This window comes from Pseudoalteromonas sp. ATL1 (assembly GCF_058933015.1).
The window spans coordinates 1,145,001-1,202,671 of sequence record NZ_JBZYXL010000001.1 but is presented as its reverse complement, the minus strand read 5'-3'; the positions used below and the strand labels follow the sequence as shown (position 1 = coordinate 1,202,671).

General features: G+C 44.3%; 55 protein-coding genes and 2 rRNA genes (2 of these 57 cut by a window edge). 24 read left to right on the top strand and 33 right to left on the bottom strand.

Features of this window, described 5'->3' with window-relative positions; genetic code table 11:
• Positions 1-66 carry the 5' end (the start) of a cation diffusion facilitator family transporter gene (locus tag AC5FX4_RS05330; RefSeq protein WP_493607776.1) on the bottom strand. Its footprint begins 798 nt before the window's first position, so the window shows 66 of its 864 coding nt (coding positions 1-66); it begins with the start codon at positions 64-66; its stop codon lies beyond the left edge, outside the window.
• Positions 67-274: 208 nt separating this feature from the next.
• On the opposite strand from AC5FX4_RS05330, the gene trmL reads away from it, so the two are divergent.
• Positions 275-739, top strand: a complete 465-nt coding sequence (trmL, locus tag AC5FX4_RS05325) for a tRNA (uridine(34)/cytosine(34)/5-carboxymethylaminomethyluridine(34)-2'-O)-methyltransferase TrmL (protein WP_493605437.1) — start codon at positions 275-277, stop codon at positions 737-739.
• A 14-nt stretch (positions 740-753) separates the two neighbouring features.
• Here the strand turns inward: trmL and gpsA are convergent, their stop codons facing one another.
• Genes gpsA through AC5FX4_RS05305 form a run of 4 tightly spaced genes read right to left on the bottom strand, consistent with a single transcriptional unit; the run spans position 754 to position 2,999 of the window.
• Positions 754-1,761, bottom strand: a complete 1,008-nt coding sequence (gpsA, locus tag AC5FX4_RS05320; RefSeq protein ID WP_493605436.1) for an NAD(P)H-dependent glycerol-3-phosphate dehydrogenase — start codon at positions 1,759-1,761, stop codon at positions 754-756.
• A gap of 3 nt (positions 1,762-1,764) precedes the next feature.
• Positions 1,765-2,259 (bottom strand): protein-export chaperone SecB, encoded by a 495-nt coding sequence (secB, locus tag AC5FX4_RS05315; RefSeq protein ID WP_493605435.1) that lies wholly within the window; start codon positions 2,257-2,259, stop codon positions 1,765-1,767.
• 37 nt (positions 2,260-2,296) lie between these two features.
• A complete protein-coding gene (gene grxC, locus AC5FX4_RS05310; RefSeq protein ID WP_493605434.1) occupies positions 2,297-2,554 on the bottom strand; it encodes a glutaredoxin 3 in 258 nt (85 codons plus the stop codon).
• Positions 2,555-2,567: 13 nt separating this feature from the next.
• Positions 2,568-2,999, bottom strand: coding sequence for a rhodanese-like domain-containing protein (locus AC5FX4_RS05305; protein ID WP_493605433.1), 432 nt, complete (start codon positions 2,997-2,999; stop codon positions 2,568-2,570).
• Positions 3,000-3,291: 292 nt separating this feature from the next.
• Here AC5FX4_RS05305 and gpmM point away from each other — a divergent pair, with 292 nt between their 5' ends.
• The 5 genes from gpmM (at position 3,292) to AC5FX4_RS05280 (ending at position 8,573) form a co-directional block, all read left to right on the top strand.
• Positions 3,292-4,836, top strand: coding sequence for a 2,3-bisphosphoglycerate-independent phosphoglycerate mutase (gene gpmM / locus AC5FX4_RS05300; RefSeq protein ID WP_493605432.1), 1,545 nt, complete (start codon positions 3,292-3,294; stop codon positions 4,834-4,836).
• Positions 4,837-4,838: 2 nt separating this feature from the next.
• Entirely contained in the window at positions 4,839-5,972 is a 1,134-nt protein-coding gene (locus tag AC5FX4_RS05295; protein ID WP_493605431.1) for a murein hydrolase activator EnvC family protein, read from the top strand.
• A 38-nt stretch (positions 5,973-6,010) separates the two neighbouring features.
• The gene (locus tag AC5FX4_RS05290) at positions 6,011-7,237 is read left to right on the top strand and encodes a S41 family peptidase (RefSeq protein ID WP_493605430.1); all 1,227 of its coding nucleotides are present in this window, start codon (positions 6,011-6,013) and stop codon (positions 7,235-7,237) included.
• A 36-nt stretch (positions 7,238-7,273) separates the two neighbouring features.
• Complete coding sequence (locus AC5FX4_RS05285) at positions 7,274-8,050, top strand: divergent polysaccharide deacetylase family protein (RefSeq protein WP_493605429.1); 777 nt, start codon at positions 7,274-7,276, stop codon at positions 8,048-8,050.
• Between the two features lie 103 nt (positions 8,051-8,153).
• Positions 8,154-8,573, top strand: coding sequence for a CBS domain-containing protein (locus tag AC5FX4_RS05280; RefSeq protein WP_493605428.1), 420 nt, complete (start codon positions 8,154-8,156; stop codon positions 8,571-8,573).
• Positions 8,574-8,631: 58 nt separating this feature from the next.
• Here the strand turns inward: AC5FX4_RS05280 and pepB are convergent, their stop codons facing one another.
• Entirely contained in the window at positions 8,632-9,927 is a 1,296-nt protein-coding gene (gene pepB, locus AC5FX4_RS05275; protein ID WP_493605427.1) for an aminopeptidase PepB, read from the bottom strand.
• Positions 9,928-10,008: 81 nt separating this feature from the next.
• Here pepB and sfsA point away from each other — a divergent pair, with 81 nt between their 5' ends.
• The 8 genes from sfsA to AC5FX4_RS05235 all read left to right on the top strand — a co-directional run bounded on the left by sfsA (position 10,009) and on the right by AC5FX4_RS05235 (position 16,166).
• Positions 10,009-10,716 carry a DNA/RNA nuclease SfsA gene (gene sfsA / locus AC5FX4_RS05270; protein WP_493605426.1) on the top strand — a complete coding sequence of 236 codons (708 nt, stop codon included), beginning with the start codon at positions 10,009-10,011 and terminating at the stop codon, positions 10,714-10,716.
• Between the two features lie 175 nt (positions 10,717-10,891).
• A complete protein-coding gene (gene dksA, locus AC5FX4_RS05265; RefSeq protein WP_493605425.1) occupies positions 10,892-11,335 on the top strand; it encodes an RNA polymerase-binding protein DksA in 444 nt (147 codons plus the stop codon).
• Between the two features lie 12 nt (positions 11,336-11,347).
• Positions 11,348-12,253, top strand: coding sequence for a tRNA glutamyl-Q(34) synthetase GluQRS (gene gluQRS, locus AC5FX4_RS05260; RefSeq protein WP_493605424.1), 906 nt, complete (start codon positions 11,348-11,350; stop codon positions 12,251-12,253).
• A 185-nt stretch (positions 12,254-12,438) separates the two neighbouring features.
• A complete protein-coding gene (pcnB, locus tag AC5FX4_RS05255; protein ID WP_493605423.1) occupies positions 12,439-13,770 on the top strand; it encodes a polynucleotide adenylyltransferase PcnB in 1,332 nt (443 codons plus the stop codon).
• Positions 13,763-14,245, top strand: coding sequence for a 2-amino-4-hydroxy-6-hydroxymethyldihydropteridine diphosphokinase (gene folK, locus AC5FX4_RS05250; protein WP_493605422.1), 483 nt, complete (start codon positions 13,763-13,765; stop codon positions 14,243-14,245). The genes pcnB and folK overlap by 8 nt, the downstream gene beginning before the upstream one ends.
• Positions 14,246-14,274: 29 nt before the next feature.
• Positions 14,275-15,069, top strand: a complete 795-nt coding sequence (panB, locus tag AC5FX4_RS05245) for a 3-methyl-2-oxobutanoate hydroxymethyltransferase (protein ID WP_493605421.1) — start codon at positions 14,275-14,277, stop codon at positions 15,067-15,069.
• Complete coding sequence (panC, locus tag AC5FX4_RS05240; protein WP_493605420.1) at positions 15,069-15,917, top strand: pantoate--beta-alanine ligase; 849 nt, start codon at positions 15,069-15,071, stop codon at positions 15,915-15,917. Before panB ends, panC begins: the two co-directional genes overlap by 1 nt.
• A gap of 12 nt (positions 15,918-15,929) precedes the next feature.
• Complete coding sequence (locus tag AC5FX4_RS05235; protein WP_493605419.1) at positions 15,930-16,166, top strand: hypothetical protein; 237 nt, start codon at positions 15,930-15,932, stop codon at positions 16,164-16,166.
• 369 nt (positions 16,167-16,535) lie between these two features.
• Here AC5FX4_RS05235 and AC5FX4_RS05230 read toward each other — a convergent pair whose 3' ends face one another.
• The 11 genes from AC5FX4_RS05230 to AC5FX4_RS05180 form a co-directional block, all read right to left on the bottom strand.
• The gene (locus AC5FX4_RS05230) at positions 16,536-17,504 is read right to left on the bottom strand and encodes a PstS family phosphate ABC transporter substrate-binding protein (protein ID WP_493605418.1); all 969 of its coding nucleotides are present in this window, start codon (positions 17,502-17,504) and stop codon (positions 16,536-16,538) included.
• A gap of 77 nt (positions 17,505-17,581) precedes the next feature.
• Positions 17,582-18,913, bottom strand: a complete 1,332-nt coding sequence (gene phoR / locus AC5FX4_RS05225) for a phosphate regulon sensor histidine kinase PhoR (RefSeq protein WP_493605417.1) — start codon at positions 18,911-18,913, stop codon at positions 17,582-17,584.
• Positions 18,914-18,949: 36 nt separating this feature from the next.
• Entirely contained in the window at positions 18,950-19,639 is a 690-nt protein-coding gene (gene phoB / locus AC5FX4_RS05220; protein ID WP_070985814.1) for a phosphate regulon transcriptional regulator PhoB, read from the bottom strand.
• A gap of 181 nt (positions 19,640-19,820) precedes the next feature.
• Entirely contained in the window at positions 19,821-20,771 is a 951-nt protein-coding gene (locus AC5FX4_RS05215) for a porin (RefSeq protein ID WP_493605416.1), read from the bottom strand.
• A gap of 430 nt (positions 20,772-21,201) precedes the next feature.
• Positions 21,202-22,266, bottom strand: a complete 1,065-nt coding sequence (gene fba, locus AC5FX4_RS05210; protein ID WP_493605415.1) for a class II fructose-bisphosphate aldolase — start codon at positions 22,264-22,266, stop codon at positions 21,202-21,204.
• A gap of 143 nt (positions 22,267-22,409) precedes the next feature.
• A complete protein-coding gene (locus AC5FX4_RS05205) occupies positions 22,410-23,588 on the bottom strand; it encodes a phosphoglycerate kinase (protein WP_493605414.1) in 1,179 nt (392 codons plus the stop codon).
• A 41-nt stretch (positions 23,589-23,629) separates the two neighbouring features.
• The gene (epd, locus tag AC5FX4_RS05200; RefSeq protein WP_493605413.1) at positions 23,630-24,643 is read right to left on the bottom strand and encodes an erythrose-4-phosphate dehydrogenase; all 1,014 of its coding nucleotides are present in this window, start codon (positions 24,641-24,643) and stop codon (positions 23,630-23,632) included.
• A gap of 109 nt (positions 24,644-24,752) precedes the next feature.
• Positions 24,753-25,376: a 3'-5' exonuclease gene (locus AC5FX4_RS05195; RefSeq protein ID WP_493605412.1), complete on the bottom strand. Its 624-nt coding sequence runs from the start codon at positions 25,374-25,376 to the stop codon at positions 24,753-24,755.
• Between the two features lie 2 nt (positions 25,377-25,378).
• The gene (locus AC5FX4_RS05190) at positions 25,379-27,217 is read right to left on the bottom strand and encodes a DUF294 nucleotidyltransferase-like domain-containing protein (protein WP_493605411.1); all 1,839 of its coding nucleotides are present in this window, start codon (positions 27,215-27,217) and stop codon (positions 25,379-25,381) included.
• A 73-nt stretch (positions 27,218-27,290) separates the two neighbouring features.
• Positions 27,291-29,015 (bottom strand): sodium:solute symporter family protein, encoded by a 1,725-nt coding sequence (locus AC5FX4_RS05185; RefSeq protein ID WP_493605410.1) that lies wholly within the window; start codon positions 29,013-29,015, stop codon positions 27,291-27,293.
• An 11-nt stretch (positions 29,016-29,026) separates the two neighbouring features.
• On the bottom strand, positions 29,027-29,290 hold the full coding sequence (locus AC5FX4_RS05180; protein ID WP_493605409.1) for a DUF4212 domain-containing protein: 264 nt from the start codon (positions 29,288-29,290) through the stop codon (positions 29,027-29,029).
• Between the two features lie 375 nt (positions 29,291-29,665).
• On the opposite strand from AC5FX4_RS05180, the gene AC5FX4_RS05175 reads away from it, so the two are divergent.
• The 4 genes from AC5FX4_RS05175 to purU all read left to right on the top strand — a co-directional run bounded on the left by AC5FX4_RS05175 (position 29,666) and on the right by purU (position 35,209).
• The gene (locus tag AC5FX4_RS05175) at positions 29,666-33,106 is read left to right on the top strand and encodes a PAS domain-containing hybrid sensor histidine kinase/response regulator (protein WP_493605408.1); all 3,441 of its coding nucleotides are present in this window, start codon (positions 29,666-29,668) and stop codon (positions 33,104-33,106) included.
• Between the two features lie 159 nt (positions 33,107-33,265).
• On the top strand, positions 33,266-33,571 hold the full coding sequence (locus AC5FX4_RS05170) for a helix-turn-helix transcriptional regulator (protein WP_493605407.1): 306 nt from the start codon (positions 33,266-33,268) through the stop codon (positions 33,569-33,571).
• A complete protein-coding gene (locus AC5FX4_RS05165; RefSeq protein WP_493605406.1) occupies positions 33,571-34,101 on the top strand; it encodes a hypothetical protein in 531 nt (176 codons plus the stop codon). The genes AC5FX4_RS05170 and AC5FX4_RS05165 overlap by 1 nt, the downstream gene beginning before the upstream one ends.
• A 277-nt stretch (positions 34,102-34,378) precedes the next feature.
• Positions 34,379-35,209, top strand: a complete 831-nt coding sequence (gene purU, locus AC5FX4_RS05160) for a formyltetrahydrofolate deformylase (RefSeq protein ID WP_493605405.1) — start codon at positions 34,379-34,381, stop codon at positions 35,207-35,209.
• A 46-nt stretch (positions 35,210-35,255) separates the two neighbouring features.
• On the opposite strand, the gene AC5FX4_RS05155 is transcribed toward purU, so the two are convergent.
• Positions 35,256-35,903, bottom strand: coding sequence for a response regulator transcription factor (locus AC5FX4_RS05155; RefSeq protein ID WP_493605404.1), 648 nt, complete (start codon positions 35,901-35,903; stop codon positions 35,256-35,258).
• A 92-nt stretch (positions 35,904-35,995) separates the two neighbouring features.
• Positions 35,996-37,933, bottom strand: a complete 1,938-nt coding sequence (acs, locus tag AC5FX4_RS05150) for an acetate--CoA ligase (RefSeq protein ID WP_493605403.1) — start codon at positions 37,931-37,933, stop codon at positions 35,996-35,998.
• A gap of 380 nt (positions 37,934-38,313) precedes the next feature.
• Here acs and AC5FX4_RS05145 point away from each other — a divergent pair, with 380 nt between their 5' ends.
• A complete protein-coding gene (locus AC5FX4_RS05145) occupies positions 38,314-39,477 on the top strand; it encodes a DcaP family trimeric outer membrane transporter (protein ID WP_493605402.1) in 1,164 nt (387 codons plus the stop codon).
• A gap of 62 nt (positions 39,478-39,539) precedes the next feature.
• Here AC5FX4_RS05145 and recA read toward each other — a convergent pair whose 3' ends face one another.
• Both recA and AC5FX4_RS05135 read right to left on the bottom strand, forming a co-directional pair.
• Complete coding sequence (gene recA / locus AC5FX4_RS05140) at positions 39,540-40,589, bottom strand: recombinase RecA (RefSeq protein ID WP_493605401.1); 1,050 nt, start codon at positions 40,587-40,589, stop codon at positions 39,540-39,542.
• Between the two features lie 64 nt (positions 40,590-40,653).
• On the bottom strand, positions 40,654-41,145 hold the full coding sequence (locus AC5FX4_RS05135; RefSeq protein ID WP_493605400.1) for a CinA family protein: 492 nt from the start codon (positions 41,143-41,145) through the stop codon (positions 40,654-40,656).
• Positions 41,146-41,167: 22 nt separating this feature from the next.
• Between AC5FX4_RS05135 and mutS the strand changes: the two genes are divergently transcribed.
• Entirely contained in the window at positions 41,168-43,741 is a 2,574-nt protein-coding gene (mutS, locus tag AC5FX4_RS05130; protein ID WP_493605399.1) for a DNA mismatch repair protein MutS, read from the top strand.
• Positions 43,742-43,804: 63 nt separating this feature from the next.
• Here the strand turns inward: mutS and rpoS are convergent, their stop codons facing one another.
• The 10 genes from rpoS to AC5FX4_RS05080 are packed head-to-tail and all read right to left on the bottom strand — an operon-like array spanning position 43,805 to position 50,788.
• Positions 43,805-44,788 (bottom strand): RNA polymerase sigma factor RpoS, encoded by a 984-nt coding sequence (gene rpoS, locus AC5FX4_RS05125; protein WP_493605398.1) that lies wholly within the window; start codon positions 44,786-44,788, stop codon positions 43,805-43,807.
• Positions 44,789-44,840: 52 nt separating this feature from the next.
• Positions 44,841-45,668 carry a peptidoglycan DD-metalloendopeptidase family protein gene (locus AC5FX4_RS05120; protein ID WP_493605397.1) on the bottom strand — a complete coding sequence of 276 codons (828 nt, stop codon included), beginning with the start codon at positions 45,666-45,668 and terminating at the stop codon, positions 44,841-44,843.
• A gap of 54 nt (positions 45,669-45,722) precedes the next feature.
• Complete coding sequence (locus AC5FX4_RS05115; RefSeq protein WP_493605396.1) at positions 45,723-46,361, bottom strand: protein-L-isoaspartate(D-aspartate) O-methyltransferase; 639 nt, start codon at positions 46,359-46,361, stop codon at positions 45,723-45,725.
• A gap of 2 nt (positions 46,362-46,363) precedes the next feature.
• Positions 46,364-47,113 (bottom strand): 5'/3'-nucleotidase SurE, encoded by a 750-nt coding sequence (surE, locus tag AC5FX4_RS05110; protein ID WP_493605395.1) that lies wholly within the window; start codon positions 47,111-47,113, stop codon positions 46,364-46,366.
• The gene (gene truD, locus AC5FX4_RS05105; RefSeq protein WP_493605394.1) at positions 47,094-48,140 is read right to left on the bottom strand and encodes a tRNA pseudouridine(13) synthase TruD; all 1,047 of its coding nucleotides are present in this window, start codon (positions 48,138-48,140) and stop codon (positions 47,094-47,096) included. The genes surE and truD overlap by 20 nt, the downstream gene beginning before the upstream one ends.
• The gene (ispF, locus tag AC5FX4_RS05100) at positions 48,137-48,613 is read right to left on the bottom strand and encodes a 2-C-methyl-D-erythritol 2,4-cyclodiphosphate synthase (protein ID WP_493605393.1); all 477 of its coding nucleotides are present in this window, start codon (positions 48,611-48,613) and stop codon (positions 48,137-48,139) included. The genes truD and ispF overlap by 4 nt, the downstream gene beginning before the upstream one ends.
• The gene (gene ispD / locus AC5FX4_RS05095; protein WP_493605392.1) at positions 48,610-49,308 is read right to left on the bottom strand and encodes a 2-C-methyl-D-erythritol 4-phosphate cytidylyltransferase; all 699 of its coding nucleotides are present in this window, start codon (positions 49,306-49,308) and stop codon (positions 48,610-48,612) included. Before ispD ends, ispF begins: the two co-directional genes overlap by 4 nt.
• Complete coding sequence (ftsB, locus tag AC5FX4_RS05090) at positions 49,292-49,585, bottom strand: cell division protein FtsB (protein ID WP_493605391.1); 294 nt, start codon at positions 49,583-49,585, stop codon at positions 49,292-49,294. Before ftsB ends, ispD begins: the two co-directional genes overlap by 17 nt.
• A gap of 42 nt (positions 49,586-49,627) precedes the next feature.
• Positions 49,628-50,260 (bottom strand): hypothetical protein, encoded by a 633-nt coding sequence (locus tag AC5FX4_RS05085; protein WP_493605390.1) that lies wholly within the window; start codon positions 50,258-50,260, stop codon positions 49,628-49,630.
• Positions 50,261-50,308: 48 nt separating this feature from the next.
• Positions 50,309-50,788: a DUF2947 domain-containing protein gene (locus AC5FX4_RS05080; protein WP_493605389.1), complete on the bottom strand. Its 480-nt coding sequence runs from the start codon at positions 50,786-50,788 to the stop codon at positions 50,309-50,311.
• Positions 50,789-50,851: 63 nt separating this feature from the next.
• On the opposite strand from AC5FX4_RS05080, the gene AC5FX4_RS05075 reads away from it, so the two are divergent.
• The 4 genes from AC5FX4_RS05075 to AC5FX4_RS05060 all read left to right on the top strand — a co-directional run bounded on the left by AC5FX4_RS05075 (position 50,852) and on the right by AC5FX4_RS05060 (position 55,097).
• The gene (locus AC5FX4_RS05075) at positions 50,852-51,085 is read left to right on the top strand and encodes a DUF1653 domain-containing protein (protein ID WP_493605388.1); all 234 of its coding nucleotides are present in this window, start codon (positions 50,852-50,854) and stop codon (positions 51,083-51,085) included.
• 71 nt (positions 51,086-51,156) lie between these two features.
• Positions 51,157-51,993 (top strand): AAA family ATPase, encoded by an 837-nt coding sequence (locus AC5FX4_RS05070; protein ID WP_493605387.1) that lies wholly within the window; start codon positions 51,157-51,159, stop codon positions 51,991-51,993.
• Positions 51,994-51,997: 4 nt separating this feature from the next.
• Positions 51,998-53,185: a vWA domain-containing protein gene (locus AC5FX4_RS05065; RefSeq protein WP_493605386.1), complete on the top strand. Its 1,188-nt coding sequence runs from the start codon at positions 51,998-52,000 to the stop codon at positions 53,183-53,185.
• A gap of 112 nt (positions 53,186-53,297) precedes the next feature.
• Entirely contained in the window at positions 53,298-55,097 is a 1,800-nt protein-coding gene (locus tag AC5FX4_RS05060) for a sulfatase family protein (RefSeq protein WP_493605385.1), read from the top strand.
• Positions 55,098-55,492: 395 nt separating this feature from the next.
• Here AC5FX4_RS05060 and rrf read toward each other — a convergent pair.
• Positions 55,493-55,607, bottom strand: a 5S ribosomal RNA gene (gene rrf / locus AC5FX4_RS05055).
• A 95-nt stretch (positions 55,608-55,702) separates the two neighbouring features.
• Positions 55,703-57,671: ribosomal RNA gene (locus AC5FX4_RS05050) — 23S ribosomal RNA — on the bottom strand; it runs 914 nt beyond the window's last position.

Sequence of the window (57,671 nt, the reverse complement as noted above, 5' to 3'; positions counted from 1 at the left end):
GCCCGATGACAACCAAGCCCAGCATTTTGTGGCTATCATGAGACTCACCATCAACATGGTAAACATACTGGCAAAACGCACTAATACATCATAACTTGCCTTCACGGGTTTCCCTTTTATTCTGCTTCGGACTCAGTAAGTCCGCGATATTTATATTTAATAAGTGTACAACTTAGCGAAATGAAGTGAAATATTGATGACATAAAAGCGCAAAACACTTAGTCAGCTTTTGCCACTGCGTTATACTAGGCGCTGCTATTTTGTCGAGGTGACTATGTTAGATATTGTATTGTACCAACCTGAGATCCCACCCAACACAGGGAATATCATTCGTTTATGTGCCAACACAGGCTATGCCCTGCATTTAATTGAACCTCTTGGCTTTGATTGGGATGATAAACGTGTAAAGCGTGCAGGCTTAGATTATCACGAATTTAGCAACGTACAGCGTCATGCATCATTTGAGGATTACCTTAAAAGCGCACAACCTAAACGCGTGTTCGCGTGCACAACTAAAGGAAAAACATATCACCATCAACCACAATATCAGGCTGGTGACTGTTTGCTATTTGGTCCTGAAACACGTGGTTTGCCTGAAGAGATTATTTTTTCACTTCCTGAAGAGCAACGTGTGCGAATTCCGATGCGTCCCGATAGCCGCAGCATGAACTTATCTAATGCCGTTGCCGTATTTGTGTATGAGTCTTGGCGTCAACTTGGCTTTGCTAACGCCCAATAAAGAAAAAGCGGAGTTTATTCCGCTTTTTGCTCTCTACTCAACAATGCCATCGCGGCTTCTTTAACATCTTTTTGCTGATAGAGCACTTGATAAATCTGCTCAACGATGGGCATTTCAATACCTGAGCGCTGTGCTAGCAGATAGACTTCTTTGGTGTTTCGGTAGCCTTCAACCACCTGACCAATGCTATCCATTGCCTCATCAACACCAAGGCCTTTACCGAGTGCCAACCCAAAGCGACGATTACGTGATTGGTTGTCCGTACAGGTTAAGATCAAATCACCGAGCCCAGCCATGCCCATAAAAGTTTCTGAGCGAGCACCGAGCGCTTTACCAAGTCGACATAACTCAGCCAAACCTCGGGTGATCAGTGCCGTTCGTGCGTTCGCGCCAAAACCAAAACCATCCGACATACCTGCGCCAATCGCAATCACGTTTTTCACCGCACCACCAAGCTGGATGCCGATGAAGTCATCGTTATTGTATACACGGAAAGAACGACCACAGTGCAATAACTTAGCAAGCTGCGTCGCAAATTCGGTTTGCGTTGCCGCGACAGAAATGGCGGTTGGTAACCCTGCCGCCATCTCTTTAGCAAACGTAGGGCCTGATAACACGGCCAATGGCACGCTGTCTCCGAGCTGCTGCTGCGCAACTTCTTGCAATAAACGTCCTGTATCAGGTTCCAGCCCTTTGGTTGCCCACGCAACTTTTACACCCGGTTGCAAATCCTCACGGATCATCGCAAGGGTGTCTGCAAACGCATGGCTTGGCACCACCACCAGCACGATTTCACTCGCTTTAACCGCCGCGTGTAAATCCGCTTCCAGTAACAAAGAGTCTGGAAAAGGAATATCAGGCAGATAACGTTGGTTTTTTCGCTCAGCTGCAAGCGTCGCAACATCATCTTTGTTTCGCCCCCACAATGTAACGCGATGGCCATTGCGGGCAAAACAAATAGCAAGGGCGGTGCCATACGACCCCGCCCCTAAAACAGTTACAGCTGACTGTACTGAACTCATAAATTATGCGTCAGCAGTTTGCTCAGCTTGTGCTGATTGCGCTGCGCGTTGCTGCATGTATTGTGCGAACAAAGCGTCAAAGTTAACAGGTGCTAGATTTAACTGTGGGAAAGTACCACGGTTAACAAGGCTTGCTACGGTTTCACGTGCGTAAGGGAATAGAATGTTCGGGCAGAAAGCACCTAGCATGTGTGCCATTTGCACTTCTTCTAAATCAGCGATTGAGAAAATACCCGCTTGTTGGATCTCACACAAAAACGCCGTTTCTTCACCTAATGTTGCAGTAACTGTAAGTGACAACACAACTTCAAACACATTGTTGTCTAACTTCTCTGAACGCGTGTCCATGTCTAGTTTAACTTCAGGTGTCCACTCTTTTTGGAAGATTGCTGGAGAATTTGGTGTTTCAAATGAAACATCTTTTGTGTAAATACGTTGAATGTTGAATTGTGCGCCTTCTTGTTGTTCTGCTGCGGCGTTTTGGTTCTGATCTGTCATGAGTGTTCCTAAATTCTTTAATTTTTAAAATATTAGTTTATAGATTTAGCAAAGCGTTTAGCTCGCCTCTTGCTTCAATAGCCATCATATCGTCACATCCACCGATGTGTTTTTCACCGATAAAGATCTGCGGTACGGTATAACCGCCGTTGGCCTTTTCAATCATTTGGTCACGTAACTCTGGCTGCTTGCCGATATCGTACTCTGTGTATGTTACACCTTTAGCATCAAGCAATGCTTTAGCACGGTGACAAAATGGACAATAATCTTTGGTATAAATTACAACGTCGGTCATAGCCTGCTCTCTGTTACTTTCCAGTTGTGGTTGGTAACCCTGCACTTTGCCAAGATCCCATGCCACCATTTAATACATATACGTGTTCAAAGCCCGCTTTGTGCATGGTATTCGCTATACCCGACGCGGTCATGCCTGTCGTACACACGATAATAATGGGTTTGTTCTTTTGTTTTTCAAGCCCTACAAAGTCATTTTGTTTGGCTTTTTCCGCGCTTAAGTGTATTGCACCCGCAATTCGACCCGCATTAAACTCTTTCAAAGGACGAATATCTACCACTTGCCCTTCTTCACGGTTAACCAGTAACGTCAGCTGCTGAGGGTTAATTTGTCTGATGGCTGAAAACTTACTTTTAAACCAGCTCGCGACAATCATCACAACCAACGCCAACCAGATAACACTTAAAATCGCATTATTGCCAATAAATTCGATGTATTGTTCCATGCACCTTCCAACTTTACCTTTATTGAGCACGCCGTTGATAGTCAGGTAGCGTACCCACATATTATGAATAGCCTCGAAGTATACCGTTTGCGCTCGTTTGGGTATAGCCCTTTGTCACTTGCCAATGGCGCGAATTTCACCGCTTTGGTGCAACAAAGATGAGTATTAATCATCGTTGCAGGGCTGAATATTTACACAAAACAAGGTATGCTAGGGCCAGAAATCAAGTCGCGCTTATTGTCTTAAGCCCACTTCGGCATGAATGAAGATATTAGTTCTTAAAGGAGCCCAAATGAGTACACCCAAGAAACCACTTGTTCTGATGATTTTAGACGGTTGGGGTTATCGAGAAGAAACCGAAAGTAATGCCATTTTGGCGGCAAATACACCGGTTTTAGATCATTTATGGCAGACTCGACCTCACACATTAATTTCGGGTTCTGGATTGGATGTGGGTTTGCCTGATGGGCAAATGGGTAACTCAGAAGTGGGGCATGTAAACTTAGGCGCGGGCCGTATCGTGTACCAAGACTTCACTCGAATCACCAAAGCCATTGATGACGGTGAATTTGAACACAATCCTGTTCTTGTTCAGAGCATAGACAAGGCTGTAGCCGCAGGCAAAGCCGTTCATCTTATGGGCTTACTCAGCCCCGGTGGTGTCCATAGCCATGAAGATCACATCGTTGCAGGCATAAAACTGGCAGCACAACGCGGTGCAAAAGCAGTTTACTTCCATGCCTTTTTAGATGGTCGTGACACGCCACCGAGAAGCGCTCAAGCCTCTATCGAGCGCATCGAAGCGTTGTTTGCGCAACTGAACTGTGGACGATTAGCGTCAATTATTGGCCGTTACTACGCGATGGACAGAGACAACCGTTGGGAGCGCGTTGAATCAGCCTATAACCTCATGGTTTGTGCACAAGGCGACTATCAATACAATAATGGTGTTGAAGCACTACAAGCGGCTTATGCGCGTGATGAAAACGACGAATTTGTAAAAGCCTCTGTTATTCAACCTCAAGACGCGCCTTCGGCATTAATTGAAGATGGCGATACGATGATTTTCATGAACTTCCGTGCTGATCGCGCCCGCCAAATGACCCGTGCCTTTGTTGACCCTGAATTCAGTGGATTTACGAAACAAGTCACACCAAAACTCAGCGCATTTGTGATGATGACAGAATATGCTGCCGACATTGATGCGCCAGTGGCATTTGCGCCAGAAGCGTTAAACAATGTACTAGGCGAGTGGCTTGCCAAACATGGCAAAACGCAATTACGTATTTCTGAAACCGAAAAATATGCCCATGTCACTTTCTTCTTCAGTGGCGGCAGAGAAGATGAGTTCGAGGGTGAAAAGCGCGAGTTAATCCCTTCACCGCAAGTGGCTACTTACGATTTACAACCTGAAATGAACTCTGAACTACTCACCGATAAGCTCGTCGAAGCTATCCATAGTGGTGATTATGACGTGATCATTTGTAATTATCCGAATGGCGATATGGTTGGTCACTCAGGTGTTTTTGAAGCAGCGGTAAAAGCCTGTGAAGCCGTCGATAAATGTATTGGTCGCGTTGTAGAGGCACTGGAGCAAGTGGGCGGCGAAGCGTTGATCACCGCTGATCATGGTAATGCAGAGCAAATGACTGATGTCAAAAGTGGCCAAGCACACACAGCACATACCAGTGAACCAGTGCCCTTTATTTACGTTGGCAGAGCAGCGCAAGCACATGCAAGTAAAACATTGAGTGATGTAGCACCAACCATGTTACACCTACTCGGAATGGAACAACCAAGTGAAATGACTGGCACGCCAATCATGACATTAAACTAAGTATGCATAACACACTTAGCAAGTTACTCTTGTTAGGTTTTTTATTGGCGGCAGGTAACCTTGCCGCTAATGAATCTCGCACCAAACAAGATTTAACTGAAGTACAACAAGAGCTTAAAAAGAGCCAACAAAGCTACCAGCAACAGCGACAAAAGATCGCTGCGATGCGCGCCACGCTTAAATCTCACGAACTCGGCATCGCCAAAAGTGCCAAAGCGTTATCTTTAACGCAACAAGGTATCAGCGAAAATAAACAGCAGCAGTACACCCTAAAAAATGAAGCTAAAAGCCTCATTAGCAAAAAGCAAAAGTTGCAAAAGCTACTGGCTGCACAGCTAAAAAGTGCCTACATGAATGGCACCCATGATTACTCTAAAATGCTATTAAACCAAGAGCACAGTGCCACTTTAGAGCGTACGATCAGCTACTATGACTACTTTAATAAAGCGCGTATTCAGCAGCTAGATGAACTCAAGCAAGTATTCGTAGAGCTGGCCGAAAACCAACAAAAGTTGGAAAAAAAGCAAACACAACTCGTGGCCTTATTAGCGCAACAGCAGCAGCGTCAATCAGAGTTAATTGCAGGACGTGAGCAACGTCAATCACACATTCAAAAATTGAATGCCGCTTTGCAAGAGACCGCACAAGCCATCGATTATTTAAAAGAAAATGAACAAACCCTCATCGCCACTTTGGAAGAGTTGGCAAAAGTACAAGAGCCCGCAGCCATTGTACTCGATGGCCTTGCTACCAGCAAAGGACAGCTACTTTGGCCTAGTGATGGTCGATTAAGATACAAGTTTGGACAACGTAAACATGCAGGTATGAGCTGGAAAGGTGTGCTGATCCAAGCTGAGGCAGGCACGCCTGTCAACAGCATAAGACAAGGCCAAGTAGTGTATGCCGATTGGCTTAATGGATTTGGCTGGGTCATTGTTGTCGATCACGGAGAAGGTTTTATGAGCTTGTATGGACATACTCAAACCCTACTCAAAGATGTCGGGGACCTAGTGAACACAGGGGAAACCATTGCTTTAGTTGGACAAAGCGGCGGGCAGTCTCATTCTGGTCTATACTTCGAAATACGGCATAAAGGAAGCGCTGTCGACCCGGTTAAATGGTGTAAAGCAAGTTAATTGAATAACCCGTGCTGCACCAACACTTGGAGCAGCACATGACATTCATTCACCTCATAAAACGAGCACTTCTGCAGCTAGTCAACGTATGGCGCATATCGTTACTGTGTGTTTTGCTGGGCTTGGCTTTTATTTCCGTTTCCTCGAATGCAAAACAGCAGTTTACCCAAGAGCAAGTTAACGAAATCATTTTTCATATCCATGCGTATTACGTTGAAGACTTGCCTCTAAGCCATATCCATTTCGAAAACTTCGATACGCTATTAAAGCAACTGGACCCTTACTCAAAGTATTTATCGGAAACAGAACTGGAGGCTATTTTTAGTGCGGCGAATGGACGCTACACTGGTATTGGCATTGAGGTCGAAGAACGTGAAAACCGCATCGTCATCGTCAACACGCTACCGGGTTCTCCTGCTGAACTAGCTGGCATTGAAGGAGGTGATAAGTTAGTTGCTATCAACGCTGAAGACGTCACGCACAAAAACATTGAACATGTATCCAAACTGCTTCAAGAAGCGCAACTGTCTACCATTCAAGTGACTGTCGAGCGTGCAAAAAGCAAGCTCACATTGGCACTGCGCCGTCAAGAAATTAACTTAGAAAGCGTCACAAGCCAACTGCTTACTCACGGGAATGGTTATATCTCGTTAAACAGTTTCAATAATAATAGTTTTCACGATGTAGCTCGACATATAAACAAGCTGACATCTAAAAACGGCGAACAATTGTCAGGTCTTATTATCGATCTAAGAGACAATCCCGGCGGCACATTAACAGCGGCCGTGGCAATTTCTGATCTATTTCTCAACTCAGGCGTCATCGTCTCAACCAAAGGTCGATTTTATGATGCTAATCAACAATTTAATGCTCAACATGGCGACATTCTCAACGGTGCGCCCCTGGTGGTCATGATCAATGAGAATTCAGCTTCTGCCTCTGAAATTTTGGCCGGCGCGCTACAAGACAACCAACGGGCTTTAGTGGTAGGCTCAAACTCCTTTGGCAAAGGCTCGGTACAATCACTTATCCCGATTGGGAATGGCACGACGGCTCTGAAATTAACGACAGCTCGTTACTACACGCCACAAGGACGCTCTATTGAAGGGACCGGTATTGAGCCCGATATCGTACTATCGAAGCAAGTACTTTCACAAATGAGTAAACAAGTTATAATGACTGATGAACAAACGAGCAAAAATGAGCTATTAGCGAAGTTGGACTCTCATTTGCTCAATGCTAAAAAGTTACTTAAAAACCAATAATATTTATAATTAAAACACAATAATAAGAATGGAAAAGTGCAGGGTATTTATCGGGGAATTTTAGCGCTTTGGCTACTCGCGTTGCCGTGTGCAGCTAAGCAAATAGCCATTGTTGTTGACGACATTGGCAATCACAAACGAGACTTACAGTTGCTGGAATTACCCGGACAGCTGTCGTTTTCTATTTTGCCTCATACCCCCTATTCCCAACAGTTCGCTTATTTAGCGAGTCGAGCAGATAAAGAGCTGTTACTTCATGTTCCCATGCAATCTTTACAAGACAAAGCTTTGGGGCCAGGAGGGTTGACGCTTGATATGAACAAGTGGCAATTACAAAGCACGCTTGGGCACGCATTGGCGACATTACCTCAAGTTAAAGGAGTAAATAACCATATGGGTTCAGCCTTAACGCAATATGTTGAACCGATGAAATGGACCATGGAGATACTTAAAAAGCGCGGTTTGTTTTTTTTGGATAGCCGAACAACCGAGTATACTCAAGCGCAAAATGTCGCAAATTTATATGGGGTTGAAAATATTGGCCGACACATTTTTTTAGACAATATTCCAACAGAGCAAGCGCTCAACGAACAGTTTGAAGCACTAAAAGCAAAAGCAGATAATGAAGAGTTTGCGATAGCCATAGCCCACCCTTACCCTGAAACTATTACCTTTTTACAAAATGCATTACCAGAGTTAGCAGCACAAGGATATGAGCTTGTTCCTGTATCGCGGCTTGTCGAATCTAAATACATTCAACTCGCCAAACACGCCCACACAAGTGCCGTATCACCTATTCCTGCAAGCGAATAAATAATAAAGCGAGACTGTTTGTTCATTCTTTGATCTCACCCCATGCACAGTTTGCCAATGTACGTTATAACTTTATTGTGTATTACCAATAAAGGAAGTCATTATGTTACATACGGTCGCCGATCTGATGACTGCTGATCCATTTGCCGTTGGCAGCAAAGCCTCATTAAAAGACGCCCATGATCTTATGCGAGAAAAGAATATACGGCATATCCCAGTGATTGATGAGCAAGGTATATTGCAAGGGATGTTGACGCAAAAAATTATGATCTCGAAAGTGATGGGGATTATGGCCACTTACGGTGCCAATGCGCTAGAGAGAAAAGAAAAATACACGCTCGTTGAAGACGTTATGGCAACCGACTTTGCCAGCATTCAACCCACGCAAAACCTAGCAGAAGTGGCGGAGTTTTTTGTGACTAATCGACATGGTTGCATGCCTGTAGTTGACGAACAAAATAAGCTATTGGGTATTCTGACGTCGTCAGATTTTGTGCGCTTAGCAGCAGCATTACTTTCATAGCATGGCAAGTAACAATGCCCACATCGGCATTGTTACTTCAGCTTCGTTAATGTGGTGATTAGGCTTTTTCTGCCAGCGTTCTAGCGACGGTACGCATGCCTAATGTAGTTGCACCAGCTGACCACTGGGCACTTGCACCATCTCGAAACGACGCTGCTAAATCAATATGCACCCAGCCCTTACCTTCATTTGGCACAAAGCGAGACAAAAATCCAGCTGCATTGGAGGCGCCACCAAAACCACCGCCTTTTTGCGCTCGGCTATTGGCTGTATCCGCATACGCTGAAGGGCAGTTATTCTGGTGCCACTTTTCAAGTGGGAGTGGCCAAGCCGCTTCAAACTCTTGCTCAGCATACTGCTGAACATCACTGACTAGCTCTTTATCTAAACCAAATAATGCATTGTACTCTTGGCCTACCGCAACAAGCGCAGCACCGGTTAACGTAGCTGCATCAATGATTAACTCAGCACCGCTTTCACCAGCCGCCATCAAACCGTCTGCCAGTACCAAACGACCTTCAGCATCGGTATTCACAATCTCTACGGTGGTGCCATTTTTATAGGTCAGGATATCACCCAGTTTATATGCATGCCCTGAGATCAAATTCTCCGCACAGCACAAAAACAGTTTGATGCGTTTATTGATACCTCGTTGAATAGCCAACGCTAGACCCGCCGTGACGGTTGCAGCGCCGCCCATATCACATTTCATGCCCAGCATACCCTCGCTTGGCTTGATTGAATAACCGCCCGAGTCAAAGGTGATCCCCTTGCCGACCAAAGCCGCACTCACTGGTGCTTGTGCGTCACCCGTTGGGTTGTAATCTAATTCTAGTAATACCGGAGGACGCTCACTACCGCGACCTACTTCATGAATACCAATCCATTGCTGTTCGAGTAGCGCTTTACCTTTAATGATTTGATAGCTTACATGTTCAGGTGCAAGAGACTGAATAAACTCAGCAGCTTTACCCGCCAAACTTTCGGGATAAATATCTTCTGCTGTGCCATTGATCATTTGTCTTGCCCACGTCGCAGACGTTTGCAAAGCCGCCAACTCATTTAAATCTGACTTAGCGTTTTCAACAAATGCGACTCCAGTTAATTGCTTAGGGCTGACAAAACCTTGATAAAAGGCCCATTGCGATTCGGTGCACCAATCATCACCTTGCAGTTCAACCTGAGTAATACCTTGCTGAGCCAATGTTCTTGCGGCTTTTTGAATATTCTTCAACGTTTCCACTTCATTTAAGTGGATCGTTGCTCCTTGGTTATCAAAAGATAACGCTGCATTAGCTCCCCAATGTGGTGCAGCGGCTTGTTCGCTTAAACGGACAGTAAATTTGTCTGACATAGTTATGATTACTCTTGCGCTTATGAATGACTTAGAGTGTACACTAGCGCGTACTTTGACCCAACCTAATGCGATTAATTGATGAAATTTTCAAGCCCACTCAAAAAAGCCACGCTCATTAAACGCTATAAACGCTTTTTAGTGGATTTACAGTGTGATCAGCAAGGAGAGTTCACCGTTCACTGTGCCAACACGGGTAAAATGACGGGCTGTGCCGAGCAAGGTTTTGGTGCTTACTACTCAACCAGTGACAATCCTAAACGAAAATACCCACACTCTTTAGAGCTTACCCAGAATACCGATGGCGAGCTGATTTGTGTAAACACCGCGCATGCCAACCAAGTCGCCTATGAAGCAATTGAACAAGGTCTGCTTGGTGAATTAACCGGATACACGCAAATACAACGGGAAGTGAAATATGGACACGAAAACAGCCGTATCGATATTTTACTCTCTAAAGAAGGCAGCCCAACATGTTACATTGAAGTGAAGTCAGTCACTTTGTTAGAAGGGAGCAAAGGCTACTTCCCCGACGCACAAACAGTGAGAGGACAAAAGCACCTGCGTGAGCTGATAGCATTAAAACAACAAGGGATCCGAGCTGTATTGCTATTTATAGTCATGCATGAAGGTATCCACAACGTTCGCCCCGCAGCCCATATCGATGCCAAGTATGCAGAATTATTCGCTCAGGCTGCAGCTGAAGGTGTTGAAATTCTCGCTTATAAAACAGCAATTTGTGAAAAACAGATCATAATAAGTCAACAACTTCCTGTTATTATGAGTTGAAATAAATAAATCTACCCATATATCGCAGAGAATTAGAACTTAGCCTCTAAGACTGAGATAGCTAAGCGAACATCATACTTAAAAATGAAAAAATGTTTGCCTAGGGGGTGAGATTCTGCTATTTATAGCCGCCGGCGCAAGCTGGGGTATTGTTTTAAGGATTTAGGAGAATTCTATGCCAGACCAAAAGAAACTGGGGTTATTGGCTCAAGCCGGTTTAGATCCGTACCAGGAAAAACCGGGCGAAGAATACATGAATGACGCACAACGTGCGCATTTCAAAGCAATTTTAGAAGCATGGCGTAAAGATCTACGTAACGAAGTAGACCGTACAAAAACGCACATGCAAGACGAAGCAGCAAACTTTCCTGATCCTGTTGACCGCGCAGCTCAAGAAGAAGAGTTTTCTTTAGAACTACGCACGCGTGACCGTGAACGTAAGCTGATCAAAAAGATTGAAAAGACACTGCAACTGATTGAAGACGATGATTTTGGTTACTGCGAATCGTGCGGTATCGAAATTGGTATCCGTCGCTTAGAGGCGCGTCCGACAGCCGACCTATGTGTTGATTGTAAAACACTGGCTGAAATCAAAGAAAAGCAAAACGGCCGAGGCTAACCTCAGCCAACTATGCTCACCCCAGCAGTATCAAATACAGGGAGCTATCGAGGCCGATTTGCTCCCTCGCCTTCGGGTCCCTTACATTTTGGCTCACTCGTTGCCGCGTTAGCGAGCTATCTCGATGCCAAAGCAAATCAAGGCAAATGGTTGGTGCGTATCGAAGATATTGATACCCCCAGAGTCGTCCAAGGTGCCGATAGTGACATTTTATCTACCTTAGAAGCGTATGGTCTCCATTGGGACGAGACGGTTGTTTACCAAAGCCAGCGTCACTCGTTGTATCAACAGGCACTAACGCAACTTAAGCAGCAAGAACTGGTCTATGCTTGCGCATGTACTCGCAAAGAAATAAAAGCGCGAGGTGGATTTTATGATAACTATTGCCGAGCCCTAAACCTACCTGACGCAAACAATGCTTTACGTTTGCAGCAAAACTATCCGGTTTACGAATTCGATGATCTCATTCAGGGCCGAGTACACATTCCACAGAACATTGCTCGCGAAGATTACGTGATCAAACGCCGAGATAGGCTGTTTGCTTATCAGCTAGTTGTGGTATTGGATGATATCGAGCAAGGAATCAACCACGTTGTACGAGGAGCTGATTTAGTTGAACCCACCGCTCGACAACTCGGTTTGTTTCAGCAGCTGGGTTATAGCGCACCAAAGTATGCACATGTTCCTTTGGTCGTATCAAAGCCTGGATTTAAACTATCAAAGCAAAACTACGCCCCTGCAATTGATAAAAAGAACCCAGAGCCTGCAACACTTGAAGCTTTGCAGTTTTTGGGTTTAACGCCCCCAAAAGCACTTTCTGGCGCAGCGATTGCTGAAATCATAGAATGGGCAATCGGTGAGTTTGCACTGAGTAAAGTACCTAAAATGCTTGAAAAGCAGCTTATTTTGCAGCCATAGAGCACAATATTTAGCACGGTAACTTAATTTTTTGCCGGCACTGGTATATTATAGCGTGCCTCGTGGTCAACCCTACGATCGGCATGTTTAATGGTATATCTACTTCGTTTTTTGGGAGACGGGTTATTATTTCTAAATTATTTAAGTTCTGTAGGCAGTTAGTCGGCCAAAATGAGGCCCAAGCTATGTCTGTCGCTTGCACTGAACCAAAAGTGATCCCGCGCAGTGAACATAATATTTCACGCAAACAATTTAGCCCAAATGCAATCAAGGTACTCTATCGTCTAAAAGACGGTGGCTATGACGCGTACCTCGTTGGTGGTTGTATTCGTGATATTTTGTTAGGGATAGAGCCAAAGGACTTTGATGTTGTAACTAACGCGACACCAGAGCAAGTTAAAAAGCTATTTAGAAATTGTCGCTTAATTGGACGTCGCTTTCGTTTGGCACACATTGTGTTTGGTCGAGAAATCATTGAAGTGGCAACCATGCGTGGCCATCATCAAGGTCAAGATGAAAAGAACCCAATTAGCCAATCGAGCGAACATGGTCAGCTGCTGCGCGATAATGTGTATGGCACCATTGAGGAAGACGCCGAACGTCGAGACTTTTCGATCAATGCACTCTACTACTCAGTGAATGATTTCAGTATTCATGATTTTGCTAACGGTATTGAAGCCATTAAAGCACGAAAAATAGAACTCATTGGCGACCCAGAAACGCGTTACCGCGAAGACCCAGTGCGTATGCTACGTGCCGTACGTTTTGCGACTAAGTTAGATATGCAAATTGCACCGGCGACTAAAACGCCTATCACAGAGCTCGCAGATCTGCTGAGCAACATTCCGCCTGCCCGCCTGTTTGAAGAAACGCTGAAGCTATTCTTAAACGGCAAGGCCGAAGACAATTTTAATATGCTCCGCGAGTTTGGCTTGTTTAAACAACTGTTCCCTGCACTTGATGCCATTTTAGAGCAAAGTGAAACAGGCTTTGAACAGCGCTTTATCACACAAATGTTTGCCAATACGGATCAACGTATCAATGCAGATAAGAAAGTCACGCCTGCGTTCGTTTACGCCGCACTATTGTGGTTCCCTTTGTTAAAGCGCTGTGAGCAATTGCAACAACAAGAACAACTGTCTGACTATGATGCATTCGCGCAAGCAATGAATTTAGTACTGAGTGAGAATGCTCAGCATATTGCAGTACCAAAACGCTTTACACTAGGTGCAAGGGATATCTGGCATATTCAAATGCGCTTAGATAAACGAGGAGGTCAACGCGCTTATCGCTTAAGCCAGCAACCAAGATTTAAAGCTGCGTATGATTTCCTGCTACTTAGAGTCGAAAGCGGAGAAACACAGCAACAGTCGCTCGCTGATTGGTGGACCAATTACTTACAGCAAGACATCAATGGTCAAAAAGACATGGTGCGCTCACTGTCATCGCAAGAAACTGGCAAACCTCGTCGTCGCTATCGTCGTAAACCAAAGAAGAAACCGCAAGGTAATGAATAAGGTATATATTGGCTTAGGCGCCAATCTCAACGAGCCAATGGCACAACTTAAACGTGCAATAGATGCGCTAAAAGACTTGTCACAATGCCGCTTTGTCAGTTGTTCGCGTTTTTATGGTTCAAAGCCTATGGGCCCTCAAGATCAACCCGACTATGTTAACGCGGTTGCTTGTATTGAAACTGACTTGGCCGCAGAAACGCTCTTAGATGCGCTGCAAAAAATTGAGCTTGAGCAAGGTCGAGTTCGCAAAGACGAACGCTGGGGTCCACGCACGCTCGATTTAGATATATTACTTTTTGGCGAACAACAAATCAGTACTGATCGCTTAACCGTGCCTCATTACGGTTTGTGCCAACGTGAATTTGTTGTTTACCCGTTGCATGAAATTGCCCCTCACCTTGAGCTACCTTCAGGTGAAAAACTTGAAGATATTTGTAAACAAGTGCCGTTAAACGGTTTAACTCCCATTCAATAACAAAAAGACATTCCATTAAGAGGACTGACATGGCTAAGGTAACTGTATCAACACTAGCAAAAATGAAAAAACAGCAAAAAAAGATCACGGCACTGACGGCCTATGATGCTAGTTTTGCAAAACTCTTTCATGATAACGGTGTCGATATCGTTTTAGTCGGCGACTCTTTGGGCATGGTTTTGCAAGGTGGTGAAGATACACTTTCGGTTAGCAATGATGACATCGCCTACCACACACGCTGTGTGCGAGCTGGTAGTAAAGAGCTGTTTGTCATCGCGGATATGCCGTTTATGACATACTCTAACCCGGCACAAGCATGTGAGAATGCGGCACAACTTATGCGTTCGGGCGCTAATATGGTCAAGCTTGAAGGCGGAGAGTGGTTACTCGATAGCATTCGCACGTTAACCCAACAAGGGATCCCGGTGTGCGGTCACTTGGGATTAACACCACAATCAGTCAACGTATTTGGCGGCTTTAAAATACAAGGTCGTCAAAACGAGCAGGCAGAACGTATGATAGCCGATGCCAAAGCGCTTGAAGACGCTGGGGCCCAACTACTTGTAGTTGAATGTATTCCATCTGAGCTAGCCAAACGTATTTCACAAGCGCTGACGATCCCAGTTATAGGTATTGGCGCAGGTAAAGATACGGATGGCCAAATTCTTGTTATGCACGACCTCGTTGGCATTTCAGCGGGCTATATACCTAAATTTTCTAAAAACTTTTTAGCTGAAACAGGCAATATGCCTGCTGCAGTTAAAAAGTACTGCCAAGATGTACAATCAGGCGCATTTCCAACTTCTGAACACGAGTTTAACTAATGCAATCTGTGACCGAAATAAAATCACTACGAAGCCAAATTAAAGCCTGGCGTCAACAAGGCTTAACCATCGCCTTTGTACCGACGATGGGCAACTTACATAATGGACACTTTTCATTGGTCGAAAAAGCTAAAAACCTCGCCGATAAAGTGGTGGTGAGCATTTTTGTTAACCCAATGCAATTTGGCGCATCCGAAGATTTAGATAGCTATCCAAGAACACTAACACAAGACAAACAAGGGCTAGCTGATTTAGATACAGACCTAGTTTTTACACCGAGTGTAGAAACCATGTACCCTAATGGCTTATCAGCACAAAGCTATGTCGATGTACCTGAAGTATCGTTAGGCTATTGTGGTGGCTCGCGTCCGGGACATTTTAAAGGTGTTGCGACCGTTGTCACTAAACTGTTTAATATGGTACAACCCGATATCGCCTGTTTTGGAGAGAAAGACTTTCAGCAGCTTCAGGTGATAAAAACCATGGTACGCGACCTGTCTATGCCGATTGAAATTGTCGGAGTGCCCACTAAGCGTGAAGAAAGCGGCCTTGCAATGAGTTCTCGAAACGGTTATTTAAGTGCCAAAGAAAAAGACATTGCAAAAGCACTTTTCAAAACGCTTAGTGAGGCTGAAACAGCGCTTAAAGCCCAAAAACAAGATATTAAAGCAATTGAAGAAGAAGCAAAACAAAAGCTTACTGAACAAGGTTTGAAGCCTGATTATTTTAGCATTGCAAATGCATCAACACTAAAGCCTGCTACACTGGAAGATACGCAATTAGTGATTTTGGCTGCCGCATATTTAGGCTCAGTTAGACTGTTAGATAATTTGCAAGTTAGCCTTTAACAAGGAAATGTCATGAAAAAGCTCGTTATGCTTACCTGCACGCTTTTTATCAGTGCTTGCCAAAACAATAACTCCGTAGAGTTAAATTTTTGTGCACAACAAAATTATCAATGTGAAACACAATGCGAACGAGTGGCGCCTAAAGACAGCTTATCAAACCAAATGTGTTTGGGTGAGTGTACTGACAACTTCAACAGTTGTAAGCAAGAAGCTGAATTATTGACAAAAACCAGTCAAACTCCTGAATAAAGTAAAGCGCAAATTTCCACTTAATAAAAATACCACTCAAACTCGAGTGGTTTTTTTCGCTCAAATATCGATATCGAATACCATTAATACGCAATAACACTTGAGCATTTTGCGGGGTAAAACTTGCCGCTAGCTGCGGTAAAATTTTCTCATTTAGCGCAACTAAATCAAGAAATTTTAACCTTGCCTACATGGGTATAGGTACCTTGGCGATAACAAGACGCGGTAGCGGTACGGTAGACAAAATTTTCTTGCCTCAAAATTGACCACCTAGTTAAGTGGATTAGCAAAAAATAAAAAACGGCCCACATAATCATGTGGGCCGCTTAGAGCGCGGTGTAAACAGTCCAGATTGTTTACATATAAATCTTATAACAAACCTAGCTTCTTCAGCTCAGCGCTTGCCATTTTGCCAGAAAGCGGCACGTAACCGTCTTTCTCTACAATTTTTTGACCGTCTTGTGAAAGTACCATCTTCAAGAATTCAGCTTCGATTGGCGCTAAAGGCTTGTTTGGATGCTTGTTTACATAAAGGTATAAGAAACGCGACAATGGATATTTACCTTGTGCTACGTTCTCAAGCGTTGCGTCAACGAAGTTATTACCTTTTTTCGCTAATGGCACCGTACGTACACCCGAGGTTTTATAACCAATGCCTGAGTAACCAATTGCATTCACTGATGATGAAATTGACTGTACAACCGATGCTGAGCCAGGTTGCTCGTTGACGTTGTTACGGAAGTCGCCTTTACACAATGCTTTTTTCTTGAAATAGCCGTATGTACCAGATACTGAGTTACGGCCGTAAAGCTGTACGTCTTTAACTGCCCAGTCACCTGTTAAACCAACATCACTCCAACGAGTAACTTCTTCCGAAGCACCACATTTACGCGTTGAAGAGAAAATCGCATCAACTTGGTCGATACGTAAACCTTCAATCGGGTTATCTTTATGAACAAATACCGCTAGTGCGTCGATAGCTACGCGCACTTCTGTTGGCTTGTAGCCATAACGCTTTTCAAATGCTTCGATTTCTTTTGATTTCATCTTGCGGCTCATTGGGCCGAAGTTAGCAGTTGCTTCCGTTAATGCTGGTGGCGCAGTTGAAGAACCCGCAGCTTGAATTTGAATATTTACGTTAGGATAAATACGCTTATACTCTTCCGCCCAAAACGTCATCATGTTTGCTAACGTATCAGAACCAACTGAAGAGAAGTTACCTGAGATCCCGCTGGTTTTATTGTATTCTGGTAGTGTTTTATCCAACGCTGATACTTGTGTTGAAACTAATGTTGTTACAGCCACACCCATTGCGGCAACTAAGCTTTTAAATTTCATTGGGGTTACTCCAATTGTTCGTCCCATTTAAATGACGCCGACTATTTTGCAGCCATTCAATGACAGAAAAATTACTTCTACATGACACTTTTATGACTTTCGTTATTTGTCATAAAAACGACCTTTGTTTTGGGAAAGGCAAAAGAGAAGCATGATCCTTCACCTAGTGTACTTTGTATTTCTAAGTTTGATTCATGACGTGTTAGCACGTGTTTGGTGATTGCAAGCCCCAAACCAGAGCCACCGGTCTTACGGCTGCGGGCCTTATCCACTCTATAAAAACGCTCCGTCAATCTGTGAATATGCTCTGCAGCAATACCATCACCATTATCAATCACTGAAAAACTAGGTTGACCTTGCTCGTTGCAAAACCAATTTACTTCGACCTTGCCCTCAGACTTCGTGTAATGAATGGCATTAAAAACTAAGTTAGAAAATGCACTTCGCAACTCATCCGCAGTTCCAACAATATCTAATGTTTGATCAACATTGAAAATCAGCTCATGGTGCTTTTCTTGGTTCAATGATTTCGCTTCAGTTTCAATCAATGCCAACATGGCAGGCACATTGACCGGTTTGTCTTTATCTTGCTTGCGTGCACCTTCAATACGCGACAACGACAATAACTGATTAACCAAGCTATCCATGCGCTTACATTGTTCAATCATCGTAAAATGCGCTTTATTCCACATACTAGGTGGTGGTAAGTTGTCACTGTCCAGCATCTCTAAATAGCCAGTGACGACCGTTAAAGGCGTTCTTAGCTCATGAGACACGTTGGCAACAAAGTCTTTGCGCATCTGCTCCAATTGCTTCAAACGAGTAATGTCGCGCACCACCATCATGAGTTGCTCTGCATATGGCATGACTCGAAATTCTAGCACTTGCTCACTGGCATGACCTGAATCTAACTCTAACGGTTCATCAAACTCATGATCATGCATATATTTGGCAAACTTGGGATCTCGGATCAAGTTATCTAGCCGCTGCCCATGATCTGTAGGCCATTGAAGCCCGAGCACTTTAAGTGCTAACTGATTACACCACACAATACTTAAGTCTTGCTGTAACACAACGACCGCATCGGGCACCGCTTCCGCACCTTCACGAAATCGGCGGATCAACTCAGCTAATTCATTACGTTTTTTCCGATTGCGGTGTTGAAGATGATAGATCCCTTCAAAAATCTGCTCCCACGCGCCTTCCCCTTCCGGAGGATTAAAGCTTCGTTGATTTAGCAACCAATCGCTTAAGCGGTATAACTGATGGTAATGCCACAATAATAGCGAAAGTGAGCCAATGAAGAGTAAAAGAAACGGCGTACCAATCAGAATACCGATCAAAGTTAAAGGTAGAAAATACAAAAACAGGCGTTTGAATAACGCCTGTTTATTAATCACTCGGTACATAGATGATCGTGTCCTAACACTACTACGTTATGATAGTTATAACTTGCTAGAGAAACGATAGCCAGCACCACGTACTGTTTGTACTAATCTATCATGTCCCAATGGTGCAATCGCCTTGCGTAAGCGACGAATATGCACATCAACTGTTCTGTCTTCAACGTACACATTTGTTCCCCAAACATGATCAAGCAGTTGTTCACGGCTATAAACACGTTCTGGGTGCGTCATAAAGAAGTGTAATAAACGGAACTCCGTTGGCCCCATATCCAACTCACTTCCCGCAGAGGTGACGCGGTGAGAAATTGGATCTAAGCGCAAGCCATGTACTTCAATGGCTTCTTCTAGCGAAGTAGGTGATACACGGCGGATCACCGCTTTGATCCTTGCCATCAGCTCTTTCGGTGAAAATGGCTTAGTGACATAGTCATCCGCGCCCACTTCTAAACCTTTTACTTTATCTTCTTCTTCACCACGTGCAGTTAACATGATAATTGGGATCTGACGCGTGTATTCGCTTTGCTTGAATTTTTTAGCAATCTGAATACCACTGCCACCAGGCAACATCCAGTCAAGAAGTACCATATCTGGGTATGGTTCAACCATTGCGGCGATAGCAGAGTCATAGTCTTCAGCCTCAATCGCTTGAAAACCATTTTGCTCTAAAACAAAAACCAGCATCTCTCTAATAGGTGCTTCATCATCAACTACAAGTACTTTACGTGACATCCCAATGTTCTCTTTTCATTACCGAAGTTGCTGTCATTATTATGACTTAGTGTGACAGTTTTATGAAATTGTAACTCGGATCTTAAAAAGCCGCCAAAAAATAAAGAAATTATATTTCTTCTTGTGGCGGCTATGTAGCTTATTGATGTTACTAGATTATTTTGTTTTTTGAAATTAAATATTAAAAATCATAACGCAAAGTTAAGGCCATATGATCCTCATCAGGCGTATTATCTAAACTAAACTGTGAGTACCAAAAATACATACGCGCTTGCTTTGAAAGGCTTTTTTCTACACCAACAGAAGTGGTACTGCCTGAGTCTGACAATTTACCATGCGCTCCATCTGAATCTTGGTATTGAGCCAATAATTTATAACTATTAATTTTATATGACGCACTGACAACAAAGCTGTCTACAGTATCGCTGCTATCAACTTTTTCACTTTGTTGATAAGCTCCACCAATCGTAGCATCACCAATACGACCTTGCACCGTGACTCGATTAATATCGTAGCCAGCAACCTCATTGTCATGGGCAATACTGACATAGAGGGGCGTTTTCTTAAGATTGCTATCACCATACATACCTGCAATAGAAACACCTGACTTACCTTTTTGCTTGCTGTTATCTTCAGCAATATAGCTCACCACAAACTTCAAATGATTTAGTTCAGGCGTGGTATATTGAATAGTATCTCCGAGGCGGTTCTCGCCAGCAAACGATTGTTTTATATCGGCTTCAAAGTCATTCATCATATCAATTTTGCCTTGCGATTTTTTCATCGCAGTATCATCACGGCCAATCAATACTTGCCCAAAACTGCCCTTAAGCCCTACATACTGAGAGCGAGCAGTAATATTCTCACCACTTTTACCGTCTTTATCGTTATCGGCGGGATTAACTTCAAATTCATATTTAAAAAACGCTTCCAGCCCTTCACTTACCTTAGCGTCCCCTTTAATACCTAGACGAGACGCGTAACTTTCTATGCTTGTCTCATCTTCATTGCTTACGTCACTATATTGCACACCAGCATGTACACGCCCATACACCTTAACGTCTTCAGCATTGGCAAAGCCTGATGATATTAATAAAAAAGAACAAAAAACCGTTAACTTAGTTGTTTTCATTTTTTGCGCAGCCTCAGTTAATGAAGATCCAAAGTCCAAACTCCGTGGGCTTGTATAGCGATAGTAAATTAAAGAACTACAATATAAAAACTAGACGTTTCCCAGAGGAGATCAAGGAATAAACCATCCTGGGATCAAATTTATACTAAGCATGCTATTTTGGATCAAATTCTTACTAAGCGGATCAGCTCGGGATCACTATATTACTAGCTTACGTTACACTAAAAGCCTTACTAACCATGGAATTAGTTAAAAACCCTGCAAAAACCGCCATATCGATGATCATTATGGCTCAAGCTGGTAAAACAGTGATCCAAACCAGCAGAAACCACTAACTTATTGATCTGAAAACACGATCTGCTAGTAAAATTTTGATCCAAAAAAAAGCCTCGAAATAGAGGCTTTGATCAACTAAGGCTTAAGTTAGTTATTATTTGATCTGAGCGTTTAACTCACCAGACAAGTAACGTAAGTGCATGTCATCCAAAGAAATTGGCTTTATCTTGCTTGCGTTTCCAGCGGTACCAAAGGCTTCATAACGGGCAACACAGATCTCCGTCATCGCCTTGGTTGCTTCAGCTAAAAACTTACGAGGATCGAAGTTGGCTGGGTTATGCGCCAAGTGACGGCGAATAGCACCTGTTGATGCCAAACGTAGATCCGTATCAATATTTACTTTACGCACACCATATTTGATCCCTTCCACGATTTGCTCTACTGGCACACCGTAAGTTTCCGGGATCTCACCACCATACTCATTGATCACAGCTAACCAGTCTTGAGGCACTGATGATGAACCGTGCATAACCAAGTGCGTGTTTGGAATACGCGCGTGAATTTCTTTAATGCGGTTGATTGCAAGGATGTCCCCTGTTGGTGGACGTGTAAACTTGTATGCACCATGCGACGTACCACATGCAATCGCTAATGCATCAACACCCGTTTTGCTCACAAAGTCAGCAGCTTCTTCTGGATCGGTCAAAAGTTGATCGTGTGATAATTTACCAACGGCACCAATGCCATCTTCTTCACCCGCTTCACCCGTTTCCAATGAACCTAGTACACCAAGCTCACCTTCCACTGATACGCCACATGCATGCGCCATTTCAACTGTACGGCGAGTCACATCTACATTGTACTCGTAACTTGAAGGTGTTTTACCGTCGTCAAGCAATGAGCCATCCATCATCACAGAAGAAAAGCCAAGTTGAATCGAGCGCTGACACACCGCAGGAGAAGTACCGTGATCTTGGTGCATTACCACTGGGATATGTGGCCATTCTTCAATTGCAGCTAAGATCATATGACGTATAAATGGCGCACCAGCGTAAGCACGAGCCCCCGCAGAACCTTGCACAATCACAGGGCTGTTTGTTTTGTCAGCCGCTTCCATGATGGCGCGCATTTGTTCTTGGTTGTTAACGTTAAAAGCTGGAACCCCATAACCATGCTCTGCTGCATGATCAAGAAGTTGACGCATACTGATTAAAGCCATTTTGCTTTCTCCAATAGTCGATAGCCGAAACTATCTTGTTTGAACGGGATAAATTGTTTTGTGGCTTTGCCACGTTTATTTGCTGCTATCTAAGTGAGAGTGACAACAACAAATAAGGCCAGCGAACGCTGGCCTTTTAAAAATTACACGTTTGCTCTTTTCTCAAGCATAGCTACTGCAGGCAGTTTTTTCCCTTCTAAGAACTCTAAAAAGGCACCACCACCCGTAGAAATATAAGAAATATCATCAGCAACACCGTATTTATCAATTGCCGCTAAGGTGTCACCACCACCCGCGATTGAAAATGCTTTTGACTTAGCGATGGCGTTTGCGATTGCTTCTGTGCCGTTACCGAATTGATCAAACTCAAATACACCGACAGGACCATTCCAAACAACGGTGCCTGCTTGTTCGATGATTTTTGCTAACGTATTCGCAGTATCAGGACCAATATCAAAGATCATATCTTCATCAGTCACTTCACTCACATTTTTGATAGTCGCGACGGCTGACTCTGAGAACTCTGTACCTACAACCACATCAGTTGGTACTGGAATATCACCGTCATTTGCACGCGCAGCTGCGGTTAACTTGTTTGCTTCAGCAATTAAATCTTTTTCATACAGAGACTTACCAACTGGATGTCCTGCAGCAGCAATAAAAGTATTGGCGATACCGCCACCGGCCACTAGCTGATCAACCACTGTTGACAATGAATCAAGTACCGTTAGTTTCGTAGATACTTTTGAACCACCCACAATCGCAACCAATGGACGTGCAGGGTTATCCAGTGCTTTACCCAATGCATCTAGTTCAGCAGCAAGCAAAGGGCCCGCGCATGCAACTGGCGCATATAAGCCCACACCGTGGGTTGAAGCCTGAGCTCTGTGCGCCGTACCAAATGCATCCATGACGTAAACATCACACAATGCCGCTAATTTTTTCGAAAGCGTTTCGTCATCTTTCTTTTCACCGACGTTGAAGCGTACATTTTCAAACACCACAACTTCATTGTCTGCAACATCAACACCATCAAGATAATCAGTCACCAAACGAACGTTTTGCTCTAGTGCATCATTTAAATAATCAACAACCGGTTGCAGTGAAAATTGGGCATCATACTCACCTTCCGTTGGGCGGCCAAGGTGTGACATCACCATCACTTTAGCGCCTTTTTCCAAGGCTAGTTTGATGGTTGGTAAAGATGCTCTGATGCGCGCATCGGAGGTCACTTTGCCTTCCTTAACAGGCACATTTAAATCTTCGCGAATTAAAACGCGCTTGCCGCTTAAATCTAAATCGGCCATTTTAATGACTGACATGGAGATCTCCTTTATTTACGATACTTCTTTTATTCAAATTGTTACTTGGCAGCGTGCATCACCACCGCAGTGTCGAGCATACGATTGGCAAAGCCCCACTCGTTATCGCACCACACCAATAATTTTACTAACCGTTTATGACTAACTCGTGTTTGCGTGCCATCAATAATACAAGAATGTGCGTCATGGTTAAAATCCACCGACACGAGCGGCTCTTCGGTGTAACTTAAGATGCCTTCTAATCGGCCTGACGAAGCCTGTTTGAGGATATGATTGACTTTGTCTATATCCACATCCTGATTAAGCGTAACACTTAAATCCATCGCGGTAACATTGATGGTTGGCACGCGCACAGCAATGGCCTCAAATCGACCATGAAACTTGGGTAAAATACGTTCAATGCCGCGTGCAAGTTTTGTATCCACAGGAATAATTGATTGACTCGCGGCTCTCGTTCTACGCAAATCGCTGTGATAAGCGTCAATCACTTGCTGATCATGCATCGACGCATGAATCGTGGTGATCGCACCCGATTCAATACCAAATGCGTCATCCAAAACTTTAATAACAGGTACAATACAGTTTGTAGTGCACGAACCATTTGAAACGATTGTATGCTCAGCAGCAAGCTGCTCATCATTGATACCGTACACAATGGTCGCATCCACATCAGCATCAGCTGGTTGAGAAAATAAAACCTTTTTTGCGCCAGCGTTTAAATGCTTTTGCGCATCTTGGCGGGAGTGAAAAACACCGGTACATTCCAATACCACATCAACATTCAACGCATGCCAAGGTAATAAGCTTGGATCGGCTTCACTGAATAACTGAATGTTGTCACCCGCAACGTTTAAATAAGGTGCTTGATGGTTTACTTCAAAAGCGAATCGTCCATGAGAAGTATCGTATTTTAATAGATGCGCGACCCCTTTCGGGTCTGCTAATTCATTTATCGCTACAATTTGGATCTCATGCTGGCGACCAGACTCGTATAAAGCGCGCACGATATTGCGCCCAATACGACCAAAACCATTTATTGCCAGTTTGATTGTCATTAAATTGAAAATCCAGCTAAATGCAAAAAATAAAAGGAGCGTTTGCTCCCAAAGATGGCGCTATTGTAATCGACCAAGCATAAATGTGTAAGGGAAATGACAAACTTTTTTAAACTAAGTCGGCCAATTTAATGCATTTTCCTGCACCGATTGCACTCACTTGAGCAAGCAATAGTTCAGCTGTTGCAAGTGCGTCACTGAGGGCATGATGACTGTGAGAATCAGGCAACTGATAGCGTTTTCTGCAATTTGTTAGCGTCAAGCTATCCTCTTTGATCGCGATACCCTGACGTTGTAAACGCCTTTGCTCAATTTTAAATGTATCAACAACGGCGAGCGGTTCAACGGGCACTTTGAGTTGCGAACATATACGGCGAATATATTGCCAATCCAGTGCGGCATTGTGGCACACTAACACGCGTCCCTGCATCGCTTGCGCCAGCTGCGTTATGATATGCGATAGCGGTTCCCCCGCTTCGAGTTGCTGCTCATCAATGCCATGGTAGATAGGGCTTTGCGACAGTGTTTTAACTTCTTTATTGAGGAAATAACGGGCCGTTTCTAATTCGATTTTACACGCGTCAATATGCAACCAACCAATCGACACCATTTCGTTATGATTACTGTCCAAGCTGGTTAGCTCCAAATCGAGCACCAAATAAGTGGGGGTATCAAACGCCAACTTTTTCAATCTAAAGTACCTAAGCACACCTTGCCAGAAACGTTTTAACATAGTTATAAACTACCTCTGGCAAACTTAAATGCGCATGCCTGTTGTGCTTGTCTCACCAAATAAAATGCTTCTTTTAGTTGATGACGCTCTAATGATGTTAAATTTTCAGGATTAACACAGTTCTCAGGAAGGCGATCCTGATCAAGTTGTGTTTTAAAACGCAGCTGAGTAAAGAAACGCCAACAATCTTTTAAGTCATAAATGTCTTTTTTACTGAGTAAACTGTCCTCTAACAATGCTTCTAATCGTTCTAGTGTATTTGCTGTTTGTATTCCTGCTTTCAGAGCATATAAACGCACTAAATCGTTAATGATCACCACACCTCGCCGCTTGAGATCCAAATACTTGTGCTGATGTTGATCCTTTTCTAGTTTAAATTGCTGAAATAACCCCAGAGGCACTGAACTCATGTTGATATCCGTGGCCATCGCGGCATAAAACAACTCATTTTTAGTCAACTGATTTAACTGATTAGTAAAATCCTGATACAAAACACTCGAGCCATCAATAAAGCGTAAATCAAAATAGATTTTGCAATTGAGCATGGCTTTTGGCGTTGGCTCGTCAATCCATTTTGCAAACCGTTTTAGCCAACTAGAAAGTGTCCCACAACACTGTGGGTTACTGGCCATAATATTGCCCGGGCACAGCTTGATGCCGCACACAGCCAATTGTTCACATACAAAACGTCCCATATGAATAAAGTATTGCAGCTGCTCTTCATCCACGTCATTGGCGAGTAACAGCCCATTGTCTTGATCGGAGTGCAAAGTTTGCTCTTCTCGTGCTTGAGAACCAAAACATATCCAGCTAAATGCGCAAGGTGCTTCACCATACTGTTGTTGAAATAAGTGGATTAATCTCGACGTCAACGCATCACTGATGCCACTGAGCAACTTTCCTATCAAAGAAATATCGTCAATGTGACGCGAAAATCGCTTTAACAACGGCTCAACTTCTTGCGCGTGTAGTTTCAATTGGGCCACACTTTGCGACTTATATATCTTACCTATTAGTTGTACCGGATCACTTTTTTGCTGGCGCAGTAAATCGGTACTTGTCAGCATCCCCAAGGGTTTAAAATGCTCATCTAGCACTGGCAAATGATGAATATTATGCTTAAGCATCAAATGCAGCGCCGAAAAAACGCGATTGTGCTCAAAAATATATTTGGGCGAGTTGGTCATAATAGTGGCAATACTTTGCTCAGGATCGACCCTTTTAGCTAACACACGATTACGCAGATCTCTATCTGTCACGACGCCTATCAATTTGTCATTTTCACTAACAATGATAGATGACACACTGTGCTCACTCATCGTTTGTGCGGCTTCAACAATACTTGCCATCGATGTTAAAGACACCGCGCCTCGGCTCATCACTTCCTTCACTTTCTTCTCTGACCAACTATCGCGTTGTTGCTGGTAATGGGAAGAAAGTAATCGGTTGGCATGGGCCTTAACAAAGTGTTGCTCAAATGCTTTGTATTCACGGCGCAAAAATTCAAAGTCAGCTTCTTTGAGCACATAAACCAAACCGGGTGCAGTCACGTGCAACTGATTCTTTATAGGTTCACCAGTAAGCAAAGAGGGATAACCAAAGTAATCACCTTGCGCAAGACGAGTAATAACATCTCCATTTGGATTGATGAGATCGTAGCTACCCGAGCGCACTAAATATAAGCACACATTGCTACTTTTCAGCCATTGATGTTTGTTGTGCTCGGTCAAATAGATCACATCTAAATGAGTAGCAAAAAAATGACTGGCCGCATCAGGAAGCTGATTAAAAGGGGTTTGCGTTGAAATGAACTGCTTTACTTCAGCAATCTCTGCTGTCATGCCGTTCTCCTTCTGAGCAACAAACAAAGAAACTCAGCCAAGTAAGCTGAGTTTCTTTTTACTTACATTTGTTTTAGTGCGCGTGTGCGGCACTGGAACCTTTTGGATTACGTATACTCTCTACCATTTGCTGTACCTCCACAGGCGTTTCAGCAGTCAGCTTCAGTACAAGTGCCGCTACCACGAAGTTGATCACCATACCGACAATACCAATCCCCTCTGGTGAGATCCCAAATAGCCAGTTTGCTGGTGTATTCAATTCTGGGCTTACAAACTTGAAGTAAATGATATAGGCCGCAGTAAATGTGATCCCCGTCACCATTCCCGCAATCGCCCCTTCTTTGTTCATGCGCTTTGAGAAAATACCCATAATGATCGCAGGGAAGAAACTTGCTGCCGCCAAACCAAAGGCAAATGCCACAACTGACGCCACAAATCCTGGCGGGTTAATACCAAAGTATGCGGAGATAGCAATGGCCACCATGGCCGACAAACGCGCTGCAAGGAGCTCTTGTTTGTCACTTATGTCAGGCTTGAGTGTACGTTTGAGTAAATCATGTGAGACCGAGGTGGAAATAACCAACAACAAACCTGCCGTGGTCGACAGCGCGGCCGCAATACCACCAGCGGCGACTAACGCAATCACCCACGCTGGCAAATCGGCTATTTCTGGGTTTGCCAAAACCATAATATCGCGGTCAATCTTCACTTCGTTTGCGCTGTTGGGGTCTTCTATTTTGCCAGCTGAGTAAGACATTTTGCCGTCGTTGTTTTTATCTTCAAAAACGATTAGGCCCGTTCTTTCCCAGTTCTTAACCCATGTGGGTGCATCCGCGTAAGCGGTACCACTACCATCTTTGCCATTAATCGTGTCGATCATGTTGACCCGCGCAAATGAGGCTACCGCCGGAGCTGTGGTGTACACGATAGCAATAAAGACCAATGTCCAAGCCGCTGAAATTCGCGTGTCCTTTACACGAGGCACCGTGAAAAAGCGTACAATAACATGCGGTAAACCAGCAGTCCCCACCATTAACGCAGCGGTAATGGCAAACACATCAATCATACTTTTTGAACCTTCAGTGTACTGTGCAAAACCCAGCTCGGCACTGAGGCCATCGAGTTTATCGAGAACATACATGCCCGAACCATCCGCCAACGTCGCACCGAAGCCTGTTTGTGGTAATAAATGCCCAGTCATCATCATCGAGATAAAAATTGCAGGTACCAAATAGGCAAAAACCAATACACAATATTGTGCAACTTGCGTATAGGTGATCCCTTTCATGCCGCCTAGCACTGCGTAGAAGAATACGATCACCATGCCAATATAAACACCGGTTTCAATATCCACTTCTAAAAAGCGCGAGAACACCACGCCCACACCGCGCATTTGCCCAGCGATATAGGTAAAGCAGATAAAGATGGCGCATAAAATGGCAACCACACGCGCCACCTGCGAGTAATATCTGTCACCAATGAAGTCCGGCACGGTAAACTTGCCAAATTTACGTAAGTAGGGTGCTAAACAAAGCGCTAACAATACGTAACCACCAGTCCAGCCCATCAGATACACGCCACCATCGTAGCCTGCAAACGAGATGATCCCCGCCATAGAAATAAATGACGCTGCACTCATCCAGTCCGCAGCGGTTGCCATGCCATTAGCGAAGGGTGGTACGCCACCGCCAGCAACATAAAAGTCTTTTGTTGAGCCTGCACGCGCCCAAATCGCAATGCCGATATACAGCGCAAAGCTTAAGCCAACAATAATAAAAGTGAGAGTTTGTACATCCATTATTGTGCCCCTTATTCGTCTACGCCGTATTTTTTATCAAGCGCATTCATTTTAAATGCGTAGACAAAAATCAAAGCCACAAAGGTATAAATTGCGCCTTGCTGAGAAAACCAAAAACCCAATTTGAATCCGAAAAAACGAATTTCATTGAGCACATCTACTAATAAAATGCCAAAGCCAAACGACACGACAAACCAAATTGTCAGTAGCTTGAACATCAGGGCGAGATTTTCTGACCAGTATGCTTTTGCTTGTTCTTCGTCTTTAAAAGCCATTTTGTATCCCCTTTCATTGGCAAAATGCGCCAATGTGTTGGTGTTAAATTGTCATCAATTACCTTAGCAATGGCTTTGCAAGAAGGAATTGAGACCTTAGTCGTAGCAACTTCGTTACGTTTACGTAAACTGCACCTTGAGAAACATTCATAAAAATAAAAATATAATAAAAACAATCAACTAGATGTTAAAGCACATTTTTAAGTGACGATGCTTGAGAAATATGACGCTTATACGACATTAGTCTAATCAACGCGAAAATTAATCTTTATTCATTATTAACAACAGCTTATATAAAAACTCTCATGAATGGTCATACAGACATTGACGTAATTTATGGTATGGTTGGGTCATATCAACTCAATAAGAACAATCATGACGGCAGCGCTCGTATTTGTGTCGGTGTGTTATATCGGCGTACTATTTTGGCTAGCAAACTGGGGGGACAAAACCACGCCAAAAGCCATGGCGATTAGTCGCCATCCATTTGTGTATGCCTTTTCACTTGGGATCTATTGTACCTCCTGGACATATTATGGGTCTGTTGGCACTGCCGCAGAAAGCAGCTGGCACTACTTACCTATTTTACTCGGCCCCGCATTGTTATTTTTCTTTGGTCATGGCTTTTTAAGAAAGCTGATATTGGTCAGTAAAAAGCAAAACATCACCACCATCGCAGACTTTATTTCAGCGCGTTACGGTAAACGTCAGGCCACAGGTGTGATGGTCACGATGATTGCACTGCTTGCCACCATTCCCTATATCGCTTTGCAACTTAAAGCACTGAGCAGCAGCTTTTTGCTGCTACAGCAAGGAGAGCAAGTTTCAGGCTCTGTGCTGGCTCTGGTTGGTACATTAATCATGGCCCTGTTTGCTATTTTTTTCGGTACGCAAAAAGTGGATGTCACGGAGTATCGCTCAGGATTAATGCTCGCGGTCGCTTTTGAATCTTTAGTCAAGTTACTGGCGCTTGGCGCAGTGGCCGCCTTAGCTATTTATGCTTTGCTGCAAAAACCAGAAGATACAACCCCTTTGCTCGCGCACTGGTTTGAGTTTGAATCGTTCAACTTTAACTTCTTCGGTCAAACACTGATGGCCGCCGCGGCCATTATTTGTTTACCCCGACAGTTTCACGTCACTGTGGTTGATAACCTAGATAGAAAGCACCTGAATACTGCAAGATGGGCCTTTCCTCTGTACTTATTGTTAATTGGCGCGATGATCATTCCTATCGCCACCGCAGCAATACACCCACAAATAGGCTCAGGCATGGCAGCCGATAGTTTTGTGTTGGCACTGCCGCTCACGCAAGATCACCCTATTATTACTACCTTTGTGTTTATTGGTGGCCTTTCTGCTGCCACCGCGATGATAGTGGTTGCGACGCTCACGCTCAGTACCATGCTTTCAAACGATGTTATTTTGCCTTTGTTTTTAAAACGAAAGCTAAAACGCAGCGCACTCACTCGTAACTACAAAGCATCCATTTTGAATGTACGTCGAGTCACCATTGCCGCTATATTGTTGCTGGCTTACTTGTACCAACAATGGTTTGGTCATGGTGAGGCCTTAGCGAACATGGGACTGGTCGCCTTTTCATTGGTCACCCAATTACTGCCAGCCATTGTCGGTGGCTTGTACTGGCGTAAAGGCCATGCTTATGGTGTTTATGCAGGTTTGTTGGCCGGTTTTGTCTGTTGGTTTCTATTTTTGATGGTCCCTGTCATGGACGCTGGCGTTGCACTCGATTACGCATTAAGACAAAGCATCATTACACAGGGTACTTTGGCTGCACTGATTGCGAATATCACTTGTTATGTGAGTTTCTCGCTCGCAGCGCATGAGCGTCTAATCGATAAAATCCAAGCGGCGGCATTCGTCAATCCAAAAGAACAAGCGACCTTCACTAAACGAGCCAATAAACACGTCAAAGCCAGCATCTATGATTTCAAAGTGCTACTGCAAACTTTTTTGGGTATCCAACGCTCTGGACAACTTCTCAGTCATTACGCGCTCACCCATGATATTGATAACAACAACGCCCACCCTGACCCCGACTTTATCGCCTATTGCGAGCGCGCTTTAACAGGTGTACTTGGTGCGTCTTCCGCACAAGCACTGATCCAAGCGGTTTCCTCGGGCAAGCAAATGGCATTTGAAGAAGTCGTCAATTTTTTTGATGAAACCACCCAAGCGCTGCAATTTAATCAAAACTTACTCTATACCTCCCTTGAAAACCTCAGTCATGGTATTTCGGTGGTAGACAAAGACCTAAATTTAGTGGCGTGGAACAAGCGTTACACTGAAATGTTTGACTATCCCCCCGCATTTTTAGAAGTCGGCCTCCCTATCGAAAAAGTCATTCGCTTTAATGCCGAGCGCGGTGAGTGTGGTCCCGGCGAGATTGAGCAGCATGTTGAAAAACGCGTGCAGCATTTGCGTAATGGCACGCCCCACCACTTTATTCGCCACAGTAAAGACGGCCAAGTTTACGAAATGACGGGTAACCCTTTGCCCGAAGGCGGCTTTGTTACCAGCTTTTCTGACATCACCATGCACATCGCCACGCAAAATGCGCTGGAAGAAGTAAACATGGATCTGGAAAACCGCATTGAAGCGCGTACCCAAGAGATCAGAACCATTAACACCGATCTACAAGCGCAAATTGCGTCACGTATCGATACAGAGCAGGCGCTGATGGCCGCCAAAAAGGAAGCCGAACAGGCGAATGACAGCAAAACACGATTTTTAGCATTAGCGAGCCATGATATTTTGCAGCCGCTCAACGCTGCAAGGCTTTACTTGGGAGCGATCAATGAGCAAGCTTTAAGCGCGCAAGATCAGGGTAATTTTGAAAAACTCAGTGACAGTCTCGATTCCACTGTCCATTTAATGTCTGCGCTACTTGATATCGCCAAACTGGAACAAGGCGCAATGAAACCTAGCCCCCGGCATTTCAATATTGACGATATTCTCAGCCCTCTCGCCAACGAATATGCCATTGTCTCTGCGGAGAAGGGTCTCACATTAAAAGTACGTAGCAACCATCTCATCGTGCATAGTGATACGACGTATCTGCGCCGCATTATTCAAAACCTGGTCTCTAACGCCGTGAAGTACACAGAGCAAGGTAAAGTACTGGTAGCCTGTCGAGATAGAAAACACAGCTTGCGATTGGAAGTATGGGATACCGGCCCCGGCATTGCTGAGCATCAATTAAATAAAGTGTTTAATGATTTTTATCGCATCAAAACCAATGATAACAAAGGCGTTGGTTTAGGACTGGGTGTCGTAAAAAGGCTATGTGATCTGCTTAGCATCGAATTAGAAGTGACTTCTGTTGTCGGTAAAGGCAGTCGCTTTAGTATTACCATTCCAAAAGGTGACATTCAGTTAGCCGAGCAGAAAGAATCGCGGTCTGCCACTGCAAACGAGGCCATTGAGCAACCCAGAGTGCGCGTTGTTGCCATAGACGATGATCCTAAAAACCTACAAGCCATGGCGAGCCTATTAGACAAATGGCAATGTGAGTACCAACTTTTTGAAACGGCTTTTGACGTATCTAGCTATGCAAAAAGTAACCCAGCGCCAGATATGCTATTGGTGGACTACCAATTAGGCACTGATCTAGATGGCTTATCCCTCATTGCTAAGTTACGTGATATTTGGCAACAGCCTGTACCCGCGGTTTTGATCACCGCAGTGCGTGATGAAGCGGTTAAAAGGCAAGCCAAAGAGGCCAAAGTGCATTATTTGTCGAAACCAGTTAAGCCTGCAAAGCTTAAAGCGCTGTTGCAATATGCAGGCTTCCAATAGCCTCTGCAATTTCCGCTATGCTCTCTTAATTTGAGCCCATTTTATTAAAAAATTAATAAAGTGACGTATGATCATGCAGTTAGCATTATTTATTGTTGTTGCAAAGATGTTTCGGTGTTAATTTTACGTTTCTTGGCTCAGAGGAGGGAGCGCTCATCAATGAAAAACAACACCGCACATCGCAAGAAAAAGGTTGATGGATTTAAAGCTGAGGTACAGGCCTCGATTCGCATATTACGACGGGAAAAAGGCTGGTCACAAGCCGATCTAGGTCGCAAGCTCGGTGTCGACCAAGCCACCATTAGCAATTACGAGTCGGGAAAAACAGATATGAGCTTTATCCAACTGTTTGAGTTATTCCTAATTTTTGGTAAGGATATTACCGGCACTTACTTTAACTTCTTACCTGATAAGCCATCTCAGCCAGCAAGCCCTGAGCCTCTCGATAATAAGGAAAGCAAATAATGAATATATATGTCGCAATTGATTACGTACCTATATGTAGTATATTAATTGGTCTATGGATGACATGGCAAGTCGCCAGTGCCAGGTGGTTTTTCCTATGTTATTTAACTATAGATGTAATCAGCTTGTCGATGACAGACATAATAATGCAATGGAATACCCACTTTTATATTTTTTGCACATCTCTGACAGTTGCATTTCTGCTGCCCATTGTTTATCGTAAACGTCTTGCTAGATGGATATATAGCAAGACAGGTTATGAATATTTTAATAATGTGCTCCAAACGCATCGCTTTGTACCACAGGAAGCGGGTATTATATGCTTAGCCATTTTGGTTGGGACTGTGAACTTTATTACTTGGATAGAAGTATTACTCTATAAATATAGTTTTTTAAGTAATGCCCCAATAAAGCTCTATGTTAGAGATAACACCGTGGTCTTTGTAAAAATCATGGAATCTCTAGCTTTAATAAGCTATGCGTGCCGAGCGGAATTTAGGGAGAGATTTATCCGTGATAAAAACTATTAGCCCAGAATTACTTAAGTTAGTCATAGGTGGGGGCCTTGGCGGTCCCGGAGAAGGCCCAGTTCTACCAACACAACAGGCTATGAAAGCATCGGGCGGTTAAGTACATTTACCTCACACATTGCCTAGCGTAATAAAAGCCACCTTGTGGCTTTTATGCTTTTTTAGCCTTCATTCCAATTAGTATTGCATATTTCTTTCAATTAGTAGTTAACCTCACACCATTGCATTGCTAGTATGGGCAAACTTGTAGTCTAAGTGAACAATAGGAATGGGGACATTGAACTATATACTAACCACGCAATGCGCCGATGATGTTGGACTCATCGCAAAAATTACCAACCTCTGTTATGAGCATAATCTGAATATTACCCGCAACAACGAGTTTGTAGACAAAGAAGGCGCTCGATTTTTTATGCGCACAGAGCTTACAGGAGAGCCTAGCGCGCAATTTTTACCACAGTTGCGAGCACAACTACCGGCCGGCGCTAAGGTTGCTCTGCACCATGGTGAAAAAACCAAAGTGGTGCTGCTTGCCACAAAAGAAGCACATTGTTTAGGTGGTATTTTGCTTAAACAATTCGAAAATGCGATGAATATTGAAGTGCTCGCAGTCATCGCAAACTATCCGAATCTTGAGCCACTCGCCAAAGGTTTTGGCGTGCCTTTTCACTGTGTGTCTCACCAAGGCTTAAGCCGAGTAGAACATGATGAAAAACTCGCTGAGGCGATAGAGCAATATCAGCCTGACATCATCGGTTTAGCTAAATATATGCGCATTCTAAGCCCTGAGTTTGTGGCACGTTTTAGCAATCGCATCATTAATATTCACCACTCGTTTTTACCTGCCTTTATCGGCGCAAAACCCTATCACCAAGCATTTGAACGCGGTGTAAAAATCATTGGTGCCACAGCACACTTTGTGAATGATGAGCTAGATGAAGGGCCAATAATCGTGCAAGACGTTACCCATGTGAGTCACGCAAACGATGCTGAAAGTATGGCTAAAATGGGCCGAGATATTGAAAAAACCGTGTTCTGTCAAGCCATTCAGCTTGCATCCGAGCACAAGGTGTTTATCAATGGTAATAAAACGGTGGTGTTTAGTTAATAGCAAGCTTTAATCATAAAAAGCGCTGCGGCGCTTTTTTATTTTACTATGCTTCGATAGGTTCAAGCTGCAACTTCGACGCAATCAACACGGCTTGCGTTCGGTTGTACACGCCTAGCTTTCTAAAAATCGCGGTGATATGCGCCTTTACAGTCGCTTCAGAAATATGCAACTCAAAAGCAATTTGCTTGTTCAGTAATCCTTCGTGCAAATACTGTAGTACTTTGTACTGCTGAGGGGTTAAAGACGCCACTTGTTGTGCAAGTTCCCTATCTTCACTTTCTATGCTAGCAACTTCATCTTTCATGCCTTCAGGTAACCAAGTGTTCCCTTCCAGCACTGTGTCTATCGCTTCGGCAATTTGTTGAGATGAAGAAGATTTAGGAATAAAGCCCATAGCTCCGTAGCCAATCACTTTGGAAATAACCGATAAGTCTTCACTACCCGATATTACTACCACAGGTAAACTAGGATGGTCTTCACGAATGCGGATCAGACCGTATAAGTCGCCACTGCCCGGCATGTGTAAATCAAGCAGTAGTAAGTCTAATTCTTCATATTTCTCTAATGCGACTAGCGTGCTGTCAAAGGTATCAGCTTCAAACACAGTCAGCGCTTCAAATCGATTTTGCAATGCACCTTTTAAGGCTTCGCGAAATAGCGGGTGATCATCTGCGATTAAAAACTGATTCATGGTAGGCTCCTAAAAATTCGGCTGTCATCTAAAAAGGTGACAGCCGATATAGTCGTTTAGAATTGAATGTAATTCAAGCTTTTAACGTTCAATTAACGATTTAAGCGATTTTCAATCAGCTCATCAACCACACTCGGATCGGCAAGTGTCGAAGTATCACCTAATTGCTGATATTCGTTCGCTGCGATCTTACGTAAAATACGACGCATAATTTTACCAGAACGCGTTTTGGGGAGGCCCGGTGACCATTGGATCATATCTGGTGACGCGATAGGGCTTAACTCTTTTCTCACCCAGTTACGCACTTCTTTAGTTAGCTCATCAGTTACCACCACGCCTTCGTTTGGCGTTACGTAAACATAGATACCTTGACCCTTAATATCATGGGGGTAGCCAACTACGGCCGCTTCAGCAACCGCTTCATGCGCCACCAATGCACTTTCAATTTCAGCAGTGCCTAAACGGTGACCTGATACGTTGAGCACATCATCCACACGCCCAGTGATCCAGTAATAACCATCTTCATCACGACGACAGCCATCCCCAGTAAAATACACACCTGGGTATGCTGAGAAGTAAGTTTGCTCAAAACGCTCGTGGTCGCCATAAACGGTTCTTGCTTGTGAAGGCCAGCTATCCAGTATGACTAAGTTACCTTCTGTTGCACCGACTAAGTCGTTACCTTGCGCATCAAACAAAGCGGGCGCAATGCCAAAAAATGGACGAGTTGCGGAGCCTGGTTTCATGTCGGTTGCACCTGGTAATGGGGTGATCATGATGCCACCTGTTTCCGTCTGCCACCAAGTATCCACGATGGGGCATGAACCATTACCAATTTTATCGTAATACCAAGACCAGGCTTCGGGGTTAATTGGTTCACCCACTGACCCTAAAATACGTAGGCTAGCGCGTGTCGATGTCGCGGTAGGCTCATCGCCTTTGGCCATCAAAGCACGAATAGCGGTTGGTGCAGTATAAAGAATCGTGACGTTATGTTTATCAACCACTTCACCAATACGCCCAGCCGATGGGTAGGTCGGCACCCCTTCAAAAATAACTTGTGTACAGCCATTTGCCAGTGGGCCATAAGCAATATAGCTGTGACCTGTGATCCAACCCACATCCGCGCTACACCAATAAACGTCATCTTCTTTTAGATCAAACACATATTCATGGGTCATCGATGCATAAACAAGGTATCCCCCCGTCGTATGCACGACACCTTTTGGTTGACCCGTTGAACCTGAAGTATAAAGAATGAATAGCGGGTCCTCCGCATTCATCGCCGTTGGCTCACACGTTGGTGCAACATCAGCAACCAAATCATGCCACCAGACATCATGGCCTTGCCATTCAACTTCACCACCCGTTAAACGATGCACAACAACATGGTCAATTTCCACGCCTGGTTGCGCCACAGCTTCGTCTACATTTGCTTTCAGTGGCACACAGTTGCCGCCGCGACGACCTTCATCCGACGTGATCACCACTTTGGCACCCGAATCTTTAATTCGGTCAGCAATCGCAGAAGGAGAGAAGCCACCAAATACCACTGAATGAACCGCACCAATACGGGCACAAGCTTGCATCGCATAGACAGCTTGCGGCGTCATCGGCATATAAATGGCAACACGGTCGCCTTTGCTTACACCTAACTTTTTCAAGCCGTTTGCCAGTTTGGCAACTTCATCATGCAGCTGCTGATAAGTGATATTCTCACTATTTGCAGGATCATCGCCTTCCCAAATCAGTGCCACTTTGTCTGCTTTATCTTTCAGGTGACGGTCAATACAGTTATATGAGGCATTCAATTCGCCGTCTTCGAACCATTTGATGCTGATATGACCTTTATCAAAAGAAGTATTCTTCACTTTAGTAAATGGTTTAGACCATTCTAGACGCTGTCCATGCTCTGCCCAAAAGCTCTGTGGATCCTCAATTGATTGCTTATAAAGCGTATTATATTTGTCATTATCAATGAGTGCGTTTGCTTTAATCGCCTCAGGAACTGGGTAAATGCTCTGTGACATAGTCATCTCCATATTAATTTATGCGCCGTAAGGCTTTGCCCAAGGATCACTCAGCCAAAGCAAGGAAAGTATTAGACCTTAGTTGTAGAACTTTATGTCACGCCTTACTAGCTTGACATAATCTCAACATCAAACATGTCATGTCTTGGCATGTTTGACACTTAAAAACTTTCAAATTAGTAGTTAATAAACATATAGTTATAAAAAAAAGCTATAGCTAACCCCGCTTTATTTTTTTATTTGTGACATATTCGTTACCACCTTAGTCGTATAGACCAATGGGTAATTGAGGAAAATCGAACCTTATTCAAAAGTGAATATCGACAATTTCTCTCTCGCGACCACATTAACGAATTGGCCGCTATAAAGGAACAACGATTATGACAACATCTTGTAAAACTAAAAAAACACTGGTTGCTGCAAGCGTACTTAGTATTTTTTGTTTGCCAGCGGTGGCAGCCTCTGTTGGTCAAACAGATGTCAATTACGGCGGTTACGTTAAATTGGATGCTATGTGGAGTGACTTCTCTGATGGCACTTTGGGAAGTGGCAATATCGGTCGAGATTTTTATGTGCCAGGTACCACGCCAGTGTCAGCATCCACCTCAGAAGATGCGGTGTTTGATATGCATGCTAGGCAATCTCGTTTTAACTTATCAACCAATACCAAGCTAGACGATGGCAGCGAAATAAAGACCAAAATTGAGCTCGATTTTATCGCCTCAATTGGTGGTAATGAACGCGTAACTAACTCCTACTCGCCAAGAATTCGACAAGCCTACGCAACTTACAAAGGTTGGTTGTTTGGCCAAGCGTGGTCAAACTTTCAAAACGTGGGCGCGCTACCAGAAACACTTGATTTCGTTGGTCCAGCAGAAGGCACCGTATTTGTTCGTCAAGCAATGATGAAATATAGCGTAGGTAACTGGTCATTCTCAGCTGAAAACCCAGAAAGTACGGTAACAACCGCATCCGAATCGCGCGTGGTGACCGACGATGCGAGCATGCCTGACTTTACGGCGAGATATACCTATAACGCCGACTGGGGAAATTTCGTGGTTGCCGCATTGGCACGTCAACTAACTTATAAACTCGGCGCGGCTGATGCGACAGAAACATCACTCGGGATCAGCGCCTCTGGTCGTATCAATTTTGATAAAAACAATGTGAAGTTTATGCTCACGCACGGACAAGGCCTAGGCCGTTATGTGGGCTTAAATGTGGCGAATGGCGCAGTATTTGATGGTAATGACTTACACGCCATCGACTCGACATCGGGCTTTATCAGCTACCAACATCATTGGAGTGAGCAATTGCGTTCAACCTTTTTATACTCATTCTTCTTTGCTGACAATGACGAACACTTGCTCGCGATTACTGGTAACCCCACTAAATCGAGTCAAAGTTACAGCGCTAACCTACTCTATTCTCCGGTCAAAAAGCTCACTTTTGGCGTGGAGTACAAAGTTGCAACACGTGACACCGAAGCGAATGTTGACGGCGATTTAAATCGCTTACAGCTCTCAGCCAAATACGTATTTTAAAACTCTCCCTGTAAAACGAAAAAAGCCCGGACAACCCGGGCTTTCACGCTAAATCAGTTTAATTACAGCTCAACGTCTGTCGCCGCTAAGCCTTGCTCTTCACCTTCTTCAGGCTTGATCGTGGCTTGCAACAACAACATTTCGCGTAATTTGCCCTCGATCTCATTGGCGATCTCAGGATTTTCTTTTAAGAATTTAATTGAATTTGACTTACCTTGACCTACTTTGCTGCCATTGTAGCTATACCAAGCACCTGATTTTTCAACTAGCTTGTGCTTAACACCCAAATCAATTAATTCACCATGTTTAGAAATACCTTCACCATACATGATAATAAATTCGGCTTGCTTAAACGGAGGGGCAACTTTGTTCTTAACAATTTTCACGCGAGTTTCGTTACCGACGACTTCGTCGCCTTCTTTTACAGAACCAATACGACGAATATCAATACGTACAGACGCGTAAAACTTAAGTGCGTTACCACCTGTGGTGGTTTCTGGGTTACCAAACATCACACCAATCTTCATACGGATTTGGTTAATGAAGATACATAAGGTATTAGAGCGTTTGATGTTTGCAGTCAATTTACGTAGCGCTTGTGACATCAAACGAGCTTGCAAACCAACGTGTGTGTCACCCATGTCACCTTCAATTTCCGCTTTAGGTGTTAATGCCGCAACCGAGTCCACAATGACCACATCAACAGCGCCAGAGCGAACTAACATATCGCAAATTTCTAGTGCTTGCTCACCGGTGTCAGGCTGAGAAACCAATAGCTCATCAACGTTCACACCTAACTTTTCTGCGTAAACAGGATCTAAAGCATGTTCAGCATCAACGAAGGCACAGGTTTTACCTTCTTTTTGTGCTTCTGCGATAACTTGCAACGTTAAGGTTGTTTTACCTGATGACTCTGGTCCGTAAATTTCAACAATACGACCTGTCGGTAAACCACCAATACCCAACGCAATATCGATACCCAATGAACCGGTTGAGATAGATTCGATATCCAATGCTTGGCTGTCGCCTAGCTTCATGATTGAACCTTTACCAAATTGACGTTCAATTTGTGACAATGCGGCGTCGAGCGCTTTTTGTTTGTTATCGTTCATTTGCTTCTCCAATTTAGCGTAATGCGCTCAGTATACTGTATAGAATCACAGTATCAAGTATATTTTAACCTTGAATTCGAGAAACTATATTTTTCAAAGCAAAAGCAATAGCTTGCAACCTAACATAACTGCGGTCACCGGTGAATACCTGTTCGTAACAGGTCACACTCCCCTGTATATTGATTGCAAACCAGACTAAACCCACCGGCTTATTTTCAGATCCGCCACCAGGGCCCGCGATGCCAGAAACAGCAACCGCTATATCCGCATTGCCCGCTTTCGCAGCCCCCTTTGCCATTTCCAATACAGTTTGTTCACTTACCGCACCATATTTATTCAGCGTATCAGCGCTGACATCCAGCAAAGCTTGTTTTGCTTCGTTACTGTATGTGACAAAACACCTATCAACATAATTTGAGCTGCCCGGCGTGTCGGTCAGGGCATAGCTAATTCCACCACCAGTACATGACTCAGCGGTAGTGATCGTCAAACGTTTATCCGTTAAAATAGCGCCCAACTGTGCAGCCAGAGTTTTAATCTCTTGGTTTAGCTCCATATTCAACCTCTTAGGTAGATGCATGTCGATAGATTTATATTCAGAACATACTATAAAACAACAAACCCCCATGATGCAGCAATATCTTAGGATCAAAGCTGAACATCAAGATATTTTATTGTTCTATCGCATGGGTGACTTTTACGAATTGTTTTTTGATGACGCAGTTCGCGCTGCGCAGCTATTGGATATTTCGCAAACACATAGAGGTAAAGCGTCTGGCGCGCCGATCCCAATGGCGGGCGTCCCTTATCATGCAGTAGAAAACTACTTAGCCCGCTTAGTGCAAATGGGCGAATCAGTGGCGATATGTGAGCAAGTGGGCGACCCGGCCACCAGCAAAGGCCCTGTAGAACGTAAAGTAGTTAGGATAGTCACGCCGGGCACAGTGACAGACGAAGCTTTACTACAAGAGCGTCAAGACAACTTATTGGCTGCGCTTTGGCAAGACAAACAGCAACAATATGGTGTCGCGTATTTAGACATCAACTCTGGGCAATTCAATATTGTTGAACTAAAAACCGATGAAGCGCTCAGTTCAACCTTGCAACGCCTGCAACCTGCTGAATTACTCTACCCTGAGTCATTTACTAACCTGCATTTAATTGAACAATTTAAAGGTGCTCGCCGTCGTCCAGATTGGGAGTTCGATTTAGATACAGCTAAACACCTTCTTTGCCAGCAGTTTGAAACCAAAGATCTGATTGGCTTTGGCGTAGAGCAAGCGAGCACCGCGTTAGTGGCGGCAGGTTGTGTAATGCAATATGTGAAAGACACTCAGCGCACTGCATTACCGCACATCCGTGCGATCACATTAGAAAAAAATGAACACGCGGTGATCTTAGATGCCGCTACACGCAAAAACCTTGAGCTGACGGTTAACCTCTCGGGCAGCATTGATAATACGCTGGCGCAAATTTTAGATAAAACGGCCACGCCGATGGGGTCGCGCTTGCTGAAGCGCCGTATTCATACCCCAATTAGAAATCGCACTGAGCTGAATGCACGGTTAAATGCCATTTCAAGCCTTATCGAAACGCAGCTTTGCTTGGACACCTATGACGCACTAAAACAGATTGGTGACATTGAACGCGTGGTTGCACGCTTGGCATTGTGTAATGCCAGACCTCGTGACTTAACTCGTTTACGTTCAGCACTGCAAGCACTGGCACCGCTACATGAATTATTAGCTGAAAGTGATGATGCACGTATTCAACAGATCTGCACTCAATCTCCCACATTGCCAAAATTACAGGACTTACTTGAACGCGCCATTATCGACAATCCACCCATCTTGATCCGCGACGGCGGCGTGATAGCGACAGGATACAATGCCGAATTGGATGAGTGGCGCGCGCTAAGCCAGGGTGCCACCGATATTTTAGAAAAGCTCGAAACCAGAGAACGTGAGCGCACAGGGATCAGCACATTAAAAATTGGCTACAACAAGGTACATGGTTTTTATATCGAGATCAGTCGAGCCAATTCGCACCTAGTACCAGCAGATTACATTCGTCGACAAACACTTAAAAATAACGAACGATACATTATTCCTGAGCTTAAAGAGCACGAAGACAAGGTACTTGGTAGCCAAAGCAAAGCGTTAGCACTTGAAAAGCAACTTTATGAGCAACTATTTGAGTTTATTGCCCCTTACTTGGAGCAACTGCAAATCATGGCCGGCGCGTTAGCAGACTTAGATGTGCTGAATACGCTTGCAGAGCGTGCGCAAACGCTAGATTATTGTAAGCCGACTTTGAGTGACAGTGACGAAATACACATCGATGCAGGACGTCACCCCGTGGTTGAACAAGTCAGTAAAGACCCGTTTATCGCCAACCCTGTGCATTTGAACAATGAACGTAAAATGCTGATCATAACCGGCCCAAACATGGGTGGTAAATCAACCTATATGCGTCAAACTGCGCTGATCGTGTTAATGGCGCATATTGGTAGTTATGTACCAGCAAGTGCTGCCAATATCGGCAAAGTCGATCGCATATTTACACGTATCGGGGCGAGTGATGATCTGGCATCTGGTCGCTCAACGTTCATGGTGGAAATGACCGAAACAGCGACGATTTTGAACAATGCCACTCAGCAATCATTAGTACTTATGGACGAAATCGGCCGTGGTACCAGTACCTATGATGGTTTATCGTTAGCTTACGCAACCGCCGATTATCTCGCCCGCCAGTTAGAAGCCAAAACGCTATTTGCGACCCATTACTTTGAGCTAACCGAACTTGCCGAGCAACAGTCAGGGCTGGTTAACGTGCATCTTGATGCCATCGAGCACAATGACACAATTGCATTCAAACACACGGTGTTAGATGGTGCAGCAAGCAAGAGTTTTGGTTTACAAGTAGCGGGACTTGCTGGTGTGCCTAAGGCCGTACTCGCTTTAGCAAAACAAAAATTGCACCAGTTAGAAAATCATCAGAGCGTGGTAGAGCCAATCCCTGCACAACACAGTTTCTCCTTAGAAGAAACCCAGCCTTCGCAATTAGAACATGCGCTTATGGAGATAAACCCAGACAATTTAAGCCCTCGTGAAGCACATGCGCTACTGTACGAATTAAAGCAGCTGCTTTAACCGTTTGAAAAGCAAGAACAAAAAAACCACCATAACGGTGGTTTTTTGCTTTTGCGAAGAGACTTATAACTGCTCAAACAAGCTGTCTGTGCTTAAGCCCTCATGCTGCAAAATATCTTTCAAGCGTCTCAATGCTTCTACCTGAATCTGGCGTACGCGTTCGCGTGTTAAACCAATTTCTCGACCTACATCCTCTAATGTAGACGGTTCATAGCCAAGTAAACCAAAGCGTCTTGCTAAGACCTCACGCTGTTTGGGATTGAGTTCACCAAGCCAATCAATGATATGACTGTTGATATCATTATTCTGCACTTCACTTTCGGGACCATGCCCTTTTTCATCAGCAATAATATCAAGCAATGCTTTATCATTTTCACCGCCGATAGGCGTATCCACCGAGGTGATTTTTTCGTTCAGTCGCAGCATTTTAGTGACATCTTCAACAGGTCTGTCTAAGCACTCTGCGATTTCCTCTGCCGTAGGCTCATGGTCGAGTTTTTGCGTCAGCTCTCGAGCTGTACGCAGATACACATTTAGCTCTTTAACCACATGGATAGGAAGTCGAATCGTACGAGTTTGATTCATAATCGCCCGTTCAATTGTTTGCCTGATCCACCAAGTGGCGTAAGTCGAGAATCTAAATCCTCGTTCAGGATCAAACTTTTCAACGGCTCGGATCAAGCCCAAATTACCCTCTTCAATCAAGTCTAACAACGCCAGACCACGATTGTTGTATCGACGAGAGATTTTTACCACGAGACGTAAATTACTCTCAATCATACGTTTACGAGACGCTTCGCACCCTTTCAAAGCTTTTCGTGCGTAATAAACCTCTTCTTCCGCACTCAGTAAGGGGGAAAAACCTATTTCGCCAAGGTAAAGCTGAGTCGCGTCTAGATTTTTAACGTTCTCATCTTTGGCAAAAATATCATCATCATCATCAACGTCTTCTAACAATTCAGACTTTGAGTCATCAATATCTAGCTCGTCGAGCTTCTCTTCAAAATCGTCCGTTTTTTTGGTTTTCACATTTGCAGTTTGAGCCATACGCATCCTCCCAAGTGAATGAATAGCGACACGATTAAATGCACGGTGCTCGCTACTTACTTGGCAAATATTTAACCGGATTGACAGCCTGACCTCTAAAACGGATCTCAAATCTCAATGCTGTTTTAGTGGCGTCTGTACTACCTATTTCGGCAATTTTTTGCCCAACTTTAACTTTTTGCTGCTCAGTGACTTGTAACTTCGAGTTATGTGCATACGCACTTAAGTAATCATCATTATGTTTCAAGATAATTAAATTACCGTACCCTCTAAGTGCACTGCCGGCATATACCACTACTCCATCTGCAGCAGCCTTAACGGGTGTTCCTTCAACATTAGTGATTTGAAGTCCTTTATAGCCATTTTCTTTATCAGAAAAGTGCTTGGTCACCTTACCTACTGCAGGCCAATGCCAACGCACCTTATTGGAAAATATAGCATTAGATGCGTTGTCATTTTTGCTGCTATGTTTTTGAACATACTCTCGTTGTTTTGGCTTATCAAGCTCTTTTTTATCACTTTTGTTATTTTTTTGTTTCCATTTACTAGACTTATTGCTGCTAGCAGTGTATTTTTTGCTCTTTTTATTTTTATTTTTTGGATATTCAAGAAAAATGAGCTGACCGGGATAGATAACGTAAGGTGACTGGATATTGTTAATTTTCGCGACTGTTCGCACATCTTTATTTGCGCTAAAGGCAATAGCAAATAACGTGTCGCCTTTATGCACACGATAACGATTATTTTTGATATGAATTTTTTGTGTTGAAGTGGCTGTACCAGTTCCGAGTTCTGTAACAGGTGCGGGTGAAGTTCTGCTTGCGCACCCACTTAATAACATACTGATGGTTGCCAACAGCAACAGATATGTTTTAAGCATTATTCACCCTTTACCACTTTGATCTCAATGCAAATAATTTACATTGTATTTAGTTTAAATGATATCACCAGCAATCAAAGGCACAAATCGAACGGGCGCCAGCACATGTCTTACAAACTGCTCGCCCTTTCTTACAAACAAAGTGAGTTGCTGCTCGTGTTCCCCAAGAGGGACAATCAGCGCCCCATCCTCATCTAACTGCTCAAGCAATTGGCTGGGTACTTGCTTCGCAGCGGCAGTCACGATAATCCCAGCAAATGGGGCCTTCGTAGGCCAGCCTTGCCAACCATCACCATGTTTCATGGTCACATTGTATAAATCCAACATGTGAAGACGGCGCTTTGCTTGCCACTGAAGTGCCTTGATCCGCTCCACACTGCAAACCTCATCGAAAAGTTGCGCCAGTATCGCGGTTTGATAGCCTGAACCTGTACCTATTTCGAGCACTTTTCCCTTTACACCTACTTGTCGCAAAACTTCTGTCATTTTCGCGACGATGTAAGGCTGTGAAATAGTTTGTCCCTGTCCAATGGGCAAAGCAGTATTTTCATAAGATTTGTGTTTTAGCACGTCGTCAACAAACAAGTGTCGTGGCACCTCTTCCATCACTTTGAGTACCTTTTCATCGCTTACTCCTTGTGATTTAAGTTGTTCCATAAGTGCACTCGCACTGCGCTTATAACTGCTCAACACGGTTACTTAACCTCATTCAACCAACAAGCCATCGCATCCAAGCTATCATGTGCGGTCATGTCTACCTTCAACGGTGTGATAGCAACATAGCCATGCCTAACGGCGTAGAAATCGGTCCCTTCACCTGCATCGCTTTCATGACCCAGGTTGCCATACCAAAATACATCCCGTCCCCAAGGATCGGTTTGCTTCGTCATTGTCTCCGCTTTGTGTCTAGCTCCTAAGCGGCAAACTTTGACTCCATTCACTTCATTGTATGGGATATCGGGTACGTTAATATTGATGATTTGATCTTTTGGCAAGGGGTGGCTTTGTAACTGTTTAATAATATCAACGGTCACTTGTGCCGCGGTTTCATAATGGGTTTCATACTTTGAACAAAGTGAGACTGCAATGGCAGGCAAGCCCAAATGCCTTCCTTCCGCCGCGGCAGCAACGGTACCCGAATATAGCGTATCGTCACCTAAATTGGCGCCATTGTTGATCCCCGCGACGACTAGGTCCGGCAATGCTTCCATCAATTGATTCACACCAAGATGCACACAATCTGTTGGCGTGCCATTGACAGAGATAAAACCATTATCTAGCTCAGTGGCTCGTAACGGGTTTAATAAGGTCAGTGAGTTACTTGCACCACTACAGTTTCTATCGGGTGCAACAACCGTTACATCTGCAATTTTTGCTAATGCCTGATATAAAACAGCGATGCCTTTAGCGTGCACACCGTCATCATTACTCAGTAGGATCCGCATCGAGTACCTCTTGGTTGATATTATCTTTACTAGCATCACGATGGCGCACCAGCTCACGTAAGACCGCCGTTGCAAAGGTGCCTTTAGGTAAACTAAATGTCAGTTTGATAGTGTTTTTATCTATTGTCTCTACGCTTAAATCTCGTGGAATAAGGCGTAGTGCGCGCCGCTCTGTTTTTAAGCCTAACTGGCCCAGTCCTTGTTGCCAAGCACTATATGGCTCCAACCAAGACTTTTCTTGTGCGACTAAGCCCTTTTCACCTTTACCCACCATGGGCGCAGATAACAGAATGTCTCCACTACTTAGTCGCGCTATGGTTTCATCACTGATGTCTTCTTCAAAAAAGGCATTACTGCCACTGAGCAAAAACACTTCTCGATGCCAGGTTTTCGCCAAACCATGTTCCGACACGCGTTTGCTCACAATATGATTAAAAACATGTGAGCGCGCCGCCGAAATCACTATGCCACGCAGTTTTTTGTCACGGATGTGCTCACCAGCAAATAGACGCTCAGCCATTTCCAGATTATGACCATCATGGCCAAAACGCTGCTCACCAAAATAGTTGGGGACCCCCTGACGTACAGCATTGATGCGTGAAAGAATATCTAAAGGTACGTCAACATTACGCAAAATAATCTTGAATTGGTTTCCACTATGGCAACCCGTTCGGAGTTTACGATTGTGTCTGATCTGCTGTAGCACAAAAAGACCATCGTTGTTTAGTTGGCTAAAATCAATGTCTTTTTTAATCGCCACAGGGACACTAAACCACTGAGTACAAACACCGTGACGATCTTTAAGGCCCGCGTAACTGACATCCCGTGGTGCCACACCAGCGAGCTTAGCGATTTGCTTTGCGACAAACTGGGTATTTTCGCCCTTTTTCACAATTTGCAAGCAAACATGCTCGCCTTCGCCAGTCAGAGGGATGTCTAAAATTTCATCCACCATGAAATCTTCTGGGTTTGTTTTGAAATCACCTTGTGATTGTGGCTCGCCGTACAGGTAATTTAGCGCTTTCATGATTTGAGCAACACCACAACAGCGTGAGCAGAAATGCCTTCTTTTCGGCCTTCAAAGCCAAGCTTTTCCGTGGTGGTCGCTTTAACGTTCACTTGGGAAAGTTCAGCTTCGCAATCGGCAGCTAAATTTGCACGCATCGCATCAATGTGAGGACGCATTTTTGGCGCTTGTGCTACTATGGTGACGTCACAATTACCCAATGCATATCCCATTGACTTCATTTGAGAAACAACTCGGCGTAATAAAATACGACTATCAATACCTGCAAATTCATCCGACGTATCAGGAAAATGCTTACCTATGTCTCCCAAAGCGAGCGCACCAAGCAAAGCATCACATAAAGCATGAATCGCCACATCGCCATCTGAGTGGGCAATAAAGCCCTGTTCGAAAGCTATTTTTTCGCCACAGATGGTTAAGGGGCCTTCACCACCAAATTTGTGTACATCAAAACCATGGCCAATTCTTATCATTGTTCACTCTCTTGCTGTTTTGAAATTAAGAAACATGCCACCTCATAGTCTTCAGGTGTCGTGATTTTAATGTTGTCGCTGCGTCCAGGTACCAACTTAACTGGATGCCCTGCCCATTCCATTGCAGACGCTTCATCAGTGATAGCAACACCGAGTGCTAAAGCTTGCCTTAATGAGTCTTGCAGCGCCCGGTATGGGAAAAACTGAGGCGTTAAAGCCTGCCAAAGCATCTCTCTTGGCACGGTTTCCAAGCTATGCGTCTCGCCACGTTTAATCGTGTCTTTGACTTTAGCGGCTAAAATACCGCCTTGTTTCGTTTCAAGGCACGCAGCTATCAGTTTCTGCATATCCGCCACACGCACTAACGGACGAGCTGCGTCATGCACCAACACCCAATCAGGTTCAACCTCTGACAACGCATCAAGCGCATTAAGTACAGAATCCGCGCGCTCTTTGCCCCCATCAACGCGCCTAATTCGCAAGTCGTTGAGCATGAGTGTTTCATAATATTCATCATTTGGACTCACCGCGACAGTGATCTCGACAAGCCCTGTTAAGTTACTCAACTTAGCCAAAGTATGTTCCAGGATGGTCTGCTCGCCAATTTTAAGATATTGCTTGGGATGATTTACTTGCATACGACTGCCAACACCGGCAGCGGGTACAATCGCAGCAATTTTAATTGCTTGGTTCATGGTGTTGTTTGGGTAATACTCGAATGAAGGTTTCGTTGTCTTTGATCATACCTAGCTCTAGTCGGGCACGTTCTTCCACCCCTTCCAGACCTAGCTTAAGATCCTCAATATCGGCTTTTAACAATTTATTTCGTTTAGAAAGTTTAGCATTGAGTGCTTGATGAGAGTTCACCGCACTTTTTATGCGCGTGTAATCTTGAATACCATTGTTACCCAGCCACAGTCTATATTGGATAAAAACAGCCAAGCAAAGCAAAACTATTTGAAAAAAACGCATTACTCAGCATCCCACAAATATTGGGGGAAAAGGTGAGCACGTTTAATGGTGTCGTTGTTTTGTTGCTTTAACATTGTTCCAATTTATCATACTGGCGAGCAGCATTTCTCTTAAGCTGAGTATACGGGGGTCGATGACCTTCTTATATTGCCATCGATGTCCACAACACGCTGCAACCATCAGCGCTTTTGTGGGTTTGTATAACATAGAATCTGTTTCATGACTGCGCCCTGAATTAGAGAACCAGCCATACTGATTACAGTGTACCCCATTGTCTCTTACTTGATCTACACTGTCCATGACAACCTGGGTGTACCCTGCCTCATTTATGACCACGGGCACTACCTGACCGACTTTAACTTGCGCTGAAAAGTACTCGATGTTTTTCTGCTCATCGATGTCAGGCAATATTCTTTTTTGTGCGGCAAGCCAACTGCCGTTTTGGCTATCAAGCTGTAACGGTACATCACCCTGAGTGATATGCCGCGCTGCCCGCTCAACATAATACGGCAGGCTCAACAGCTTTCTTTGTAGCTGCTCACCTGCGTATTGCTTAGCGAGCAAAGGGATCTCTCTTGCATAAAACACATTAACAAGCTCAGCAAATTGCAAACGCTCATATTCGTTTTGCCATAGATTATTTTGCTTAAGATCCGTAATGCTTTGCTTTGCCACGCTACCTCCACTTGTTGCAAAAGTTATAGCATGGCATACACATGCAAGCTAGCCTTTCATTCTTTGACCAAGCTTGGCCTGACCGCTTTCTAAAAACTGTACAACCGTTTGGCGCTTTTTACCCAAAAGCAAACTACCATCGGCCAAGAACATAAAGTTTTGCCAACAACGCTTAAAAACATCAAAACGCGTTTCCAGTACTTGGTCTCTCGATAAACAAAAATACACGGTGGTGTTATCTTCCCACTTTAAGAACGCACTAATCGCTTCAGGTAAAAGCTCAACTCCATTCTCCCATGGACCTTCCCAATTCACTTGTTCACTCCAAGTGTCATCATTACCTGGCCAGTCCGTTTTAGTGAAAAAATCAGGGTGGTCTTTTTCTCTTGAGATCATGGTGCTCCAAAGCACTGCAGATCGCTCTGTCGTCATCAGTTTAATCGCGTTTAAATCCGCTTGTGAAATGGGTAAATCTTTATGTTTAAACACCCACGCTTTTTTAAATTGGTCTATCGAAATATAATTCATCTTTTAGCCAAACTGGCACCTCTAATAGCGGTGCAGTATACCGTAGCAAGCTAGGAGTGAACAATGCAGCATTCATTGAAAGCAGGGATTTACCAACATTATAAAGGCGCAACATATCAAGTGCATCACGTCGCAACGCATAGTGAAACCAACGAACTCATGGTGGTATATCAAGCTTTGTATGGAAACTTCGACTTTTGGGTTCGTCCTTTAACCATGTTCACAGAGCACATTGTTGTGGATGGTCAATCTGTTCCTCGATTTAAATTTATTGGCACTAAGCCAGAAACCAAGTAAGAGGAAAACTAGAGATAGCCCGTGTATTTGTGGCACACTAACCTCATCAGACCAGATAATAGGAAATCAGTGTGAGCTTTCAAGGTACCGCAAATTATATCGCAAGTAGCGCCCTAAAACAGGCTGTTAATGCCGCTATTTTATTAGAAAAACCTTTATTAATTAAAGGTGAGCCTGGCACAGGAAAAACCTTACTGGCTCAAGAACTGGCGGATAGCTTAAACACGGAGTTAATTCAATGGCACATAAAATCAACCACCAAAGCGCAGCAAGGCCTTTACGAGTATGACGCCGTATCTCGGCTACGCGACAGTCAACTCGGTGATGAAAAAGTGCATGATATCAGTAACTACATTATTAAAGGCAAGCTATGGCAGGCATTTACCGGTGAACAGCGTCCAGTATTGTTAATTGATGAAATTGACAAGGCAGATATCGAGTTTCCCAACGATCTATTATTAGAGCTCGATAAAATGGAGTTTCATGTATATGAAACTGGGGAACTCATTCGCGCCAAAGTGCGACCTATCGTCATCATCACTTCCAATAATGAGAAAGAGTTACCGGATGCATTTTTGCGTCGTTGCTTTTTCCACTACATTGATTTTCCATCTCCTGAACAAATGCAGCAGATCATTGATGTGCATTATCCGGGGATCAAACAAAAACTAGTGCAACAAGCATTGGAGTCTTTTTTCAAACTAAGAGACATTCCAGGACTAAAGAAAAAACCCAGCACCAGCGAGTTACTCGACTGGCTCAAACTATTGATGGCAGAAGACATTGACCTCAGCACATTGCAAGATCACACCCACAAAGGAGGTTTAATGCCGCTATTTGGTGCACTTTTGAAAAACGAGCAAGATGTTAGCTTGATTGAAAAGCTCGCATTTATGAGCAAGCGATAGCCCTATGCTGATCGAATTCTTTTTCACACTGAGAAGGTATGGACTAAAAGTCTCACCCCGAGAGCTTTTAGATTGCCTGAATGCCCTGAACCACGGTTTAGCCTTTGCCAACTTAGATGCGTTTTACGAATTGAGTAAGACCATTTTTATCAAAGACGAAACACAGTTTGATAAATTTGATCGCGCCTTTGCCGATTACTTTCAAGGTATCGAAGACAGCGATTTTCTCTCTCAACTACAAAAAAGTACTCACTTACCCGAAGATTGGTTGCGTAAAGAATTCGAGAAACATCTTAGCGATGAGCAAAAAGCACAGATCGAAGCCATGGGTGGACTAGATAAGTTAATGGACACCCTTAAGCAGCGCTTGGCTGAGCAACAAAAACGCCATGCTGGTGGTAACAAATGGATAGGCACAGGCGGCACTTCGCCATTTGGTGCTTATGGTTATAACCCTGAAGGGGTTAGAATTGGCCAAGACGCTAACCGACAGCGTCGTGCGGTCAAAGTATGGGACAAACGCCAATATCGAAACCTCGACGCCGATAGTGAAATATCGAGTCGTACCATGCAATTGGCACTCAAAAAGCTGCGAAAATTTGCCCGTAGCGGTGCCAGTGATCAACTCGACTTAAATGAAACAATCGCCGCAACCGCTAAGCAAGGTGGGATGCTGGATGTAAAAATGGCCCCTGAGCGCCATAATACAGTCAACGTGCTCATGCTATTTGACATCGGCGGCTCGATGGATGATTACATTCACTTATGTGAGCAACTCTTCAGTGCGGCACATAGTGAGTTTAAGCACCTTGAGTTTTTCTATTTCCATAACTGTGTCTATGAGCACGTTTGGCAAGACAACGAACGCCGCCAAGCAAGTTTGATTGATACCTATCAACTCATTAACCGCTTTGGTAAAGACTATCGCCTTATCTTTGTTGGTGATGCCACCATGGGGCCATACGAAATAGCCTACCCGGGCGGCAGTGTAGAGCACTGGAACCAAGAACCCGGCGCAGTTTGGCTACAACGCCTAACAAACCATTTCGAAAAAGTAGTATGGCTCAATCCGCAGCCTAAAGAATATTGGCCTTATTACCAATCAATTCATATCATCGAAGAAGCTGTGCAAAATCGTATGTATCCGATGACTTTGGAAGGACTCAGTGAAGCTATAAAATCTCTGAGCTAACACATTCATACAGAGTTCTTACAATCCTTGTAGTTTAAGCATGGGAAGTTCAAAAATTAAACTACACTGGTGGTGATGTATCGCCCCTATCTATTGCTACAAGGACATTCTTATGAAAATTAACGGCAAGCAGCCCAACTTTTTAATCATAACTACCGATGAAGAACGCTTTCCCCCGCCCTATGAAAACCCAGAGGCTAAGGAATATAGGCTTAAAAACAGTGAAAGCTTAATGCAAATGCGCCACAACGGCGTTGAATTTGTTAATCACAATGCGGCATCGACCGCTTGTGCCCCAAGCCGCACTTCTATTTATACAGGTCAATATCCATCTCTGCATGGCGTAAGTCAAACGCCAGGCATTGGTAAGTCATCATTCGATCAAAACATGTTTTGGCTAGAACCTAATACAGTACCCACTATGGGTGATTGGTTTCAAGCTGCAGGCTACCAAACTTATTATCGCGGCAAATGGCATCTGTCAGACGAAGATATTTTAGTTCCAGGTACACAGCAAGCATTGGTGAGTAATTCAATATCAGGTCAACCCTATCCACAAAGGCATGAATTATATAGCAAAGCAAATAAGCTCCATAAGTTTGGCTTCAATCACTGGATTGGTCCGGAGCCCCATGGTTCAGCACAAAACAATTGTGGCACAGTCAGAGATCCTGGCTTTGCACGACAAGTATGCGAAACCCTGCTCATGTTGGAAGAAGCAACACGCCAAGGAGATGAGCAACCTTTTCTACTCGTCTCTTCGTTCGTGAACCCCCATGATATTGTGCTTCCTCGCCAAAAAGATTGGTTTGAAACGTTTTATCAAGAAAAAGAGGCGGGGTTACTCCCCTATGTAGCGCCTGCGCCTAGTCAAAATGAAAGTTTAGACTGCAAGCCTCGTTGTCAGAAAGACTATTTATACACCTATCCTCGTATGTATTTACCACAAGCTCCATCTGAGGATTACCGTCAGTTTTATTATTACTTGATGGCTGAAGTGAATAAACATATCACCACAGTTTATGAAACACTCAAGCAGACGTCATTGTTTGAAAACACAATTGTCGTATTTACATCCGATCACGGCGAGCTTCTTGGTGCACATGGCGGCTTGCATCAAAAATGGTATACCGCATACCAAGAGGTGCTAAATGTGCCATTTATCATTTCGAATCCCAATGTATTTAAAAATCGAAACCATCAATTAGACATCACCACGTCTCATGTTGACTTGTTACCAACGTTGTTGGGATTAGCCGAAGTGGATATAGAGTCTACGCGTCAGACGCTGAATTGCAGTCATAGCGAAGCGAGACCGCTTGTAGGCAGAGACTTGTCGCAAATCTTACTTGGAGAGCAACCACCGACCGACGAGGCTATATACTTCATGACCAATGATAATGTTGAAGTTGGGGCCGATATGACAAACCCAGCAACCGGTGTTGCTTACAATAGCGTCGTGCAACCTAACTACATTGAAGCTATTGTCACCACGTTACCTGAACTGACTGGTGATACGCGTTGGAAATACGTACGGTATTTCGATAATGCTCGTTACTATACCGACGAAGACTTTATAGATAGCAAAGAGGTAGATAACCAAAATATAGGGCGTCTTGATTCAAGATATGATCTGAGCCATTTGGTATCTGCGGGCAACCCAGATGGCGTAACGACCAGTCGCTTTATTCCCAGTGAATTCGAATGCTACAACTTAACTGAAGATACCAGTGAAGAAAACAATTTGCTTTCACCGCTTAACCCAATCCCTCTAGATGAAGACGTGTTAGCAGCATTAAAAAGTGTATTGAAAGAGCAGCGTTCTACTAAACGATTGCTACCACATAACCTTAATAAGGTGACTGAAGCACCGAAAGACAAAGAACCTCTGATTATTCCGATCCGAAAATAGCCAAGGGCGAAGGTGTAAAAGGCTAACGACTAACGCAGAGGGATTCAAGGTAAACCCAGGTGAAGGTTGCAGACTTCACCTTGCGCAGAAGTTTCCGCCATACCACTTCGTGGCACAAAACTCTGCACGCAACAAAAAACCCCGATACTTTCGAATCGGGCTTTCTTTTATTAGGACCTGGCGATGTTCTGCTCCACAGCGGCTACTTCCACATGGCAGCTGCCACACTATCATCGACGCTACAGTGCAAAAGGTTAGCGACTTGAGCGAAGCGAAACGCTCTTTTTGCGCAAGGTGAAGTGAGCCAGTTTATAAAGCGCTGAGAGACTAACTTTTTAAAACCCCAAAAAGCAAAAAACCCGTCGCATAAATGCAACGGGTTTCTTTAAATAAAATCCTGACGATGTTCTACTTTCACATGGCAGCTGCCACACTATCATCGACGCTGTTTCGTTTCACTTCTGAGTTCGGCATGGGGTCAGGTGGTTCCAAAACGCTATGGTCATCAGGAAAAATTCTATAAAATCTGGAAAAATTCTGATAATTCGTAAAAATCTACTTTAGTTCAAACAACTTCTGGTTTCATAAAACCACTTTGGCGTTGTATGGTTAAGCCTCACGGGTAATTAGTACTGGTTAGCTTAACGTATCACTACGCTTCCACACCCAGCCTATCAACGTTGTAGTCTCCAACGGCCCTTCAGTTAACTTAAAGTTAAAGTGAGAACTCATCTCGAGGCTCGCTTCCCGCTTAGATGCTTTCAGCGGTTATCGATCCCGAACGTAACTACCGGGCAATGCAATTGGCATCACAACCCGAACACCAGCGGTTCGTCCACTCCGGTCCTCTCGTACTAGGAGCAGCCCCTCTCAATTCTCAAACGCCCACGGCAGATAGGGACCGAACTGTCTCACGACGTTCTAAACCCAGCTCGCGTACCACTTTAAATGGCGAACAGCCATACCCTTGGGACCGACTTCAGCCCCAGGATGTGATGAGCCGACATCGAGGTGCCAAACACCGCCGTCGATATGAACTCTTGGGCGGTATCAGCCTGTTATCCCCGGAGTACCTTTTATCCGTTGAGCGATGGCCCTTCCATTCAGAACCACCGGATCACTATGACCTACTTTCGTACCTGCTCGACGTGTCTGTCTCGCAGTTAAGCTGGCTTCTACCATTACACTAACCGTACGATGTCCGACCGTACTTAGCCAACCTTCGTGCTCCTCCGTTACTCTTTGGGAGGAGACCGCCCCAGTCAAACTACCCACCAGGCACTGTCCTCAACCCCGATTAGGGGCCTAAGTTAGAACATCAAACATACAAGGGTGGTATTTCAAGGTCGGCTCCACGATGACTGGCGTCACCGCTTCAAAGCCTCCCACCTATCCTACACATGTAGGCTCAATGTTCAGTGCCAAGCTGTAGTAAAGGTTCACGGGGTCTTTCCGTCTAGCCGCGGGTACACAGCATCTTCACTGCGATTTCAATTTCACTGAGTCTCGGGTGGAGACAGCGTGGCCATGGTTACACCATTCGTGCAGGTCGGAACTTACCCGACAAGGAATTTCGCTACCTTAGGACCGTTATAGTTACGGCCGCCGTTTACCGGGGCTTCGATCAAGAGCTTCGACTTACGTCTAACCCCATCAATTAACCTTCCGGCACCGGGCAGGTGTCACACCGTATACGTCATCTTACGATTTTGCACAGTGCTGTGTTTTTAATAAACAGTCCCAGCCACCTGGTCACTGCGGCTGTCGTCAGCTTAAGGAGTAAATCCCATCACCAACAACAGCGTACCTTCTCCCGAAGTTACGGTACAATTTTGCCTAGTTCCTTCACCCGAGTTCTCTCAAGCGCCTTAGTATTCTCTACCTGACCACCTGTGTCGGTTTGGGGTACGATTCGAAATAATCTGAAGCTTAGAGGCTTTTCCTGGAAGTAGGGCATCAGTAACTTCACACCCGTAGGTGCTCGTCTCGTGTCTCAGCCTTAAGAACCCGGATTTTCCTAAGTTCTCAGCCTACGCACTTTCACATGGACAACCAACGCCATGCTTACTTAGCCTGCTCCGTCCCCCCATCGCAATTATTCCAAGTACGGGAATATTAACCCGTTTCCCATCGACTACGCTCTTCAGCCTCGCCTTAGGGGTCGACTTACCCTACCCTGATTAACATGGGATAGGAACCCTTGGTCTTCCGGCGTGCGGGTTTTTCACCCGCATTGTCGTTACTCATGTCAGCATTCGCACTTCTGATACCTCCAGCATACCTCCCGGTACACCTTCAACGGCTTACAGAACGCTCCCCTACCCCGCGAATAAATTCGCAGCCGCAGCTTCGGTGGTATGTTTAGCCCCGTTACATCTTCCGCGCAGGCCGACTCGACTAGTGAGCTATTACGCTTTCTTTAAAGGGTGGCTGCTTCTAAGCCAACCTCCTAGCTGTTTTAGCCTTCCCACATCGTTTCCCACTTAACATACACTTTGGGACCTTAGCTGGCGGTCTGGGTTGTTTCCCTCTTCACGACGGACGTTAGCACCCGCCGTGTGTCTCCCGGATATT

What these genes read in the sequence shown, in the direction of transcription:
- mutS (WP_493605399.1), top strand. Translation starts at nt 41,168, where the DNA reads ATGTCGATAGATTTATATTCAGAACATACTATAAAACAACAAACCCCC.
- AC5FX4_RS05185 (WP_493605410.1), bottom strand. Translation starts at nt 29,015, where the DNA reads ATGGATGTACAAACTCTCACTTTTATTATTGTTGGCTTAAGCTTTGCG.
- AC5FX4_RS05135 (WP_493605400.1), bottom strand. Translation starts at nt 41,145, where the DNA reads ATGGAGCTAAACCAAGAGATTAAAACTCTGGCTGCACAGTTGGGCGCT.
- AC5FX4_RS05120 (WP_493605397.1), bottom strand. Translation starts at nt 45,668, where the DNA reads ATGCTTAAAACATATCTGTTGCTGTTGGCAACCATCAGTATGTTATTA.
- panC (WP_493605420.1), top strand. Translation starts at nt 15,069, where the DNA reads ATGCAATCTGTGACCGAAATAAAATCACTACGAAGCCAAATTAAAGCC.
- gluQRS (WP_493605424.1), top strand. Translation starts at nt 11,348, where the DNA reads ATGCTCACCCCAGCAGTATCAAATACAGGGAGCTATCGAGGCCGATTT.
- folK (WP_493605422.1), top strand. Translation starts at nt 13,763, where the DNA reads ATGAATAAGGTATATATTGGCTTAGGCGCCAATCTCAACGAGCCAATG.
- phoR (WP_493605417.1), bottom strand. Translation starts at nt 18,913, where the DNA reads ATGTACCGAGTGATTAATAAACAGGCGTTATTCAAACGCCTGTTTTTG.
- acs (WP_493605403.1), bottom strand. Translation starts at nt 37,933, where the DNA reads ATGTCACAGAGCATTTACCCAGTTCCTGAGGCGATTAAAGCAAACGCA.
- AC5FX4_RS05230 (WP_493605418.1), bottom strand. Translation starts at nt 17,504, where the DNA reads ATGAAATTTAAAAGCTTAGTTGCCGCAATGGGTGTGGCTGTAACAACA.
- ftsB (WP_493605391.1), bottom strand. Translation starts at nt 49,585, where the DNA reads ATGCGTTTTTTTCAAATAGTTTTGCTTTGCTTGGCTGTTTTTATCCAA.
- AC5FX4_RS05065 (WP_493605386.1), top strand. Translation starts at nt 51,998, where the DNA reads ATGCTGATCGAATTCTTTTTCACACTGAGAAGGTATGGACTAAAAGTC.
- AC5FX4_RS05175 (WP_493605408.1), top strand. Translation starts at nt 29,666, where the DNA reads ATGACGGCAGCGCTCGTATTTGTGTCGGTGTGTTATATCGGCGTACTA.
- AC5FX4_RS05290 (WP_493605430.1), top strand. Translation starts at nt 6,011, where the DNA reads ATGACATTCATTCACCTCATAAAACGAGCACTTCTGCAGCTAGTCAAC.
- truD (WP_493605394.1), bottom strand. Translation starts at nt 48,140, where the DNA reads ATGAAAGCGCTAAATTACCTGTACGGCGAGCCACAATCACAAGGTGAT.
- AC5FX4_RS05060 (WP_493605385.1), top strand. Translation starts at nt 53,298, where the DNA reads ATGAAAATTAACGGCAAGCAGCCCAACTTTTTAATCATAACTACCGAT.
- trmL (WP_493605437.1), top strand. Translation starts at nt 275, where the DNA reads ATGTTAGATATTGTATTGTACCAACCTGAGATCCCACCCAACACAGGG.
- surE (WP_493605395.1), bottom strand. Translation starts at nt 47,113, where the DNA reads ATGCGGATCCTACTGAGTAATGATGACGGTGTGCACGCTAAAGGCATC.
- AC5FX4_RS05145 (WP_493605402.1), top strand. Translation starts at nt 38,314, where the DNA reads ATGACAACATCTTGTAAAACTAAAAAAACACTGGTTGCTGCAAGCGTA.
- dksA (WP_493605425.1), top strand. Translation starts at nt 10,892, where the DNA reads ATGCCAGACCAAAAGAAACTGGGGTTATTGGCTCAAGCCGGTTTAGAT.
- AC5FX4_RS05170 (WP_493605407.1), top strand. Translation starts at nt 33,266, where the DNA reads ATGAAAAACAACACCGCACATCGCAAGAAAAAGGTTGATGGATTTAAA.
- AC5FX4_RS05205 (WP_493605414.1), bottom strand. Translation starts at nt 23,588, where the DNA reads ATGTCAGTCATTAAAATGGCCGATTTAGATTTAAGCGGCAAGCGCGTT.
- AC5FX4_RS05195 (WP_493605412.1), bottom strand. Translation starts at nt 25,376, where the DNA reads ATGTTAAAACGTTTCTGGCAAGGTGTGCTTAGGTACTTTAGATTGAAA.
- pepB (WP_493605427.1), bottom strand. Translation starts at nt 9,927, where the DNA reads ATGTCAGACAAATTTACTGTCCGTTTAAGCGAACAAGCCGCTGCACCA.
- gpsA (WP_493605436.1), bottom strand. Translation starts at nt 1,761, where the DNA reads ATGAGTTCAGTACAGTCAGCTGTAACTGTTTTAGGGGCGGGGTCGTAT.
- AC5FX4_RS05155 (WP_493605404.1), bottom strand. Translation starts at nt 35,903, where the DNA reads ATGAATCAGTTTTTAATCGCAGATGATCACCCGCTATTTCGCGAAGCC.
- AC5FX4_RS05075 (WP_493605388.1), top strand. Translation starts at nt 50,852, where the DNA reads ATGCAGCATTCATTGAAAGCAGGGATTTACCAACATTATAAAGGCGCA.
- phoB (WP_070985814.1), bottom strand. Translation starts at nt 19,639, where the DNA reads ATGTCACGTAAAGTACTTGTAGTTGATGATGAAGCACCTATTAGAGAG.
- AC5FX4_RS05280 (WP_493605428.1), top strand. Translation starts at nt 8,154, where the DNA reads ATGTTACATACGGTCGCCGATCTGATGACTGCTGATCCATTTGCCGTT.
- AC5FX4_RS05180 (WP_493605409.1), bottom strand. Translation starts at nt 29,290, where the DNA reads ATGGCTTTTAAAGACGAAGAACAAGCAAAAGCATACTGGTCAGAAAAT.
- rpoS (WP_493605398.1), bottom strand. Translation starts at nt 44,788, where the DNA reads ATGGCTCAAACTGCAAATGTGAAAACCAAAAAAACGGACGATTTTGAA.
- fba (WP_493605415.1), bottom strand. Translation starts at nt 22,266, where the DNA reads ATGGCTTTAATCAGTATGCGTCAACTTCTTGATCATGCAGCAGAGCAT.
- ispD (WP_493605392.1), bottom strand. Translation starts at nt 49,308, where the DNA reads ATGAACCAAGCAATTAAAATTGCTGCGATTGTACCCGCTGCCGGTGTT.
- pcnB (WP_493605423.1), top strand. Translation starts at nt 12,439, where the DNA reads ATGTCTGTCGCTTGCACTGAACCAAAAGTGATCCCGCGCAGTGAACAT.
- recA (WP_493605401.1), bottom strand. Translation starts at nt 40,589, where the DNA reads ATGAACGATAACAAACAAAAAGCGCTCGACGCCGCATTGTCACAAATT.
- epd (WP_493605413.1), bottom strand. Translation starts at nt 24,643, where the DNA reads ATGACAATCAAACTGGCAATAAATGGTTTTGGTCGTATTGGGCGCAAT.
- AC5FX4_RS05305 (WP_493605433.1), bottom strand. Translation starts at nt 2,999, where the DNA reads ATGGAACAATACATCGAATTTATTGGCAATAATGCGATTTTAAGTGTT.
- AC5FX4_RS05080 (WP_493605389.1), bottom strand. Translation starts at nt 50,788, where the DNA reads ATGAATTATATTTCGATAGACCAATTTAAAAAAGCGTGGGTGTTTAAA.
- AC5FX4_RS05215 (WP_493605416.1), bottom strand. Translation starts at nt 20,771, where the DNA reads ATGAAAACAACTAAGTTAACGGTTTTTTGTTCTTTTTTATTAATATCA.
- AC5FX4_RS05235 (WP_493605419.1), top strand. Translation starts at nt 15,930, where the DNA reads ATGAAAAAGCTCGTTATGCTTACCTGCACGCTTTTTATCAGTGCTTGC.
- sfsA (WP_493605426.1), top strand. Translation starts at nt 10,009, where the DNA reads ATGAAATTTTCAAGCCCACTCAAAAAAGCCACGCTCATTAAACGCTAT.
- AC5FX4_RS05190 (WP_493605411.1), bottom strand. Translation starts at nt 27,217, where the DNA reads ATGACAGCAGAGATTGCTGAAGTAAAGCAGTTCATTTCAACGCAAACC.
- grxC (WP_493605434.1), bottom strand. Translation starts at nt 2,554, where the DNA reads ATGACCGACGTTGTAATTTATACCAAAGATTATTGTCCATTTTGTCAC.
- secB (WP_493605435.1), bottom strand. Translation starts at nt 2,259, where the DNA reads ATGACAGATCAGAACCAAAACGCCGCAGCAGAACAACAAGAAGGCGCA.
- panB (WP_493605421.1), top strand. Translation starts at nt 14,275, where the DNA reads ATGGCTAAGGTAACTGTATCAACACTAGCAAAAATGAAAAAACAGCAA.
- AC5FX4_RS05295 (WP_493605431.1), top strand. Translation starts at nt 4,839, where the DNA reads ATGCATAACACACTTAGCAAGTTACTCTTGTTAGGTTTTTTATTGGCG.
- AC5FX4_RS05165 (WP_493605406.1), top strand. Translation starts at nt 33,571, where the DNA reads ATGAATATATATGTCGCAATTGATTACGTACCTATATGTAGTATATTA.
- gpmM (WP_493605432.1), top strand. Translation starts at nt 3,292, where the DNA reads ATGAGTACACCCAAGAAACCACTTGTTCTGATGATTTTAGACGGTTGG.
- ispF (WP_493605393.1), bottom strand. Translation starts at nt 48,613, where the DNA reads ATGATAAGAATTGGCCATGGTTTTGATGTACACAAATTTGGTGGTGAA.